Consider the following 56,377-nt stretch of genomic DNA (forward strand, 5'->3'; position numbering starts at 1 on the left):
AAGGTAGAGCTGATGCGGCCCCGCCAGGCCATCGCCCGCAACACCGTGGAGGCGCTGCAGTCGGGCATGGTCTTCGGCGTCGCCGCGCAGGTCGACGGACTGGTCGCCCGGATGGTGGCGGAGCTCGGGGTGCACCCGTGACGAGGTGCGTGTGGTGGCGACCGGTCACCTGGCGCCCCTGCTGCTCGACGAGGTCGAGTGCTTCACCGACCACGAGCCGTGGTTGACGCTGCAGGGGTTGCGACTCGTCTTCGAGCGCAACTGCTGACAGCGCCGTTTGGCCCCTTGTGAGGCGTGGTCGACCCCGCCATACTGAGGCGCGCAGATCGGGCGGAGAGTCGCTCGAGTGACGGGGGAGACGAAGTTGCGGGCACAAAGCAGTAGACGGAGGGCACAGATCCTCCTCGCAGGTGTGATGGCGGGCGTTCTGGCGGCCGGGACCACGGCAACGGCGACGGCGGGAGCCTCGCCGTCCGCTCGCACCACGCCCGTGGAAGTGCCCCCGCCCGTGGAAGTGCCCCCGCCCGCCGGGGAGGAATGGTCCGCGATCGTCGACCCGGCGCTCAGCGCCGACGGTCGGTACGTCGCCTTCGCCGGACGCTCGGGATCGGCGAACGGCCTCCACCTGCACGACCGCACGACCGGGGAGACCGTACGACTCGCGACCACGGTGGACGGGGAGCCGCTGGGCGGGACCTTCCGGGAGGTGGCGATGAGTGCTGACGCTTCACGCATCGTCTTCACTGCCGGACGCCCGTCCCAGGTCTGGCTGCACGAGCGTGGGGCGGGCGCCACCCAACTCCTCTCGGCCAGGTCCGACGGGGCCCCGGGCAACGCCCGGTCCGACCAGCCGGCCATCAGCGCCGACGGGCAGGTCGTCGCCTTCCGGACTCGCGCCACCGACCTGGTGGCGGGCACTGCCGGCAAGGGCAGCGACGTCGTCGCCAAGGACCTGGTGACTGGGGGCGTCGAGGTCGTCTCCGGACGTGCTGCGTCCGCCAGCACGTCCCGCAACGCCGGGGGTCCGTCGGTCAGTTCCGACGGCCAGCACGTCGCCTTCCTGCGCACGGCGCGCAGGGCCGACGCGGTGCCCCAGGCCTGGGTCCGGGACCGCACCACGGGCCGTGTCCGACGGGTCTCGGTGCCGCTCGACGGCATGGCCGGTCAGGTCTACGCGGTCTCGATCAGCGGTGACGGCAGCAGGGTGGCCTTCAACCGGCACACCGCACAGACCAAGAACTGGTCGATCACCGGGATCGCGGTCCACGATCTGGCGACCGGTGAGATCGTCCCAGCCGGGGTGGAGTTGCCCAGCGCCCATGGCGCGCTCGGCACCCCGCACCTGAGCGCGGACGGTCGTCACGTCCTCTTCACTGACCGCGCCAAGCACGTCTATGTCCGCGACCTCGAGCTCGGCCAGACCCGAGTGGTGCCGGTGCCGTCGACCGGCGGCGAGCTGAGCTGGTCCCCCGTGGTCCTCAGCGCCGATGCCGGTCACGTGGCCTTCGTCGGCACGGCTTCCCCGGACATGAGCCCCTCGGTTGCCCGTCTGTGGACCGCGGACCTCGGCCCCGTGCCGACCACCTCGACCGAGGCGCTCAGCCGCGACAGCGACCCGTGGGTTCACAGAACACGCCGCGCGGTCGCGGCCCGAGGCTACGAGTTGAGGGTCCGGCCCGGTAGGTGGGAGCCCGTCCTCGGCAAGCGCGTGACCTACCAGTGGTTGCGCAACGGCAAGGTCATCCGCGGGGCGACCCGACGCACCTACGTGCTGACCCGCGCCGACATGGGCGCATCGGTCAGGGTCCGCGAGAGCCTGGCGGTGCCCGGCCTGCCCGTGAGTCGGGTGCAGTCCGCGGCCTTCGCGGCCGAGCGGTCGGCCACCCAGGTCGTGGTCCGTGCCCCGCGTCGACTGCGTGCCGGCAAGCCCTTCCGGGTGCGCGTCGGCGTGCGGCACTACGAGGGCAACCGTCCCCAGGGCCGCCTGCGGCTCAGCGTCGCCGGCCACGTGCGTACGGTCCGGGTGGACCGCGACGGTCGAGTCTCGGTGCGGATGCCCGGACTCGCAGCGGGTGTGCGGGTGCTGAAGGTGCGCCACCTCGGCACGCGGTTCGTGCTCGGCGGCGGGACGGTCGAGAAGTCCCTCGCCGTCGGGCGCTGACCGGCGTTTCTGCGCACCGTCTGCAATTCGTGGAGGGCGGAACTCCATTCGAGCGGCTGATCGCGTGGGAAAGGAGGTCGCTCAAAAGTCGGGGACAATTCACAAGGATTCTCAAGGCATTTCCTTGAATGGTCTCGAGGGCGTACCCTCGCGAGAGGACAATCCCCCCTTTCGAATGACAGAGGAATTCAATGGCGCAGAAGGTCAACATCATTCTTGTCGACGACATCGACGGCAGCCCTGCTGACGAGACGATCACCTTCGGCCTCGACAACACCACCTACGAGATCGACCTGAGCGACGACAACGCCAGCAAGCTGCGCGATGCCCTGGCGCTCTACGTGGGCCACGCCCGCAAGGTCTCCAACGCCCGCCGCGGCGGGGCTGGGGGCGGTTCGCGCCGCTCCTCCGGTGGGGGCAGTGGCGTCGACACCAAGGCCGTGCGCGAGTGGGCGCGGGCCAACGGTCACGAGGTCTCCGAGCGTGGCCGGGTGCCCGCCAGCGTGATCGCGGCCTACGAAGCCGCTCACTGACCTGATCTCCAAGAGGGGCCCGACGCGCAGGCGTCGGGCCCCTCGTCATTGCCGCTCGTCTCGTGCCTGCGTCACTCCCACGCGTCACAAGAACCCCAATATGGGGGTCGTGGGCGTCGTGGCTGCCCGGGGATGCTGGCGGGGCGGCCGAACCGTCGGCGCACCCCGTTCCTGCAGCCGGAAGAGAACCCATGCGTCGTGGCCCCTGGCTGACCGCCGTCGTGCTGGTCGCCGCCACCTCGGTCGGCCTGCCCGCCTCGGCGTCGAGCGCGACCGACTCGCCGGCGTCCGCCTCCGCCTTCTCCGGGTCCACCTCGCAAGGCCCGAGCAGCCACGTGCCCGGGCCCGCCGGCGTGAGCGGACTCGCGGCCTCAGACCCCGCGATCTCCTCCGACGGCCGATGGGTCGCCTTCGTGGGCGAGGTCGACGGAGTGAGCAGGCTCTACCGGCACGACACCGCCACCGGTGAGACCGAGCAGGTGCAGACCCGACGCGGGGCCGTCATCGAGGGCGAGGTCGCCGAGCCGTCGATCAGTGACGACGGGCGCTGGATCGCGTGGACGCTGCGGCCCGACGACGCGCCGACCCACTCCCAGGTGTGGCTCAGCGACCTGCTCACCGACACGACCCGCCTCGTCTCCGGCACCGCTGAGTGGGAGGGTGGCAACGCCGGCTCGCACCAGCCCCAGGTGAGCGGCGACGGCCAGCACGTCGCCTTCACCACCCGGGCCACCGACGTCGTGGCCAAGCCCCACTGGGGCGCCGGTTCGGCGCCGGGCTCCGACGTCGTGGTGGCCGAGCGTGTCGACGAGGGGTTCGTCGTCGCCCTGGTCTCCTCCGGCCTCGAGGGAGTCGACTTCGGGTCGCCGACCATCGACCACGCGGGCACCCGCATCGCCTTCACCGCCGGCAGCGGCGCGGACGCCCGGGTCGAGGTCGCCCTCCGGCCGGACGGTGGCTGGAGCCGGGTGCCCCCGCTTCCGACCACCGAGAGCAACCAGCTGCCCGGCGAGGCGTCGAGCCCCAGGGTGAGCGTCGACGGCGACGTGCTCTACGCCCACGCCCGCGCCGGTGGCCACGCCCTGCTGGTCGGCGAGGTCTCCACCGGGACAACACGCACCGTCGCCGAGTGGGTCGACGCCGAGGCCGGCTTCGACCTGTCCGCCGACGGTGACGCCGCCGTCCACGTGGTGGCCGGCTCCCTGGTGCTGACCGACCTGAGCGTGCCGCCCGCGCCGGAGGAGCCCGTGGCCGCCCCGGTCGCGGTCGACGCGCCCACCCTCGTCCGTCAGCGCCACCGGGTCCGTGGCCTCCTGCTGCGCGCCACGCCCGCGACCTGGACCGGTGGCGCCGGGGGCCGCCTCGAGCGCCAGTGGCTGCGCGACGGCTATGCGGTGCCCGGGGCCACCGGAGCCACCTACCGGGTGCGCCCCCGCGACGTGGGCCGCGAGATCGCGGTGATCGAGCGGCTCCTCGTGCCCGGGGCCCCGGCCGGTGAGGTGCTCTCGCGTGCCCACCGCGTCGAGCGCGACCGCGCCCACCTGATGACGCCCCGCGTCGTGCATGGTGTCGCCGGTCGGCGCGTGACCCTGCGCGTACGCCTGCGCACCGCGCCCGCGCAGGGTGCGGGTGTGGCCGTGGCGCCGCAGGGACGCGTACGGGTCAGCGTCGGTGGCCGGACCGCCACGCGGGCGGTGGGCCCGCGGGGTCGGATCACCGTCAAGCTGCCCGGTGCGCGTCCCGGGCGCAGCGTCGTCCGGGTCCGCCACGTGGGCACTGCCTACCTGCGCGCCGCCCGGCCGGTGAGCGTGCGACTGGTGCTCCGCCCGCGCCGTTGAGCGCCGCCACCTGTTCGCTGTGAGCGGAGGCTCTGGAGTGGTGGGCGGGAACACGTAGGCTGGTGCAGGGCGTTGAGCCCAGTGTCCCCGCCACTGTCCTTGAGTGTTGGGCAGCGGGGGCACACGACGTTAGGAGCGCAGATGTTCGAGCGGTTCACCGACCGAGCCCGACGAGTGGTGGTGCTGGCCCAGGAAGAGGCCCGCATGCTCTCGCACAACTACATCGGCACGGAGCACATCCTGCTCGGCCTCATCCACGAGGGTGAGGGCGTGGCCGCGAAGGCGCTGGAGTCCCTCGACATCTCGCTGGAGGCGGTTCGCGCGCAGGTCGAGGAGATCATCGGCCAGGGCCAGCAGGCTCCCTCCGGCCACATCCCCTTCACCCCGCGGGCCAAGAAGGTGCTCGAGCTGTCCCTGCGCGAGGCGCTGCAGCTCGGCCACTCCTACATCGGCACCGAGCACATCCTGCTCGGCCTGATCCGTGAGGGCGAGGGCGTCGCCGCCCAGGTGCTGCAGAAGCTCGGCGCCGACCTCAACCGGGTGCGCCAGCAGGTCATCCAGCTGCTCTCCGGCTTCCAGGGCAAGGAGACCGCCGGCGCCACCACCGGTGCCAGCTCCTCCCAGGGCGAGACGCCGCAGTCGTCGCTGGTGCTCGACCAGTTCGGTCGCAACCTCACCCAGGCCGCCCGCGAAGGCAAGCTCGACCCGGTCATCGGTCGTGAGCAGGAGATCGAGCGGGTCATGCAGATCCTCTCGCGCCGCACGAAGAACAACCCCGTCCTCATCGGTGAGCCCGGCGTCGGCAAGACGACCGTCGTCGAGGGTCTCGCGCAGGACATCGTCAAGGGCAACGTGCCCGAGACGCTGCGCGACAAGCAGATCTACACGCTCGACCTCGGCGCGCTGGTCGCGGGCTCGCGCTACCGCGGTGACTTCGAGGAGCGCCTCAAGAAGGTGCTCAAGGAGATCAAGACGCGCGGCGACATCGTGCTCTTCATCGACGAGATCCACACCCTCGTGGGTGCGGGTGCCGCCGAGGGCGCCATCGACGCCGCCAGCATCCTCAAGCCGATGCTGGCCCGTGGCGAGCTGCAGACCATCGGTGCCACCACGCTCGACGAGTACCGCAAGCACCTCGAGAAGGACGCCGCGCTCGAGCGCCGCTTCCAGCCGATCCAGGTCGCCGAGCCGTCGATCGCGCACACCATCGAGATGCTCAAGGGCCTGCGCGACCGCTACGAGGCGCACCACCGCGTGACCATCACCGACGAGGCGCTGGTCTCGGCCGCGACGCTGGCCGACCGCTACATCTCCGACCGCTTCCTGCCCGACAAGGCGATCGACCTGATCGACGAGGCCGGTTCGCGCCTGCGCATCCGCCGGATGACCGCCCCGGCCGACCTGCGGGAGTACGACGACAAGATCGCCGACGTGCGCCAGCGCAAGGAGGCCGCGATCGACGGTCAGGACTTCGAGGCCGCCGCGCGCCTGCGCGACGAGGAGAAGCAGCTGATCAACGCCAAGTCCGAGCGTGAGAAGCAGTGGCGTTCCTCCGACCTCGACGAGATCGCCGAGGTCGACGAGGAGATCATCGCCGAGGTGCTCGCCGTCGCGACCGGCATCCCGATCGTGAAGCTGTCGGAGGAGGAGTCCACCCGTCTGCTCAAGATGGAGGACGAGCTCCACAAGCGGGTCATCGGCCAGGAGGACGCCGTCAAGGCGATCTCGCGGGCCATCCGCCGCACCCGCGCCGGCCTGAAGGACCCGAAGCGTCCCGGCGGTTCGTTCATCTTCGCCGGCCCCTCGGGCGTCGGCAAGACGTGGCTGTCGAAGACGCTGGCCGAGTTCCTCTTCGGCGACGAGGACGCGCTCATCCAGCTCGACATGAGCGAGTTCGCCGAGAAGCACACGGTCTCGCGCCTCTTCGGCTCGCCCCCCGGCTACGTGGGTTACGAGGAGGGTGGCCAGCTGACGGAGAAGGTGCGCCGCAAGCCGTTCTCGGTGGTCCTCTTCGACGAGGTCGAGAAGGCCCACCCCGACATCTTCAACTCGCTCCTCCAGATCCTGGAGGAGGGCCGCCTGACGGACTCGCAGGGTCGCGTCGTCGACTTCAAGAACACCGTCATCATCATGACGACGAACCTCGGCTCGCGTGACATCGCCAAGGGCATGAGCCTGGGCTTCGGCAACGCCAACGACACGAAGAGCACCTACGACCGGATGAAGAGCAAGGTCTCGGAGGAGCTCAAGCAGCACTTCCGCCCCGAGTTCCTCAACCGTGTCGACGAGATCATCGTCTTCCCGCCGCTGACGCAGGAGCAGATCGTCGCGATGGTCGACAACATGATCGCGTCGGTCGACAAGCGTCTGCGCGACCGCGACATGACCATCGAGGTCACCGAGGCGGCCAAGCAGCTGCTCGCCGAGCGGGGTTACGACCCGGTCCTGGGTGCTCGCCCGTTGCGCCGCACGGTGCAGCGCGAGATCGAGGACGTGCTGGCCGAGAAGATGCTCTACGGCGAGGTCGGCCCCGGCCAGATCGTGCTGGTCGACGCGGAGGGCTCCGGCCCCGGTGCGACCTTCACGTTCAAGGGTCAGGCCAACTCCCAGGTGCCGGACATGCCGCCGCTGGAGACCATCGAGGTCGACGGTCCGGCTGCTCCGGCCTCGGAGGGCCCGGACGACAGCGCCGGCCCGGTCGACGTGCCGCGCGACAACTGACCACGGCGCCCCACGGCGTACGCCGTCCGACGGCCCGGTCCCCGCGAGGGGGCCGGGCCGTCGGCCGTGTCAGGAGGGCAGGGCGTACGACTCGTCCCCGACGCGCGCCACGAGTCCGTCGGCGACCAGCGACTCCAGGCAGCGCTCGCGTTGGGTGCTCTCGGGCCACGCGGCCACGACGTCGGCGGCGTGCACCGGTCCCTCGGCGTCACGCAGCACGGCCATGATGCGTCCGCGGCACTGGCGGTCGGTGCCCTGCCAGGCCTGACCGCGGCGCGGGGGACCGTCGTACGCGGGTCGCCCCGCCCGCAGCCAGGCGCACCGGTCGGCGATCGGGCAGGCGCCACACTCCGGCGACCGGGCCGTGCAGACGAGGGCGCCCAGCTCCATCGTGGCGACGGCCCAGGTGGCAGCCGTGGCGTCGTCGGGCGGCAGCAGCTCGGTGGCGAGCTCGCGCTCGGCCTTCGTCGGGGCGGTGGTCGGGAACTCGACGCCACCCACCGCGCGCGCGAAGACGCGGCGCACGTTGGTGTCGAGCACGACGTGACGCCGGCCGAAGGCGAAGCTGGCGATGGCGGAGGCGGTGTAGTCGCCGACGCCGGGCAGGGCCAGGAGGTCGGCGTACGCGTCGGGCACCTCGCCGCCGTGGCGCTCGACGACGGCGGTGGCCGCGGCGTGCAGCCGCAGGGCGCGGCGCGGATATCCCAGGCGCCCCCACATCCGGACCGCCTCGCCCGTGGGGGCAGCAGCCAGGTCGGCCGGCGTGGGCCAGCGGGCCAACCAGGCGGCGTGCGGTGCCAGCACGCGGGCCACCGGCGTCTGCTGCAGCATGAACTCGCTGACCATGACCGACCAGGGGCTCGCGCCGGCGCCGCGCCACGGCAGGTCCCGACGGTGCTCGGCATACCAGTCGAGGACAGGGGCGTGCAGGTCACTCATCGGGCCCGATGCTAGCCGCGGGCCGTGCACGGGCCACGGCCCGCCGGTGCGCCTCCACCTTCCGGCGCCGCGTGGTGGTTAGCCTCGGGGCATGTCCGCGCTGACCTCCCCCAAGGGTCCGTTGCCGTCCCGGGTCTACTGGTTCCGCCGCCTGGTCGTGCTGTCGGTCGTCTTCGTCGTCGTCTTCGGCACCGCACGCCTGCTCACCTCGGGCAGCGACGCGAAGTCCGACGACCGGGGCCAGGTCACCACGGTGAGCGCGGAGGCTCCGACCGAGCCCGGTGCGACCGAGGGCGTGGGCGGGCCCGAGACCGCCGCTGACGGCAAGGCCAAGCCCAAGGGCAAGCGCAAGAAGGCGAAGCGGACGCCGCCGCCCCTGCCCGAGCCGACCGGCGTGTGCGCCAACGACGAGGTCCTCGTGACCCCGGTGGTGCCCGAGCAGCGTACGTCGGTGAAGGTGCCGATCACGCTGGTGCTGCGCACGACCACCACCGAGGCCTGCACGTGGCAGGTCTCGCCGCGCAGCGTCACCGTCAAGATCGACTCCGGCACGCGTGAGGCACCCGACCAGATCTGGCACAGCCGCCACTGCCCCGCGGCGTTGCCCACCCAGGAGCTCACCGTCTACCGCGACCACGACGCCGAGGTCGAGATGGTGTGGAGCGGACGCCGCTCCGACGAGGAGTGCTCCAACCTGACCGACTGGGCGCGCGCCGGCTGGTACCACGTCAACGCCGCCGCCTACGCCGGCGAGCCCACGTCGGTGCAGTTCCAGCTCAACCGGCCCTCGCCGGTGACCGTGACCCGCACGGTCGACCCGAAGCCCGGCAAGAAGAGCAAGAAGAAGACGTCCAGCCCGAAGCCCGCGCCGCAGGGCACGCCGAAGCCGTCAGGGGCGGTCGAGCCCGACCTCGACTGAGGGCGACCTTGGCTGAGCCCGACCTGGACCGAGGTCGACCCGCCGTCGTCCTGTTTCAGACGTAGCGCTCGAGGATGCTCGACTCCGCGAGCCGGGAGAGTCCCTCGCGCACCGAGCGGGCCCGCAGCTCACCCACACCCTCGACGGTCTGGAGGTCGTCGATGCCCGCGGAGAGCAGCTGCTGGAGCCCGCCGAAGTGCTCGACCAGGCGCTCCACGACGGTGGCCGGCAGACGCGGCACCTTCGCCAGCAGGCGGAACCCGCGCGGGGCGACGGCCCCGTCGAGGTGGTCACCGGTGGTCAGGCCGAGTGCCTTCGCCACGGCTGCCGGGTCGACGAGCTCGGTGGCGGAGAGCTCCCCGAGGGCGAGCAGCACCTCGGCCGGCTCCTTCGCCTTCTTGCCGGCCGGCAGGTAGTCACGGATGACGAGCTCGCGGTCGGCGTCGACGCCGGTGACGAGCTCCTCCAGCTGCAGTGAGAGCAGCCGGCCGTCGGTGCCGAGCTCGAGCACGTAGTCCTCGATCTCCGCGGAGATCCGGCTCACCATCTCCAGGCGCTGGGCCACCACGGCCACGTCGCGCACCGTCACCAGGTCTTCGATCTCCAGGGCCGACAGCGTTGAGGAGACCTCGTCGAGGCGCAGCTTGTAGCGCTCCAGGGTGGCGAGCGCCTGGTTGGCGCGCGAGAGGATCTGGCCGGAGTCCTCCAGCACGTGGCGGGTCTCGCCGACGTAGACCGCGATGATCTGCATCGACTGCGACACCGAGATGACCGGGAAGCCGGTCTGGCGCGCGACGCGGTCGGCGGTGCGGTGCCGGGTGCCGGTCTCGTCGGAGTGGATCGTGTGGTCGGGCATCAGGTGCACGGCCGCGCGGTGGATGCGGCTGACGTCCTTGTCGAGGATGATGCCGCCGTCCATCTTGGCCAGCTCGCGCAGGCCGGTGGCGGTGAACGGCACGTCCAGGGTGAAGCCGCCGGTGCAGATCGAGTCGACGAGCTTGTCGTGGCCGAGCACGATCAGGGCGCCGGTGCGACCGCGCAGGATGCGTTCGAGACCGTCACGCAGGGTGGTGCCGGGGGCAATGGCTTCGAGCGTGGCCCGCAGGCGCAGGTTCTCGTCGCTGCGCTCGATGTTGACCAACGTGGCCCTCCGTAGTGGTGAGGCCGGGGCGTCCCGCGCCCACGACCTGCGTCAGTGTAGCGGCCGACGGCACGCGCGCGCGTACGCCAGTGACTGCTGACGCGTCAACCCTCAGCCGTCGCGGGTCAGGCGCAGCAGGCGCAGGGCGGAGGCGACGTCCGTGACGTCGAGGACTCGCATGGAGTCGACCGTCCACGCCTCGGGTGGGCGAGCCTTCTTTGGGCCGCGCTCGCTAGGCACGACGGCCACCCGGAAGCCGAGCCGGGCTGCCTCGCCGAGGCGTTGCGGCAGGTCGCGCACCCGACGCAGCTCGCCGGCCAGGCCGATCTCTCCCATCGCCACCACGCCGGTCGGGGCGGCGACGTCGAAGCAGGCCCCGGCCACGGCCACGGCGATCGCCAGGTCGCTGGCCGGGTCGACCAGCTTGGCGCCACCCACGGTGGAGACGAAGACGTCGTGCTGGTGCAGCCGGATGCCACAGTGCTGCTGCAGCACGGCCAGCACCATGGAGAGCCGGGAGGAGTCGATGCCCGAGGTCGTGCGCCGAGGTCGCTCGCTGGCGGTGGGGGTGACCAGCGCCTGCACCTCGGCCAGCAACGGGCGACGCCCTTCCATCGTGACTGCGACGCACGTGCCGGGCACCTGGGTGGAGTGGTGCTCCACGAAGAGGCCGGTCGGGTCGGTGACCGCAGTGATGCCCTCGGAGGAGAGGTCGAAGCACCCGACCTCGTCGACCGGACCGAACCGGTTCTTCATCGCCCGCACCATGCGGAAGCGGGAGTTGCGGTCGCCCTCGAAGTTCAGGACCACGTCGACGAGGTGCTCCAGCACGCGGGGCCCGGCGATCGACCCGTCCTTCGTGACGTGGCCGACCAGGACGGTGGTGATGTTGCGGGTCTTGGCCATCCGCACCAGGGCGGCGGCCACCTCGCGCACCTGGGTGACTCCGCCCGGCACGCCCTCGACGCCCGAGGCGCCGATCGTCTGCACCGAGTCGATGACCAGCAGGGTGGGTCGCACCTGCTCGACGTGGGTGAGCACCGCCCCGAGGTCGGTCTCGGCGGCGAGGTAGAGCTCGTCGTGGATCGCGTGGGTGCGGTCGGCGCGCAACCGCACCTGCGACGCGGACTCCTCGCCGGTCACGTACAGGGTGCGGTGGCGGGCGCGGGCGGTCTGGGCCGCGACCTCGAGCAGCAGCGTCGACTTGCCCACGCCCGGCTCGCCGGCGAGCAGGATCGCCGCACCCGGGACGAGGCCACCGCCGAGCACCCGGTCGAGCTCGGGCACGCCGCTGGAGCGGAACGTCGAGTCCTCCACCGGCACCTGGCCGATGGGCACCGCCGGACTGGTGACGGCCGACGGGGCCGTGCGGCCGGTCGGTGCGCCGCTGGCCGCCTCGGCCACCGACCCCCAGGCCTGGCACTCGCCGCAGCGGCCCACCCACTTGGCGGTCTCCCACCCACACTCGGAACACCGGTAGGTGGTGCGGACCCGCGTCGACTTGCTCATGCGAGCACGGTAGGGGAGGGGGCCGACAGCTTCGTCACCGCGGCGCGGTGTGCGCTGCCCACCGGGCTCAGTACTCCCGCGACCACAGGTTGACGGCGTAGTCCACGCGCAACCCCGCCTCGGAGTCGCCGTGACGCTCCCGGTGCTCGGCCAGCACCGCCTCGGCGGTGGTGGGGTCGAACTCGATGCGCACCACTGCCTCGAGGTCGGCGTGGGTCTCGAAGCGCCAACCCATGTCGACGCTCCGTCGCTGCCAGCCGTGCGACGACCAGAAGCGTTCGACCTCGGCCGGATCCACCATCGGGTAGCCCCGACGGAACCAGGCGCCGAAGGTCGAGCGGGTGGCGTCGTTGTCGATGACCATCGCGGTGCCGCCGCGGCGCACCACGCGGTCGAGCTCGGCCAGGCCGGGCTCGCAGCCCGGACCGAAGAAGTAGGCCCACCGGGCGTGCACGACGTCGACGGAGGCGTCCGGCAACGGCACCTGCTGGGCGGTGCCCGGCAGCACGCTCACGTGGGGCAGCGAGCGGGTGCGGCGACGGGCCAGCTGCACCAGCGGAGGATGAGGCTCGACACCGATGACCTGGGCGGCCTCGGTGGCGAAGAAGGGCAGGTGGAAGCCGGATCCGCAGCCGAGGTCGAGCACCGTGCGACTCCGCCACGACGTGGTCTCGCGCATCGCCTGCTCGAGGTGGCCGTCGGGGTCGACGGCCCGGTTCTCGACCTCGTAGGTCGCGGTGTGGTGCCAGATGTTGGGGCTCGGTCGCACGCCCTCGGGCGCCCGGGCGCGCCAGGAGGTCAGATCCGGACCATCCCGTTGCGGGTGTGGAAGACCGCCGCCATGATGCCGGGGATGCCGCTGGGGGCGACCCACTCGACCTTGACGTCCTCGAGGGGACGCTCGACGGGCTCGCCCAGCCACTCGCTGACGCGCTGGGGGTCGCCGGCGATCTCGATCGCCGAGAGGGCGGTCCGACCGTCCGCGCCCGCGCTGGGGTGGAGCTCCTTGGGCGTCTCCCACTGCACGTAGAAGGGCAGCTGCGGGTCGGAGATGAGGCCGTGGACGCCGATCTGCTTCCAGCGCAGCTCGGTGCCGTCGGGCAGGTGCCGGTTGCCCTGGACGGCCTGCCGGCCGAGGCGCTGCTCCGCGACGGAGATGTCGCTGACCTTGACCACCCAGCCGAGCCATCCGCCACCCAGCTCGGAGCGGGCGCGCACGGCTTGGCCGAAGGGAGCCTTGTCGGAGGCGGGGTGGTCGAGGACCTCGACGACCTCCAGGTAGGTGTCCCCGGCCAGCGCCAGGGTCATGTTGCGGGTGCCGAAGCGCGGGTGCACGCCGCCGCTCACGAAGGTGGCGCCGAGCAGCTTGCCCAGCCGTGCAGCCGTCCCGGCCAGGCCCTCGGGGCCTGCGGCGTAGGAAAGGTGGTCGAGCCTCATGCCGTCGATTGTTGCGTCCCCCGTGACCCTCCGGACTCCCGGGGTCGGAGTCTCTTGACATCGAGCATTCTGGGGACCCCGTGACCGACGGACCCGGTGCCGGTGGGACGCCGCGACCGGTCCGAGCGTGTCAGGCGTGCCGCGAGGCCGGGTGGATCGCCAACGCCGACCGGGAGCGCAGGTGCGCCTCGCAGTGGGCGACGAGTGCGGCGTACGCCTGCTGGCCCATGAGCTCGGTGAGCTCGGGAGCGTACGAGACGTAGACCGGGTCGGGGGCGACGTGCGCGTCGGTGTTGCCCGAGCAGTACCAGTCGAGGTCGTGGCCGCCCGGGCCCCAGCCGCGACGGTCGTACTCCTCGATCGAGATCTCCAGGTAGGAGGTGTCGTCGGGGCGCTCGACGGTGCGGTAGGTGCGGCGGATCGGCAGCTGCCAGCAGACGTCCGGCTTCGTCTCGAGCGGCTCCAAGCCGATGTCGAGGGCGAGTCCGTGCAGGGCGCAGCCCTCACCGCCGCCGAAGCCCGGTCGGTTGGCGAAGACACAGGCCCGCTGCCCGTCGACCTCGGTGACGCGGGTCTTGCGCTCGCCGTCGTCGTCCCGCTCGATCCAGTCGGCGTCGGTGACCTCGCGGCCGGGGTGCTGCTGCCAGTGCGCCGGCGTGAGGCGGGCGACGAAGCCGGCCACCCGGGCCTCGTCGTCGGCGTCGGAGAAGTGCGCGCCCAGGGTGCAGCAGCCGACGTCGGGGGAGGTGTCGTAGATGCCGGGGCAGCCCTGGCCGAAGATGCAGGTCCACGCGGAGGTGAGCCACGTGAGGTCGCAGCGGAAGACCTGCTCGCCGTCGGCGGGGTCGACGAACTCGACGAATGCCCGCGGGAACACCAGGTCGACCTCTGCCACCACCTCATCCTAGGTTCTGCCGAGCGGCCTCGGGCGGTCGGTGGCGGCAGGTAGGTTGGCATCCATGCGGCTCGGAGTCCTCGACATCGGTTCCAACACCGGTCATCTCCTCGTGGTGGATGCGCACGGAGGTGCCGCTCCGCTGCCCGCCTTCTCCTACAAGGAACCGCTCCGGCTCGCCGAGCACCTCGACGATGGCGGGTCCTTGTCGCGCGCCGGCATCGAGGCGTTGACCGACTTCACCGCCGCGGCCATGGAGGTCGCGGAGGAGAAGGGGTGCGAGGAGATGCTGGCCTTCGCGACCTCGGCGGTGCGCGAGGCCGACAACACCGACGAGGTGCTCGACGAGGTGGCGGCCAAGACGGGCACGCGCATCGAGGTGCTGTCGGGGGAGGACGAGGCGCGCCTGACCTTCCTGGCCGTACGCCGCTGGTTCGGCTGGTCGGCCGGGCGGCTGGCGGTCTTCGACATCGGTGGTGGCTCGCTCGAGATCGCCGGGGGAGCCGACGAGGCGCCCGACGTGGCGTGGTCCATCCCGCTGGGCGCGGCGCGACTGGCGCGCGAGTGGTTCCGCGAGGCGCCCGACGAGGTGACGATGCGCGAGCTGCGGCGCACGATCCGGGCGGAGATCGCCCGCGACGCCGGCAACCTGCTGCGCCCCGGGCCCCCGCACCGCGCGGCGGCGACCTCGAAGACCTTCCGCTCACTTGCCCGGATCTGCGGGGCCGCTCCCTCGTCTGAAGGTCACCTCGTGCCCCGGGTGCTGCGTCTCGACGACCTGCAGGCCTGGCTGCCGACGCTGATGGCGACGCCGCCGGAGAAGATGGCCGACCTGCCGGGGGTCTCCCCGAGCCGGGCCCACCAGATGGTGCCGGGAGCGCTCGTCGCGGAGGCGGTCATGGACATCTTCAACCTCCCGGAGCTGGAGATCTGCCCGTGGGCGTTGCGCGAGGGCGTGATCCTCGAGCGGTTCGACCAGCTCTCGGTGCTGGACTGAGGGGCGGACGATGGCCATCACTGTCGGTCTCTCGACCGTTTCGATCTATCCCGAGTCGACGGCGGCGGGCTTCGCCTACGCCTCCTCGGTCGGCTACGACGCCGTCGAGGTCATGGTCGGCATGGACGGCGTCGCCCAGCAGACCGCCGCCCTCAAGCAGCTCTCCGACCACCACGAGATGCCGGTCTGCGCCGTGCACGCCCCATGCCTGCTGTGGACGCAGCGGGTCTGGGGCACCGAGCCGTGGGGCAAGCTCCACCGCTCCGCCGCGCTGGCGCACGCCCTCGGAGCACCGACCGTGGTGGTGCACCCGCCCTTCCGCTGGCAGAAGGACTACGCGGCGCGGTTCGAGGAGGGCATCGCCGACCTCGAGGAGTCGACCGGCCTGCACTTCGCCGTCGAGAACATGTATCCGTGGCGGGCAACCGCAGGCAAGCGGGGCGTGACGGCCGCCGGGATGTACCTGCCGCACTGGGACCCGTCCTCGGGCAGCTTCGCGCACACCACCATCGACATCTCCCACGCGGCCATCGCCGGAGACGACGTGATCGAGATGGCCGACCGGATGGGGTCGCGCCTCCAGCACGTGCACCTCACCGACGGCACCGGCAGCGGCAAGGACGAGCACCTGGTGCCCGGACGCGGCTCGATGGGCGCCGACGCCTTCCTCAAGCACATCGTCGACACCGGCTTCGACGGAGCGGTGGTGCTGGAGATCAACACGCGGCGCTGCAACAGCAAGGAGGAGCGGGTCGCCGACCTGAAGGAGTCGTTGGAGTTCGCGCGGCGGCACCTCGGGCAGGCCTGAGCCCCGTCGGCTGACGGCGCTTGGGGGACGGTCCCCACGGCCAACAAAGTTGTCGGTGGCCTCCGGTTGAGTTGACCCATGGACGAGGACCTCACCACCCCGGCTGCTCTGCTCGATGAGCTGCGGATGCGCCACGTCGTGGTGGCTGCGGCGCAGGTCGAGGAGCTCGAGGGGGTGTACGCGTGGGCGCTCGCGCACCCGGCGCTGGGTGACGCAGAGGTGTTGTCGCGCGACGAGTTCCCGGCCGGGCAGGGTGCACCGGGGGTGGCGGCGTTCACTGCGGAGCCGTTGGCGGGCGCGTTGGGGATCTCGCCGCACGCCGCGCAGGCGATGCTCGCGGACACCCTGGACCTGGTGCACCGCCTTCCCCGGACGTGGGACCAGGTCCGGGCGTTGGTGCTGCCGGTGTGGAAGGCACGGAAGATCGCGAAGGCCACCCGTGACCTGCCGTTGGTGGCGGCGGCGTGGGTGGACGGTCAGCTGATCGGTGCGGCACCGTCGATCGGTGCGGCGGCGTTGGACAGGTTGATCGACCTGGCGGTGGCGCGGGTCGACCCGCAGGCGCAGAAGGAGCGGGAGGCCGCTGAGCGGACCCGGTGGGACGTGACGCTCACTCAGCCGCGGCGGTGGGCCGGCACCTCGCAACTGCAGGCAACTGGTGACACGGTGGCGTTGGGTGAGGTGATGGGGCGGGTCAACGCCGATGCCGACGCCCTCGCGGGTGCGGGTGATGAGGACCCGGTCGGGGCACGCCGGGTGAAGGCACTCGTGTCGCTGGCGCGCGAGGGTGCAGGCCAGTTGGCGTTCGGGTTCGCCGCCGAGGACGCAGCGACGGCGAAGCCAACCTCGTCGGCCACGAAGCAGGCCCTGAAGTTGTACGTCCACGCCTCGCTTGCTGACCTCGTCACCCTGGCCGGTGGTGACGGCGACACCTCGGACGACACGAGGGTCGCGGAGGTCGAGCGCCTCGGGGCGATCACCTCGGAGCTGTTGAAGTCCTGGCTCGACCGGACCCGGGTCACCGTCACCCCGGTCCTCGACCTCGCTGATGCGCAGTGGAGTCCGCGGCACGACCCGCCGCCGCGGATGCGCGACCAGGTGGTGCTGCGGCACCGGGGCTGCGTGTTCCCCTACTGCGGCCGCGACGCGCGGTCGGGCGACCTCGACCACGTCGAACCCTGGGACCCCGACCGTCCCGGCGACCCAGATGATCCGCACGAGACCTCGGGCACCCGGCCGGACAACCTCGCCCCGCTCTGCCGGCGACACCACCGGGTCAAGACCCACGGACGCTGGCGCTACGAAGCATTACCCGACCCGTTCGGCGACCCCGCCGCTGATCCACCCAGCACCAGACCCACCCGGCCACCCGAACACCTCTGGATCGGCCCCCACGGTGAGAGCTTCCTCGTCACCGGCGGTCGGACGGTGGAGGTGGGTCGCCCACCTCCTCGCGAAACCTCGTAGAACACCCCTCTCCGAGCCCGCAGTGAGCGCTTTGTCGACAAAGCGCTCACTGCGGGCTGCCTGCGTTTAGGGGACGAGGGCGGGTCGGGCTTCGAGGACGTCCAGGGGTTGGTCGGGGGTTCCGGGGACGGTGTGGGTGTCGGGGATGTCTTGCCACGCGCCGTTGTTGAGCCGGTATCGGCCTTGGTAGGTGACGTCGACGCTGGGATGTCGGGTGGTTCCGCTGGTGCGGTAGGCGTGGGTGATGGTGGCGCGTGGGTGGGGTGCGCCGGGGTGGGTGGTGGTGTGGGGGGTGAGGTCGGCGGGTGGTGCGCCGTCGTTGGGTTGGGCCCAGTGCCAGGTCCATTGGATGGGGGTGGCTTCGATGACGACGGTCTGTCCGAGCAGGGTGACGGTCTGGGTGTGGGGATCGTCGTTGTCGGCGTGGAAGACGGTGGGGAGGTTGACGAGGGTCTCGCCGTCTGCAGGCTGGATGTGAAGGGTGGCTGCCGGCCAGGTGATTCGGCGGAACTCGCGTTGCACGTCCTCGGTGGTGACTTGTTGTGTGACTTCGTCGGCGCTCCCGAGGCAGACGGTGCCGATGTACTCCCATGCCGGAGGTGTCACGGTGGTGCTGGCGCGGAAGATCTCGAATGAGAAGGTGTCGGGCGGGTCGTAGCAAGCGACGGGTCGGTATTCGTCGTCGCTGTCCGGATCCAGATGGAATTGCTGTTCCAGCCGGTACATGAAGCCCGATGCGGGGCCCTCTCTGTACAGCTGACGCACCTCGTCAGCCGTCCTCCGGCACTCTGTTTGGGTGTGCGTGAGATCCGTGCTGTCTCCGCAGTCCTCCTCCGAGGCCTTCGCCGGGGCTGCCATTGAGAGGCTCAGGCTCAAGATCGTGAGACATATAGCCAGCCAACGCGTCACGAGGGGATCTGCCAAGTATCGAGAATCTGCCACGACTCCTTGGAGTTCTGAATCAGGACCCCGTACGTCACGCGCCCCCCTGTGAACGACTCGATCGGCCCGTTCGCTTTGGTCTGGTACTCGGTGGGGGCGCTGTCCACCACGATTCTGTATGTGGCCCTGTTCCTGCCGTGGTTTTGTTGCTTCTCGATTTCAACCAGGGTGCGTCCCTCGGTCGCGACGTAGCCACCTGCCGCGTAGTACTCATCGACCTTGTCGGCCGCTGACATGCAGGGTTCGCAGGCACCTGCGATCTCCCGGTACTCCCGTGTGTCCCCCTTCTGCATGGCAGTCAGCTCGTCGTTCCACCGGCGAATGAACTCCTTGGCGGTCTCCTTCGCTTCCGGTGTTGGCGAGGCGCTCGGCTCGTCGGCGAACTTCGGTTCGGGCTCCTCCTGCGAGCAGCCGGTGAGCAGGAGGGCGCCGAGCACGAGGAGAGCGGTGAAGGTGCGGGAGCTGTTCATGGGGTCCTCCGGTTCAGCGGCCGGGTGGGATGGGTCGGGTCAGGTCGGCGACGGCGATCTTCAGCTCCTGCACCGGCAGCTGCTGGGTTGGCCGCTCGTCGGTGGAGCACACGTAGCCGAGGTGGGTCCACTCTCGTGGGTCCGCCTCGTGGAGGGCGCTCTGCACCGAGTAGTGGAATCCGCCGTCAGGCTCCGGGCAGGGATGTGGGCGGCACTCGGGCTGCTCACCCGTGCCGGGGAGGCACTGCGGGACGGCGCGGTAGAGGTACGCGTGGTTGGCGCCCGCGCCCCGAACCTGGGACCAGCTCTCCTCCGGAGCAGCGGCGGGCTCGGCCTGGCCGGAGGTCGCACCGCAACCGGTGAGCAGGAGCGCGCCACCCGCCAGCAGGGCGGCGAGGGAGGCAGTGGGCACGGACGTACGTGAAGACAAGGGGCTTCCTTTCCCGAGAGGCTGCCCGGGAGCGTAGGGAAACCGCCGCTGCCACGAGTCCGTGTCCACCCGGAGCCTGTGGATAACCCCCCTCAGGACCGCACCGAGGGCCGGGCGGGGCCGGATTTCCCCAGCATTGGTGACGGCCCCAGCCCACCGTCGGCGCGAGCGGGCACAATGGCGTCCATGACGACGACCGCGATCCTGGGTGCCGGCGCGATGGGCGAGAGCGTGCTCGCCGGGATGATCGGCGCGGGCCGACCGCTCGACTCCCTCCTGGTGGGTGAGAAGCGTGAGGCGCGCGCACAGGAGCTGCGCGACACCCACGGTGTCGACGTGGTCGACAACCACGCCGCCGTCGCTCGCGCCGACGTCGTGATCGTGGCGGTCAAGCCGCAGGACGTCACCACCCTGCTCGACGACCTCGCTGACGTGCTGCGTCCCGGCCAGGTCGTCGTCTCGCTCGCTGCGGGGCTGACCCTCGCCACCCTCGAGAGCCACGTGCCCGAGGGCGTCGCAGTCATCCGCGTCATGCCGAACACCCCCGCCCTGGTCGGGCAGGGCATGTCGGTGCTCTCCCGCGGCACCACCTGCACCGACGACCAGCTCGCCGAGGCCGAGCAGCTGCTCACCGCCTGCGGTCGCGTCGTGACCCTCCCGGAGTCCCAGATGGACGCGGTCACCGCGATCTCCGGCTCCGGCCCCGCCTACGTCTTCCTCGTCGCCGAGGCGATGATCGACTCAGGCGTACGCCTGGGCCTCGCGCGCGACGTCGCCACCGAGCTGACCGTCCAGACGTTGCTCGGTGCGGCCACGATGCTCGACGAGACCGGCACCCACCCCGCCCTGCTGCGCGCTCAGGTCACCTCGCCGGGCGGCACCACAGCCGCCGCCCTCGCCCAGCTCGAAGACAACCGCCTCCGTGGCGCCTTCGCGGCCGCCACCACCGCCGCGTACGAGCGTTCGGTCCAGATGTCGGAGCACTGAATACCCGGTACGGGTGTGATCCTTCGCACCTCCAGCGAGTAGCGTCCTGCTCATGGTGGAGTGCGCGGGACCGGCGACGGTCGTCTTCGACCGTTCCCTGACCGAGTACGACTTCGGTCCCCACCACCCGATGACCCCCGTCCGCGTCGACCTCACGATGCGGCTCGTGGAGGAGCTGGGTCTCCTCGACGGAGGCCTGCAGGTCGTGCCCGCCCCGATGGCCGAGCTCGAGCTGATCGCCCAGGTGCATTCGGAGTCGCTCATCGAGGCCGTCAAGCGCGTCGGCAGCACCCCGGGAGTCATCGACCTCACCCACGGACTCGGCACCGAGGACAACCCCACCTTCGCCGACATGCACCACGCCTCCGCCCACGTGGTCGGCGCCACCGTGGAGGCGTTCCGCCAGGTGCACAGCGGCGAGTCGCTGCACAGCGCCAACATCTCCGGCGGCCTCCACCACGCCATGCCCGACCGCGCCAGCGGCTTCTGCATCTACAACGACGTGGCCGTGGGCATCCGCTGGCTGCTCGACCAGGGAGTCGAACGTGTCGCCTACGTCGACATCGACGCCCACCACGGTGACGGCGTGGAGAAGGTCTTCTGGGACGACCCGCGCGTGCTCACCATCTCGCTGCACGAGACCGGCCAGATGCTCTTCCCCGGCACCGGCTTTCCGGCCGACACCGGAGGTCCGGGCGCGGAGGGCAGCGCCGTCAACGTCGCCCTGCCCCCGGGCACCGCCGACGCCGGCTGGTTGCGCGCCTTCCACGCGGTGGTGCCGCCGTTGCTGCGCGAGTTCGCGCCGCAGGTCCTGGTCACCCAGCACGGCTGCGACTCCCACATGGAGGACCCGCTCACCCACCTCATGCTCAGCGTCGACGGCCAGCGCGCCGCGTACGAGACGCTCCACGAGCTGGCGCACGAGCTCACCGACGGCAAGTGGGTCGCGACCGGTGGGGGCGGCTACTCCGTCTCCTCCGTCGTGCCCCGCGCCTGGACGCACCTGCTGGCCATCCTCTCCGGCCAGCCCGTCGAGCCCTTGACCGAGACGCCGCAGACCTGGCGGGAGTACGTCGCCTCCCGCACGCACGAGCAGGTGCCGTTCCGGATGACCGACGGACGCGTCCCCGCGTTCCGCGACTGGGGCATGGGCTACGACCCGGAGACCTGGCTCGACCGGGCGGTGCACGCCACCCGCATGGAGGCGTTCCCGCTGCACGGCCTCGACCCCCTGCCCTGAGCCACACCAACCCTCGGGACGTCGGCCAAATCTGGCCAAATCAACGCGACACGCCGTGGTGAGACAGATTTGCTGTGGATTCTGCTTCCCCATCAGTCACAGAAGTCCTATTCTCGGCACACGCGCCACACGTTTGAGCACCAGTGGGGAAGCTGGAGCCGTGTGGTGGAAGAAAGATCGGTGTGCCATGGTGAATCCGTCGGACATGTCGGACATCAAGTTCCTGACCATCGCCGAGGTCGCTGCAGTCATGCGCGTCTCGAAGATGACCGTCTACCGCCTGGTGCACAGCGGGGAGCTTCCCGCCGTGCGCGTCGGCCGCTCCTTCCGGGTCACCGAGGACGACGTCAACGACTACCTGCGCAAGAGCTTCTTCGACGTCGGCTGACAGGCCCCGTCGCGGCACGGCCCGGCCCCGCTGTGGAACCAGTTTCGGCAGGAGGGCGCCGGGCCGTTAGGCTGTCAGGGCTCGACGGGTCCTCCGGCTCGATCGGCGGTCCGTTGTCTGTGCGAAAGGTTGTCCCTGTGGGATCTGTGATCAAGAAGCGCCGCAAGCGCATGTCGAAGAAGAAGCACCGCAAGCTGCTCAAGAAGACGCGCGTGCAGCGTCGCAAGCTCGGCAAGTAAGACTTCGCGGCCATGGGGAGGGTCGTGCTGGTCACCGGGATCTCCCGGGACATCGGGCGCCGCTTCGCGCGCCACGCAGCAGCCGACCCCTCCATTGACCGCGTCATCGGGGTGGACGTCGTTCCGCCCCGCGGCGACATCGGTTCGGTCCAGTTCGTCCGGGCCGACATCCGCAACCCCGTCATCGCGAAGGTCATCGCCCGCGAGCAGGTCGACACCGTCGTCCACATGAGCGTGATCGCGACTCCCGGCAGGTCCGGGGGACGCAACGCCATGAAGGAGCTCAACGTCATCGGGACGATGCAGCTCCTCGCGGCCTGCCAGAAGGTCGAGACCGTCAAGCACCTGGTGGTGAAGTCGACCACCACGGTCTACGGCGCCAGCAGCCGCGACCCCGCGATGTTCACCGAGGACATGGGTCCGAAGTCGGTGCCGCGCTCCGGCTACGCCCAGGACGTCTACGAGATCGAGGGGTACGTCCGCGGCTTCGCCCGCCGCCGTCCCGACGTCCGCGTCACGACGCTGCGCTGCGCCAACGTCATCGGCCCCCACGTGGTGAGCCCGCTGACCTCCTACTTCCGGATGCCGGTCATCCCCACGGTGCTGGGCTACGACCCCCGGCTGCAGGTGCTGCACGAGGACGACCTCTTCGCCGTGCTGCGCCACGCCGCCACCACCGACGTGGGCGGCACCTTCAACGTCGCCGGCGACGGCATGCTCCTGCTCTCACAGGTCGTCCGGCGCCTCGGCAAGGTCAACGTCCCGATGCCGAGCTTCGCCGTCGGACGTTTCGCCTCGGCCCTGCGCTCGGCCCGCCTGACGGACTTCTCGCGTGAACAGCTGGCCTTCCTCACCTACGGTCGAGGGGTGGACACCACTCGGATGCGTGAGGAACTGGGGTTCTCCCCGCACTGGACGACGGCGGAGGCCCTCGAGGACTTCGCGCACAGCCTCGACCGCGAGACGATGACGGCGGGAGCAGCCCGTGCCTGAGGCAGACATCATCCCGATCGGCACGAACGGCCGCCCCGGTCGCGGCAGCGGCCGCGCGAAGCCGTCCGCCGCCGCGCGGAGCCTCGCGGGCAAGCGCACCGAGGGGCGTACGCCCACGCCGCCGCGCAAGCCGTCCGCCGCCAATAAACCCGCCGCGCCCCAGACGTCCGTGCCCCAGGCGTCCGTGCCCGAGGCGTCCGCGCAGCAGCCCTCCCCGCGGAAGTCCCCAGCGAAGAAGACCCCCACGAAGAAGTCCCCAGCGCCCGCGGCAGCACCTGCCGAGGAGACCGCTGCCTCGGCTGCGTCGCCCGCCGCTGGAGCGCCCGCCGCGGCCTCGGAGCAGGCGAGCCTCGGCGGCACCAGCAGCACGACGACCCATGACCGGGGCTCCATGCCGGGGATCCCACTGCAGGACTGGGTGGGAGCCATCGAGACGGGCGCCCGGGAGGTGCTCGGCGGTCAGTGGGAACGACGCCTCGCCGAGATGATGTCGTTCCTGCGACGCCGCCTCGAGGGTGACTTCACCATCGACGACTTCGGTTTCGACGCCGAGCTCACCGAGCGCCTGCTGCTGGCCATGCTCCGTCCGTTGGCGGAGAAGTGGTTCCGCATCGAGGTGCGCGGCATTGAGAACATCCCCGCCGAGGGTGGCGCCCTGGTGGTCTCCAACCACTCCGGCACTGTGCCGGTCGACGCCCTGATGACGATCTGCACCGTGCACGACGAGACCGGTCGTTTCCTGCGCCCGCTCGGCGCCGACCTGGTCTTCCGCCTTCCCGTCGTCGCGGGCATGGCCCGGCGCCTCGGAGCCACCCTGGCCTGCCAGGCCGATGCCGAGCGGATGCTCACCAGCGGCGAGCTGGTCGGCGTCTGGCCCGAGGGCTTCAAGGGCATCGGCAAGCCCTTCACCGAACGCTACAAGCTGCAGCGCTTCGGCCGGGGCGGCTTCGTCTCCGCGGCGCTGCGCACGGGCGTACCGATCGTGCCGCTCTCCGTCGTCGGCGCCGAGGAGATCTATCCGATCGTCGGCAACCTGCCGTCGCTGGCGCGGCTGCTCAACCTGCCCTACATCCCGATCACGCCGTTCTTCCCGCTGCTCGGTCCGCTCGGCCTGGTGCCGCTGCCGTCGAAGTGGCTGTTGGAGTTCGGCGAACCGATCCGCACCGACGAGTTCGACGAGGCCGAGGCAGAGGACCCGATGCTGGTCTTCAACCTCACCGACCAGGTGCGCGAGTCGATCCAGCAGACGCTCTTCTCGCTCCTGCTGGAGCGCGACTCCGTCTTCCGCTGAGCCTTCCGCTGAGCGCCGTGCCGCTGGCGTGGCTCAGTGGCGACCGTGGTCGCGGGCGGCCATCCCCGCCGCCACGCCGCCGGCGACGACGCCGCCGACCGCGCCCGCGAGCAGCCCCAGGCGCGCGGCCTTGCGGCCGGTCCGGTAGTCGCGGATCTCCCAGCCCTGGGCCCGGGCGTGTGCGCGCAGCTCCGAGTCGGGGTTGATGGCGACCGGGTGGCCCACCAGCGACAGCATCGGCAGGTCGTTGAAGGAGTCGGAGTAGGCCGCGCAGCGCGCGAGGTCGAGGCCCTCACGCTCGGCCAGCGCCAGGATGGCCTCGGCCTTGGCCGGGCCGTGGAGCAGGTCGCCCACCAGGCGGCCGGTGTAGACCCCGTCCTCGCGTTCGGCGACGGTGCCCATGGCGCCGGTGAGGCCCAGGCGCCGCGCGATCGTCGAGGCGATCTCGATGGGGGCGGCGGTCACCAGCCAGACTCGCTGGCCGAGGTCGAGGTGCATCTGGGCCAGCGCGCGGGTGCCCGGCCAGATCCGGTGGGCCATCGCCTCGTCGAAGATCTCGTCGCCGAGGTCCTCCAGCTCGGCCACGGTGTGGCCCTTGATGAAGCTGAGGGCCGACTCGCGGGCCTCGGCGATGTGCTCGGGGTCCTCCACGCCGGCCAGCCGGAACCAGGCCTGCTTGTAGACGGCCCCGAGGATGTCGCGGGTGCCGAAGAACTTGCGCTTGTAGAGGCCCTTGGCGAAGTGGAAGATGCTCGCACCCTGCATCACGGTGTTGTCGACGTCGAAGAAGGCGGCGGCCCGGTCATCGACGGGCAGAGCCAGCGCATGCTCGACCTCGGCGGTGGCGGCAGCGGCCTCCCCGGCCAGCGTGGAGCGCCGGCGCAGGTCCTGGGGCCGGGCGACAGCGCGGTGCTTGTCCGACTGGGTCACGGGTCCAGAGTAGGGGAGGAGGGGTGGCCGGATGTGTCAGTATCACCATCATGCCGAGACCCACAGACGTCGCTGACCTCGTGGCCTCCGCTGCTGCGGAGTGCCCGGACCGCCTCGCGCTCGTGGAGGTGGGTGGTCGCAGCCTGACGTGGGCAGGCCTCGAGGACGAGGTGGCCCGGGTGGCCAGCGGCCTCAACCGCTTCGACGTGTTCGGCGGCCACCGGGTGATGATCGTCCTGGGCAACCGCCTCGAGTTCGTCACCACCTACCTGGGTGCCTTGCGCGCCCACGCCGTGGCCGTGCCGGTGAACCCGCAGGCCGCTCCGTACGACCTGGCCCGCATGGTCGCCGACTCCGGCGCCCGGATGGTGGTCGCCGCGGCGGACACCGCCCCTCGCGTCCGCGAGGCCGTCGCGATGCTCGCGGCCGCGTTGGACGGCACGCCGCTCGACGGCGCCGGCGAGCTGGAGCCCGAGCTGCTCGCCCGGGCGCGGGTGCCCCGGCTCGTGGTGCTCGGCGAGGGCGTGGAGTCGCCCGAGGTGACCTACGCCGACCTGGTCTCCGGACCCGCGGAGCCGGTCGCCTCCGCCGGTGACGCCGAGCGCCTCGCGGCGCTGCTCTACACCGCTGGCACCAGCGGTCGGCCGCGGGCGGCGATGCTGACCCATCGGGCGCTGCTCGCCAACATCGAGCAGGTCGCCGACACCGATCCGCCGATGATGCACGGCGACGACGTGGTGCTCGGGGTGCTGCCGCTCTTCCACGTCTACGGCCTCAACGCGGTCCTGGGCAGCGTGCTGCGCCACCGCGCCAAGCTGGTGCTGGTCGACGGGTTCGACCCGGAGGCCACCCTGGACCTGATCGACGACGAGGCGATCTCGGTGCTGCCGGTGGCGCCCGCGGTCTTCGGCCACTGGAACGGTCGCGACCAGCTGCGTGAGCGGCTCGGTCCCGTACGCCTGGTGCTGTCGGGGTCGGCGGTGCTGGCCGGTCCGGTCTCCGCGGAGTTCACCGCCGGCACCGGGCTGGAGGTCCACCAGGGCTACGGACTGACCGAGGCGTCGCCGGTGGTCACCACCACGATGCGCTCGGCCCAGGTGCGGCCCGGCTCCGTGGGACGCCCGTTGAGCGGGGTCGAGGTGCGTCTGGTCGACGAGGTGACCGGTCACCTGGAGGGTGACGACCCCGGCGAGATCCAGATCCGTGGCGCCAACCTCTTCAGCGGTTACTGGCCCGACGGTGCCGACGGTCCCGACACCGACGGCTGGTGGCCGACCGGCGACGTCGGCTACATCGACGCCGACGGCGACCTCTACCTGGTCGACCGCGTGCGCGACATGGTGGTCGTGCACGGGTTCAACGTCTACCCCTCCGAGGTGGAGGACGTGGTGGCCGAGGTGGAGGGGGTCTCAAGTGCGGCGGTGATCGGCGTCGACGACCCCGAGACCGGCGAGGCCGTGGTGGCGTACGTCGTCTCCAGCGAGCCTGCCGAGGCCGTCGAGGCGGCAGTGCGTGACCACGTCGCGGGTCGACTGGCCCGGTTCAAGCAGCCGACCCGGATCGAGGTGGTGACCGAGCTGCCCACCACGGTCACCGGCCGGGTGGAGAAGGGACGCCTGCGCGGCATCGAGCGCCGGCGGGCCCTCGGTCTGCTGGAGTGACCCGCGCCGGGGGATGATGGACCCATGTCCGAGCCCTCGAGCACCGCCCGCGTCACCCTCTACGGACGCCCCGGCTGCCACCTCTGCGACGACGCTCGCGCGGTGGTCGAGCGGGTCTGCGCCGACCTCGGCGAGAGCTTCGTGGAGGTCGACATCGACTCCGACGAGGACCTCTACGACCGCTTCGGCGAGGAGATTCCGGTCACGTTCGTCGACGGTCGCCAGCATGACTTCTGGCGGGTGGACGAGGCGCGGCTGCGGGCGGCGCTGACCCGCTGACGAATCCCTCCTCGGGAGGGCTGTGTCCCATCTCACCTGCGAGTTCACCCGGGTCGACGGATTTTGTTCTCACGTTCACAAACTCCTAAAGTGGCTGGGCCGAACGATTCCTGCCCCCGGAGCCCACCGGTGGATCGATCAGCTGGAAAGAGACGTCCCAGTGAGTTCACGGTCCTCTGCCGACAACGCGCGAGAGATCCCTGAAGCGACGGTCGCCCGACTGCCCGTCTACCTCAGGGCGCTGACCGGGCTCACCGAGAGCGGCGTCGCCACCTGCTCCAGCGAGGAGCTGGCCGCTGCTGCCGGCGTCAACAGCGCCAAGCTGCGCAAGGACCTCTCCTACCTGGGGTCCTACGGCACCCGCGGCGTCGGCTACGACGTCGAGTACCTGACCTACCAGATCGCCCGCGAGATCGGCGTGACCCACGACTGGCCCGTCGTCATCGTCGGGATCGGCAACCTGGGGCACGCCCTGGCCAACTACTCCGGCTTCCGCAGCCGCGGGTTCCGGGTCGTGGCCCTGCTCGACGCCGACCCGTCGCGCGCCGGTGAGGAGGTGGCCGGCATCGCCGTGCAGTCCTTCGACCGGCTCGAGGAGATCGTCACAGAGCACGGTGTCGCGATCGGCGTCATCGCGACCCCCGCCCCCGCGGCCCAGGACGTCGCCGACCGGATGGTCGCCGCCGGCATCTCGAGCATCCTCAACTTCGCGCCGCGCGTGCTGGCCGTGCCGCCCGGAGTCGACGTACGCAAGGTCGACCTGTCGATCGAGCTGCAGATCCTCGCCTACCACGAGCAGCGCAAGGCAGCCATCGAGCAGCCCGCCCAGCTCGAGCCCGAGCACGCCGAGCAGACCGAGCACGCCGAGCAGTGCGTGCCCGCCGTCGACGGTGCCCTGGCGCAGGAGGTGCTGTCGTGAGCGTCCTGGTCGTGGGCATCTCCCACAAGTCCGCGCCCGTCTCGGTGCTGGAGAGCCTCGCGCTCGACTCCGACGGGGCCCGCAAGCTCGTGCTCGACGTGGTGGACGCCGAGCACGTCGGCGAGGCCGCGGTCATCTCGACCTGCAACCGCCTTGAGATCTACGCCGACGTCGACCGGTTCCACGGCTCGGTGGAGGAGCTCTCCCGCCTGCTCGTCGCCCAGTCCGGGGTCGCGCCGGAGTCGATGGTGCCGCACCTCTACGTGCACTACGACGACGGTGCGGTCTCCCACCTCTTCCACGTCGCCGCCGGCATGGACTCGATGGTGCTCGGCGAGGGCCAGATCCTGGGTCAGGCCCGTGAGGCGCTGCGCGTGGGCCAGGAGCTCGGCACGGTCGGGCCCGCCCTCAACTCGCTCTTCCAGCAGGCCCTGCGGGTCGGCAAGCGCACCCACGCCGAGACCGACGTCGACGCGGCGGCGCCCTCGATGGTCTCGGCCGCCCTGGCCCAGGTGCTCGGCGACGAGGGGGCCAGCGACAAGGTCGTCCTGGTGCTCGGCGCCGGGTCGATGGCGGCGCTCTCGGTCGCGACCGTGACGCGGCAGGGCGCGCGCGAGGTGGTGATCGCCAACCGCTCGCTGGCCAACGCTCAGCGCCTCGCCACGGAGTACGCGACCGACGGCGAGGTCCGAGCCGTGCCGGTCGACGAGCTGGACGACGAGCTCGGTCGTGCCGACGTGCTGGTCGCCTGCACCGGCGCCGCCGGCGTCGTGCTGACCGCAGCGGAGCTCGCGGCCGCGCGCGAGGGGCGTACGCACCCGCTCCACGTGCTGGACCTGGCGTTGCCCCACGACGTCGACCCCGCCGCCGCGGAGCTGCCCGGCGTGCACGTCATGGACCTGGCCACCCTCGCCGAGCGCCTGGGCGACGACCACGACGCCGTACGCAGCGTGGCCGGCGTCCGCGAGATCGTCGCCGAGGAGGTCGCTGCGTTCCTCGCCGCCCGCCGCCAGGCGAGCGTGACGCCGACTGTGGTGGCTCTGCGCACCATGGCGACCGGCGTGGTCGAGGCCGAGATGGAGCGTCTCGAGGCGCGCCTGGGCGACCTCGACCCGGCCGTCACCGCCGAGGTCCGCCGCACCGTGCACCGGGTCGCCGAGAAGTTGCTCCACCAGCCCACCGTGCGGGTGCGCGAGCTGGCCGCCGAGTCCGGCGCGGTCTCCTACGCCGCCGCGCTGGCCGAGCTGTTCGCCCTCGACCCCGACGCGGTCTCCGCCGTCACCCGCCCCGACCTCGTCGAAGGAGGCAACCGATGAGCCGCGTCCTGCGTCTCGGCACCCGTGCCTCAGCGCTCGCGACCACCCAGTCGGGCATGATCGCCGACGCGATCCGCACCCGGCTCGGCCGTGAGGTCGAGCTCGTGCACGTCACCACCGAGGGCGACGTCAACCGTGGTCCGCTCGCGCAGATGGGCGGCACCGGCGTCTTCGTCTCCGCGCTGCGTGACGCGTTGCTCGACGGCAGCGTCGACCTGGCCGTGCACTCGTTGAAGGACCTGCCGACCACCCCGCAGGACGGGATCACGCTCGCCGCGATCCCGCCCCGGGAGGACCCCCGCGACGTGCTCGTCGCGCGCGACGGCCTGACGCTCGGCGAGCTGCCTGCGGGCAGCCGCGTGGGCACCGGGTCGCCGCGCCGCGCCGCCCAGCTCGCGGCGCTCGGGCTCGGGTTGGAGATCGTTGCGATCCGTGGCAACGTCGGCACCCGCATCGGCAAGGTGACCAGCGGCGAGCTCGACGGCATCCTGCTGGCCCGCGCCGGCCTCAACCGGCTGGGCCGGGCCGACGAGGCCACCGAGGCGCTCGACCCGTTGCAGATGCTCCCTGCCCCGGGCCAGGGCGCGCTGGCGGTGGAGTGCCGCACCGACGACCACGAGCTGGTCGAGCTGCTCAGCGCGCTCGACGACGCCGCGACCCGGGCGGCGGTGACCTGCGAGCGGCAGGTGCTCAACACGCTCGAGGCCGGGTGCAGCGCCCCGTTGGGTGCGCTGGCCGAGGTGGTCGACGCAGACGAAGGAGAAGAACTCTGGATCAGGGCCGTGGCCCTCTCCGGAGACGGCAGCCGCGTGGTGCGCATGAGCGCCACCGGCGAGCCCGGCGATGCCCAGGGCATCGGCGCCCGCCTGGGGAGCGAGATGCTCGCCGCGGGCGCAGCCGACCTGATGGAGGCACCAGCCTGATGGAAACACCAGTGAGGAAGCAGCAGTCCATGGCTACTGGCAAGACCCCTGACAAGCCGACCCCCACGGGTTGGGTCTCGTTCGTGGGAGGTGGCCCCGGTGACCCGGGGCTGCTCACCGTGCGCGCCGTCGAGCTGTTGCGCTCCGCCGAGGTGGTGATCACCGAGGCGCCCGAGCACGAGGAGATGGTCCGGACGGTACTGGGGCTCCCGGCTCCCGCCCCGGTCGAGGAGGGCGCCGAGGCGCCCGAGACCGACGGTCCGCTCTTCGTCGACGGCGGTTGCGCCGACGACGGCCAGCCGCTGACCAACGCGGCCCGCGGCCGCGTGGTCGTCAAGCACGGCAAGAAGTCGCGCGTCGTCCGTCTCCTGACCGGCGATCCGTTCATGTACGCCTCGGGTCCCGAGGAGGCGCAGGCCTGCGTCAAGGCGGGCGTCGGCTTCGAGATCGTGCCGGGCGTCTCCGCGGTCGCCGCGGTGCCTGCGTACGCCGGCATCCCGCTGACCGACAAGAACCACCGCGAGGTCGCCGTGGTGACCTGCGGCGGCACCGTCGACTGGTCGCAGTACGCCGACGACCGCACCCTGGTGCTGCTCTCGGGCGTCGGGTCGATCGGTGAGTCCGCGAAGGCGCTCATCGAGGCCGGTCGTTCGCCGCAGACCCCGGTGGCGGTGACCCGCGTGGGCACCACCACCGAGCAGTCGACGGTGACCTCCACGCTGGAGAACGTGGCCGCCGACGTGCGGGCCGCCCGCGTGGCGCCGCCGGCGATCATCGTGATCGGCGACGTGGTCAACCTGCGCGAGACGCTCTCGTGGTTCGAGACCAAGCCGCTCTTCGGGTGGCGCGTCCTGGTGCCCCGCACCAAGGAGCAGGCCGCGTCGCTCTCGCACCGGCTGCGTGACTTCGGTGCGGTGCCGGAGGAGGTGCCGACGATCTCGGTCGAGCCGCCCCGCAACCCCCTGCAGATGGACAAGGCCGTCCGCGGCCTCGTCGAGGGTCGCTACGAGTGGATCGCCTTCACCTCGGTCAACGCGGTCAAGGCGGTGCGCGAGAAGTTCGAGGAGTACGGCCTCGACGCGCGCTCGTTCTCCGGCCTGAAGATCGCCGCGGTGGGTGACAAGACCGCCCAGGCGATCGCCGACTGGGGCCTGCGCGCCGACCTGGTGCCGACCGGCGAGCAGTCGGCTCGTGGCCTGGTCGAGGAGTGGCCGCCCTACGACGACGTGCTCGACCCCATCAACCGGGTCTTCCTGCCGCGCGCCGACATCGCCACCGAGGTGCTGGTGAGCGGTCTGGTCGAGCTGGGCTGGGAGTGCGACGACGTCACGGCCTACCGCACCGTGCGTGCGGCCCCGCCGCCGGCGCCGACCCGCGACGCGATCAAGACGGGCAAGTTCGACGCGGTGGTCTTCACCTCGTCGTCGACGGTGCGCAACCTCGTCGGCATCGCCGGCAAGCCGCACCCGTCGACGGTCATCGCCGTGATCGGGCCCGCGACGGCCAAGACCGCCGAGGAGCACGGCCTGCGGGTCGACGTCATGGCCTCCAAGCCCGACGTCGAGGTCCTGGTCGACGCGCTCGCCGACTTCGGTGCCGCGCGCCGCGCCGCGCTGGTCGAGTCGGGCCAGCCGGTCACGCGTCCCTCGGACCGCAAGGCCTCGGGTCGCCGCAAGGCCGCCGCGAAGTAGCTCGTCACGCCCGTACGCCCGCCACGGCGTCATACGGTCGGAGCCCCCGGTGGCTCCCTCCGTATGACGCCGCGGTGCATTTCGCGGGGTGGGTGAGAGGATCGGGGCATGGCTGACCTGGACGACCTGACCGGACCCACCGTGCGACCGCGCCGCCTGCGTACGACGCCCGCGTTGCGGCGGATGGTCGCCGAGACGTCGGTGGAGGCCCGCCAGCTCGTGCTGCCGCTCTTCGTGCGCGAGGGCATCGACGCGCCGGTGCCGATCAGCTCGATGCCCGGCGTCGTGCAGCACACCCGCGACACCCTGAAGGCCGCCGTCGCCGAAGCCGCCGAGCTCGGACTGGGGGGTGTCATGCTCTTCGGCATCCCCGCCACCAAGGACGCGACCGGGTCGGGCGCACTCGACCCGGACGGCATCCTCAACGCCGCGATCGCCGACGTCGTCGGCGAGGTGGGCGACGCGGTCACCGTGATGGCCGACCTCTGCCTCGACGAGTTCACCGACCACGGCCACTGCGGCGTCGTCGACGCGCAGGGGAGGGTCGACAACGACGCCACGCTCCGCCTCTACGCCGCGATGGCCCAGGCGCAGGCCGCGGCCGGGGTCCACATGGTCGGCCCCAGCGGCATGATGGACGGCCAGGTGTCGGTCATCCGGGCGGCGCTGGACGCCGACGCCCACACCGACGTCTCGATCTTGGCCTACTCGGCGAAGTACGCCTCGGCCTTCTACGGCCCCTTCCGTGAGGCCGTCGACTCCTCCCTGCAGGGTGACCGCCGCACCTACCAGCAGGACCCCGCCAACGCGCTCGAGGGCGTACGCGAGGCCCTGCTCGACGTGGAGCAGGGCGCCGACCTGGTGATGGTCAAGCCCGCCCTGGCCTACCTCGACGTGGTGCGGCAGGTGCGCGACGCCGTCGACGTGCCGGTGGCCGCCTACAACATCTCGGGGGAGTACGCGATGGTCGAGGCGGCCGCGGCCAACGGCTGGATCGACCGCGAGCCGGCGATCCTGGAGACGCTCACCTCGATCCGGCGCGCCGGCGCGGACGTCATCCTGACCTACTGGGCCAGCGAGGCCGCCCGGCTGCTCGCTCGCTGACGCCCGCCCCGGCCGGTGCAGACAGTGTGGCGCGTGCCACGTCACCCGTCGGCGAGTTCGCCACGGTTGGGCCACTGGGCCACAATGGCCGGGTGACTTCACGCCCCGACGCCGGCAGCGGCGCGCTGTTCGAGCGCGCCAGCGCCGTGACCCCCGGGGGAGTCAACTCTCCCGTCCGTGCCTTCAACGCGGTGGGAGGCACGCCCCGTTTCGTCCGGTCCGCGCAGGGGGCGTGGCTGACCGACGTCGACGGCAACGACTACGTCGACCTGATCTGCTCGTGGGGCCCGATGCTGCTGGGTCACGCCCACCCCGAGGTGCTCGCCGAGGTCAACGCCGCGGTCGCCCGCGGCACCTCCTACGGCACCCCGACGGTGCCGGAGGTCGAGCTCGCCGAGGAGATCGTGCGGCGTACGCCCGTCGACCGGGTCCGCTTCGTCTCCTCGGGCACCGAGGCCACCATGTCGGCGATCCGGTTGGCGCGCGGCTTCACTGGCCGCGACGTCATCGTGAAGTTCGCCGGCAACTACCACGGCCACGTCGACTCGCTGCTGGCCTCCGCGGGCTCGGGCCTCGCGACCTTCGCGGTGCCCGGCACCCCGGGCGTGCCGGCGTCGTCGACCGACCTGACGCTCGTGCTGCCCTACAACGACCGCGCCGCCGTCACCGCGGCCTTCGCCGAGCACGGCCCGCGCATCGCCGCGGTGATCGTGGAGGCCGCCCCCGGCAACATGGGGATCGTGCCGCCCGAGCCCGGCTTCAACGGCTTCCTCGCCCAGACCTGCCGCGACGCCGGCGCCCTCTTTGTCTCCGACGAGGTGATGACCGGCTTCCGTGCGACCGCGCAGGGCGGCTGGGGCCTCGACGGCGCCCAGGAGGGCTGGGTGCCCGACCTGATGACCTTCGGCAAGGTGATGGGCGGCGGCTTCCCGGCCGCGGCCTTCGGCGGTCGCGCCGATGTGATGGCCCACCTCGCGCCCGAGGGCGGCGTCTACCAGGCCGGCACGCTCTCGGGGAACCCGGTCGCCACCACCGCCGGGCTCGCGACGCTGCGCCGTGCCACCGACGAGGTGTACGCCCACCTCACCGCCGCGGGCGACGCCATCAAGGCGGGGGTCACCGAGGCGTTCACCGCCGTCGGGCTGCCGCACCGCATCCAGTCGGCCGGCACGATGTTCTCGGTCTTCTTCCGCGACGGCGAGGTGCGCGACTTCACCGACGCGAGCGCGCAGGACGAGAAGGCGTACGCGGCGTTCTTCCACGCGATGCTCGACGCCGGGGTCCACCTGCCGCCCAGTGCCTACGAGTGCTGGTTCGTCTCGGCCGCCCACGACGACCGCGCCGTGCAGACGGTGCTCGACGCGCTGCCCGGCGCCGCCCGCGCCGCAGCCACCGCTGGAGGAGACGCATGAGCGAGACGACGCTGGTCCACCTGCTGCGCCACGGCGAGGTGCACAACCCCCAAGGCATCCTCTACGGGCGCCGTGACGGCTTCCACCTCTCCGACCTGGGCGTCAAGATGGCCACCCGGATCGCCGAGTCGATCGGCGAGCGCGACATCGTGCACATGCGTACGTCCCCGCTCGAGCGCGCCCAGGAGACCGCGGCCCCGCTCGCCGCGGTCAGGGGCCTGACGCCCGAGATCGACCCGCGGGTGATCGAGTCGACCAACAAGTTCGAGGGCATCAGCTTCGGCGAGGGCGCGATGACGCTGGTCAAGCGCCCGCACCTGTGGCGCCACCTCTACAACCCGTTCAAGCCGTCGTGGGGCGAGCCCTACGACGAGATGGCGGCCCGGATGCTCGCCGCGGTGCACGACGCCCGCGACGCCGCCCGCGGCCATGAGGCCGTCATCGTCAGCCACCAGCTGCCGATCTGGACGCTTCGGCTGCACGCCGAGCGGAAGTCGTTCGTGCACGACCCGCGCAACCGCCAGTGCACCCTCTGCTCGCTGACCACGCTGCACTTCACCGGTGACGCGCTGACCCGGGTCAGCTACTCCGAGCCTGCCGGCGACCTCATCCCCACCAAGGACAAGAACGCGCCCTTCTCCGCGGGTGGCGCGCCCGACGAGAAGCGGCCCTGACCGTGCCCGTGCGTCCCCCCTCGCCCGCCTCCCCGTCGCGGACCTCCGGTGCTGCCGCCGTGCTGGTCGCGCTCCTGCTCGTGCTCACCGGCTGCTCCTCGGTCGAGGGCACCGGCGGCAAGGGCTACGTGACCGCCGACGGCACGGTGCGGATGGTCGACGAGGGCGAGCGCGAGGCGCCGGTCGAGCTGAGCGGTGAGGGCCTGGACGGCGAGCAGCTCGATCTCGCCGACTTCCGGGGCACGACGACGGTCGTCAACGTCTGGGGTGCCTGGTGTGCCCAGTGCCGCCACGAGATGCCCGACCTGGTCGAGGCCGCCGCCGAGACCGAGGGCATCGCGCAGTTCGTGGGCATCAACATCCGCGACGGCTCCACCAGCCAGGCGCTCAGCTTCAACCGCAAGTTCGGCGTGGAGTACCCCTCCTTCTACTCGCCCGACGGCAAGGCGCTGCTGCCCTTCCACGACACCATCCCGCCCAACGCGATCCCCTCGACCGTGGTGCTCGACGCCGAGGGCCGGGTCGCCGCGGCGATCATCGGCGTGCTGCCCTCGGCCGGCACGCTGGTCGGCGTGATCGAGGACGTCTCCGGGAAGTCCGCCGATGAGTGATCTCTTCGGTGAGGTCGCCAGCTCCGGAACGCTGCTGCTCGCGATCCCCGTGGCGCTGGTCGCTGGCCTCGTGTCGTTCTTCTCGCCCTGCGTGATCCCGCTGCTGCCGGGCTACCTCTCGTACGCCACGGGCCTGTCCGGCGCCGACCTCGCGACCGGCGAGGCGGAGCGGCGCCGGGGCCGCATGCTGCTCGGCTCGGTGCTCTTCGTGCTCGGCTTCGCGGCGGTCTTCGTCGCGCTCGGCTCGATCTCCGGCGCGCTGGGCGAGTGGCTGGTCACCTGGACCGAGCAGATCACGATGGCGCTGGGCGCGCTGACGATCGTGCTCGGTCTCGCCTTCGCCGGGTGGCTGCCGTTCCTGCAGCGTGACTTCCGCATCCACAAGGTGCCGGCCGTGGGCCTGGCCGCCGCGCCGTTGCTGGGTTTCCTCTTCGGCCTGGGCTGGACGCCGTGCCTGGGGCCGACGCTGCAGGTCATCCTGACCCTGGCCTACACCGAGGGCACCGCTGCCCGCGGCGCACTGCTGGCCGGCGTCTACTCGCTGGGCCTCGGGGTGCCGTTCATCGTGGCCGGCCTGGCCTACCGCCGGGCGCTCGGCGCCTTCGCGTTCGTCAAGCGTCACCAGGTCGCGGTGATGCGGGTCGGTGGCCTGATGCTCGTGGCCGTTGGCGTGCTCATGGTCACCGGCTGGTGGCTCGAGATGGTCTCCTGGCTCCAGGTGCGCCTGGTCTCCGACTTCGAGGTGGCGGTGTGAACGAGCTCAACCTGGTCGAGTTCCTGCGCTGGACGTGGCGACAGCTGACCTCGATGCGCACCGCCCTGGTGCTCCTGCTGCTGCTGGCGCTCGCCGCCGTGCCCGGCTCGCTGGTGCCCCAGGCCAACGTGGACGCCCTCAAGACGTCGCAGTGGCAGGACAACCACCCGAAGCTGACGCCGGTCTACGAGAAGCTCGGCCTCTTCGACGTCTACTCCTCACCGTGGTTCGCCGCGATCTACCTGCTGCTCGTCGTCTCGCTGGTGGGCTGCATCGTGCCGCGCACCAAGGTCTACTTCCGGGCCATGCGGGCGCGACCCCCGAAGGCGCCCCGCCACCTGACCCGGTTGGGCGACCACGCGACGTACGAGACCCAGGCCTCGGTCGACGAGGTGCTCGCGCGGGCCGAGCAGGTGCTGCGTCGCCGCCGCTTCCGACGCGACCGCCACGACGAGGGCACCGACCAGGGCTTCGTCGCTGCCGAGAAGGGCCACCTGCGCGAGGCGGGCAACCTGGTCTTCCACCTGTCGATCCTGGTGGTGATGGCGGGCGTGGCCGCGGGCAACCTCTTCGGCTACCAGGGCGGCGTGATCGTGACCGTCGGCAACGGCTTCTCCAACAACCTCACCCAGTACGACGACTTCGTGCCCGGCAGCCTCTACCGCACCGAGTGGATGGAGCCCTTCGCATTCGACATCGACGAGTTCGACATCGAGTGGCTGACCAGCGGCGCCGGCGCCGGTCAGGCTCGCAACTTCGTGTCGCACCTGACCTACACCGAGGAGCCGGGGGGTGAGGAGAAGGAGTACGACCTGCGGGTCAACCACCCCTTGACCATCGGCTCCACCGACATCTTCCTGATCGGTCACGGCTACGCCCCGGTCATCACCGTGACCGACTCCGAGGGCGAGGTCGCCTACTCCGGGCCGACGATCTTCCTGCCCACCGACATGAACTTCCGCTCGTTCGGCGTGGTCAAGGCGCCCGACGCCGCCACCCCGCTGGCCCTGGAGGGTGAGCTCTACCCGACCTACGCCTTCGCCGACGGCCCCTACTCGCAGTTCGGCCAGCTGGTGAACCCGCTGGTCTCGATGGAGGTCTACACCGGCGACCTGGGCCTGGACGACGGCATCAGCCAGTCGGTCTACGTGCTCAACAAGGCGAAGGCCGAGAAGGTGACCGCCGACGACGGCGGCATGTTCCGCCTCGACATGCGCCCCGGTGACACCGTCGAGCTGCCCGACGGGCTCGGCTCGGTGACCTTCGAGGGCATCGAGCGCTGGAACAAGATCCAGATCAGCCAGACCCCGGGCAAGTTCGTGGCCCTGGCCGGTGTGGTCCTGGCCCTGCTCGGCCTGATCGGCTCCCTGTACGTCCGTCCCCGCCGCGTCTGGGTCCGTGCCCGGCGCCTGGAGGGCCGCACCCTCGTCGAGGTCGGTGGCCTCGACCGTTCGGCCGGCGGCGACGTCGGCGAGGAGATCGAGGCCCTCACCGCAGAGCTGAAGGCCGCAGCGGCCCCCGCAGCACCGAAGGCCGACGAGGCCGACGCAGCACCGAAGGAGCAGTCGTGACCGACACCCAGTGGGAAGTCCTGAGCAACCAGGCGATCACCGTCGCCGGAGTGGTCTACTTCCTCGCCCTGCTGAGCCACCTGGTGGCGTGGGCCGGCCTGCGGCAGGTGCCGCACACCGAGGAGGTCACCACGGGTCGCACGGCGCTCTTCGACCGCCTCGGCCTGGTCCTGACCGCCCTCGGCGGTCTCGTCCACCTCGTGGGGCTGGTGGGGCGCGGCATGGCCGCCGACCCCAACCGGGTGCCGTGGGGCAACATGTACGAGTTCTCGATCTCCGGCGCCTGGTTCGTCGTGGTGATCTACCTGGTGACCTACAAGCGGTTCAAGCTCTCCTGGCTGGCCCCGTGGGTCGTCGGGGTCGTGCTCTCGGTGCTGATGCTCGCGGTGATCTGGCTGCACAAGCCGGTTGCGCCGCTGACCGAGGCGCTCGACTCGCCGTGGCTGGTGATCCACGTCGTCTCGGCGGTGATCGCGACCGCCGCCTTCACCCTCGGTGGGATCCTGGTCGTGCTCCACCTCGTCAAGGAGCGCGCCGAGAAGAAGGACGCCGAGGTCGGGCGGGAGCGTACGACCGGTTACCTGGCACGGGTGCCCAGCACGAAGGTGCTCGACCGCATCTCCTACCGGATGCACGCCTTCGGCTTCCCGGTGTGGACCTTCGCAGTGCTGATCAGCGGACCGATCTGGGCCCACGAGGCGTGGAGCCGCTACTGGAACTGGGACCCCAAGGAGGTCTGGGCGTTCATCACGTGGGTGATCTACGCGGCCTACCTGCACGCCCGCACGACCGCCGGCCTGCGCGGCCGGGTGGCCTCGGTGCTGGCCCTGGTGGGTCTGGCGACGCTGTGGTGGAGCTTCGTCGGGGTCAACTTCTTCTCGACCACCTCGCAGCACTCCTACGCCGAGGGCGCCGCTGTCGTTCAGGTGGTGCCGGTCGAGTCCTCGTCGGGCGCCTCGTCCTGACGAGCTGAGTCGTTCCCGTCCTTGCGCGGCGGCGTCCCCTCGGGGGCGTCGCCGTTCTGCTTCGCCTGGCGGCGCCGCTCGGCCTCGAGACGCCACAGGAAGTCGGGGTCGTCGTCGGGCGCGACCTGCCGGGGAGGCTCCCGCCGGCGGACGGGCCGCGGCACGCCCCGCCGTTCGATCACCCGGGTGAGGCCGTAGACGACCAGGGCGATGACGACGACGGCGAGCAGGACCTTCAGCACGCCTCCAGCCTAGGACGTGAGGGAAGGGTGCGGTCGCCGTGCCACGGAGCCGCGACCTAGAGTGGAAGGCGTGAAGGAGTTCTGGATCTACAACCTGCTGCGTCTGGCGATGCTGGCCTCGTCCGTCATCATCGTGATCGGTGTCTGGTCGCTCCTCGCCGACGAGGTGCCGCTCCTGTGGGCCCTCGTGGTCGCCTTCGTCCTGTCGGGCATCTCGTCCTGGTTCCTGCTGGCACGTCAGCGCGAGGCCCTCGCCCTGGTCCTGCAGCAGCGTGCGGGCCGCGCGTCGGAGCGACTGGAGGCCTACAAGGCACGCGAGGACACGGACTGACCTCACCCGTCGTCCCGTCCGGGACACCGGTCCCGATATCCTGCCCGGATGGAATTCGACGTCCGTACGCTCGATCCCACCGACCCCTCGACCGACCCGGAGCTGCTGCGCGGCTACCTGGCCGCGGTCAACCGGGGTTTCCACGAGAACCGTTCCGGTCCTGAGGGCGAACGCCACTGGCTCGCCGACGTCCGGGGCAACGGCACCCGCCTTCACGGCGCCTGGCTGCCCGAGGGCGTCTACGGCGCGGGGGTCGTGCCCGTCGCGACGGTGGTGAGCTGGCTCGGTTCGCTCAACACCGGCTCGCAGCTGCTCGACCTGCACATGGTCTCCGACGTGACCGTCAGCCCGGCCAACCGCCGTCAGGGCCTGGCCCGCACCCTCATCGAGCGCGACCTCGCCGAGGCCGCCGCGGCCGGGCGCCCGATGGCCGCCCTGACGGTCTCCGAGGCCCCGATCTACCGCCGCTTCGGCTTCGGGCCCTCCTCGTTCTTCTCCAAGGTGAGCGTCGACGCCGGCCCCCGGTTCGCCTTCGACTACTTCGAGCCGACCGGCCGCTTCGTGCACGTAGAGCCGGCTGACCTGGGCGACGTGCCCGCGACGATCTTCGACGCGTGGCACGCGCAGCGCCGTGGCTCGGTGAGCCGCACCGCCTTCTTCGACGCCTTCGTGCACGGTGAGTGGGACTGGAAAGGCCAGAAGCCCGAGATGGGTCTGCGCGCCGTCGTGCACCTCGACGAGCACGACGAGCCCCACGGCTACGTGCTCTACCGCCACGGAGGGTGGAAGCAGGACCACACGGTCACGGTGGAGAGCCTGGTGTCGCTGAGCCCCGAGGGTGAGCTCGCGCTCTGGCACTTCCTCACCGGCATCGACCTGACCGACACGGTGAAGGCGACGGTGCCGGTCGACCACATCCTGCCGTGGGCGTTGCAGGACCGCCGGTGCGTGAAGCGCAGCGGCCCCTTCGACCACATCTGGTTGCGCATCCTCGACGTGGTCGCGAGCCTCGAGGCCCGTCCCTGGTATGCCGACGGCGAGGTCGTGCTGGGGGTCACCGACCACCAGGGGCACGCCGAGGGTCGCTGGGCGGTGCGAGTCGAGGCAGGCCGTGCCACGGTCGTACGCAGTGACGCGCGGCCGGAGGTGAGCCTCGACGTCGCGACGCTGGGCGCCGCCTACCTGGGCGCGGTCGACGTGCCCACGCTCGTGCACGCCGGGCAGATCCGGGGCGACGCCGACGCATTGGCGACCTGGGCGGCGATGAGTGACGGCGGGCCGGAGCCCTACTCGCTCACCTCGTTCTGAGGGTGTCGCTCAGGCGGCGTTGAGGACGACGCTGACCAGCGCCGCCCACCACAGCTGCCCCATGCCGGTGGCCGCCAGCACGGGGATCAGCGCCGGGCCTTCCGCCCCGCCCAGCACGGCCCGCAGGGCGGGCACCATGCGGACGACGAAGACGAGGGCGAGCAGCACGCTCCAGTGGGTGGCGGCGGCGACCGCCACCACGGCGGCGACCGACGCCAGCACCAGGAGGGCGTAGAAGGCGCGGGTACGCGAGTCGCCCAGGCGCACAGCCAGCGTGCGCTTGCCGGCCACCACGTCGGTGGGGATGTCGCGCAGGTTGTTGGTCACCAGCACGGCGCAGGCCAGCGCGCCGATCCCCACGCCTGAGTAGAGGGCGGCCCACTCGAAGGTCTCGGTCTGCACGAAGGTGGTGCCGACGACGGCGACGAGGCCGAAGAAGACGAAGACCATCACCTCGCCCAGGCCCAGGTAGCCGTAGGGCTTCTTGCCGCCGGTGTAGAACCAGGCGGCGACGATGCACACGACACCGACGGCGACGAGCCACCACGCGGTGGTGGCGGCCAGCACGAGGCCGGCCAACGCGGCGACCCCGAAGGCAGCGAAGGCGGCGCGCCTCACCGCGGCCGGAGTGGCGTTGCCCGAGCCGACCAGACGCATCGGCCCGACGCGGTCCTCGTCGGTGCCGCGGATGCCGTCGGAGTAGTCGTTGGCGTAGTTGACCCCCACCTGCAGCGCGAGGCTGACCACGAGGGCCAGCAGGGCCTTCCAGATCACCAGCCCGTCCGCGTACGCCGCCACACCGGTGCCGACGAGCACCGGGGCCAGAGCCGCGGGGAGGGTGCGGGGACGCGCTCCGGCGACCCAGAGCGTGAGTCGGGAGGGGGAGCCGCCCGCGGGGCGTCGTGAAGCCGTGACCACCGGACGATTCAATCAGGTGGCGCTGCGATTCTCCTTCGGGGCTGCGCGACGAGCCGTATCCTCGGTGCATGACGATGCAGTTCCGCCGAAGGGTGGTGCTCGTCGTCATCCTCGTATTCCTCGTGCCGCTGGGGTTGACGGCCTGGCTGACCCGTGCGCCGGTGCCGGTGGCCGAGCCGCGGGACTACCTCGACTGCCTCCCCTTCGAGCAGCCACGCACCGTCGAGGACATCAACGACTTCATCGTCAAGGCCCAGGAGACACCCGGGTTCGTGGGCGGCGACGTCGGCGCCTCGACGCGGTTGTCGGACGGTCGCAGCCTCTGGGTCTTCGGTGACACCCTGAGGCCCGAGGAGGAGCCGGGGGAGTCGATGGTGCGCAACTCGATGCTGCTGATGGGGCAGGGCTGCGCGTCGGTCTACCGGTCGGCCGACAACGGCGCCGCCGTGCCGGACCGTGGTGACGGGGTCGGCTACTGGCCGATGAGCGTGGTGGCCGTGCCGGGGCAGGACGGCGCCGACCGGGTGGCGGTGGGTCTCATGCGGGTCCGGGCCACCGGCCAGGGCATGTGGGACTTCGAGATCGTCGGGTCGAGCGTCGCCCGGTTCGAGGTCCCGGTCAACGGCACACCCGAGCTGGTGGGTGTCACCGACCTGGGGCCGGACGACCGATCACTGGCCAGGCCGTTGTGGGGGGCGGCGGTCGCGCTGCGGGGAGAGCGAGTGCACGTCTACGGCACGGCGACCCCCGGCGACCCCTACGTCTTCGGCTACTCCCTGCACGTGGCGCGCACGACGGTGGACGACTACCTGGACCCGTCGTCGTGGGAGTACTTCGACGGCGTCGGATGGAGCTCCGACCCGAACGCCGCGACCAGCCTGATCCCGGCAGAGGCCGGCGTCTCACGGGTGCTGAGCGTCCTCGAGCGAGATGGCGCCTGGTACGCAGTGAGCAAGCGGTTGGACTTCCTCGGAGACGAGCTCGTGATCTGGAAGGCCGACGCCCCCACCGGCCCGTTCGTGGCCACCACCCCGGTGGCGGACATCCCCACCGACGAGACGTTCCTGCAGTACATGCCACTCGCCCACCCCGACCTCCTCCCGGAGGACGACAGCGTGGTCGTGAGCTGGAGCGTCAACGCCATGGACCCCGCGATCCTGCGGAAGGACCCGCGGCTCTACCGGCCCAAGTTCCTGCGGGTGCCCTTGCCCTAGGCAGTCCCACCTGCTCCGGCCGTTCGCCGCGCCAACTAGCGTGGAGGCGTGGAGTTCCTGCGCCCCTCCGACGACCCGGCCGTCGCCGTCGACCAGCTGTCGGCCTGGCTCGAGGCCGACGAGCCGCAGCGACTCCTCATCGAGACCTCCGGGTCCACCGGCCGACCGAAGCGGGTCGTCCTGACCCGTGAGGCGGTGCTGGCCTCGGTGCACGCCTCCGCCCGGCGCCTCGGCACGCTTCCGGGCCGGTGGGCGCTGGTGCTGCCCTCCTCCTACGTCGCCGGCGTCCAGGTGATCGTCAGGTCGCTCGTCGCCGGCTGGCGCCCCGTGCTCGGTGGGTGGGCCGACGACGCCGGCCCCGCGGCGTACACCTCGCTCGTGCCGACCCAGCTGCACCGGATGCTGCCCTCCGCCGATGACGTTGCTGCCCTGGCCGCCATGGAGGCGGTGCTGCTCGGTGGCGGTCCCATCGACCCGGCTCTGCGCCGCGCGGCCGAGGAGGCGGGGATCCGCGTGGTGGCCACCTACGGGGCCTCCGAGACCGCTGGTGGCTGCGTCTACGACGGTGTGCCGCTCGACGGGGTCGCCGTCGGCATCGCGGCCGACGGCCGGGTCCGCCTCGGCGGTCCCACCATCTTCGCCGGCTACGACGGTGACCCCGAGCTCACCGCCCAGACGCTCGTCGACGGCTGGTACCTCACCTCGGATGCCGGCCGCCTCGACGAGGACGGCCACCTCCAGGTGCTCGGGCGCCTCGACGACGTCGTGGTCAGCGGTGGCGTCAACGTGCCGCTGCCGGCCGTCGCCGCGCGGCTGCGCGAGCACCCTGCCGTCGCCCAGGCAGAGGCCGTCGGGGTGCCGGACGACGAGTGGGGACAGGCCGTCGCCGCCGTCGTCGTGCGGCACCCCGGTCACGCCGACCCCTCGCTCGACGAGCTGCGCGACTGGGTCGCCACCGCCCATCCCCGGTCCTGGGCGCCGCGCCACCTCGTCGTCCTGCCCGAGCTGCCGCTGCTGGCCAACGGCAAGGTCGATCGTCAGGCCCTGCTCGCCGCGGTCGAGGCAGGGGGCGCCGCGTGATGCGTACGCACGTGTGGTCGATCCCGATGCGCCACCGCTTCCGTGGCATCACCGTCAGGGAGGGCGTGCTGCTCGAGGGCCCCGGCGGGTGGGGGGAGTGGAGCCCGTTCCTGGAGTACGCGCCCGAGATCGCCGCACCCTGGCTGCGCTGCGCCGTGGAAGCCGCGAACGGCGGCTGGCCCGCCCCGGTGCGTGACCGGGTGCCGGTCAACGTCACCGTGCCGGCCGTCGACGCCGAGCGCGCCCACGCCATTGTGACCGCCGGGGGCTGCGCCACGGCCAAGGTCAAGGTCGCCGAGCCCGGCCAGACGCTCGCCGACGATTTGGCCCGTGTCGAGGCGGTCCGCGACGCGCTCGGCCCCGGCGGCCGGATCCGCATCGACGTCAACGGCCTCTGGGGCGTCGACACGGCCACCACCTCGATCCCGCTCGTCGACCGGGCCGCTGGAGGCCTGGAGTACGTCGAGCAGCCCTGCGCCGACGTCGAGGACCTCGCCCGCGTCCGCCGCCGCGTCGACGTGCCCGTCGCCGCCGACGAGTCGATCCGGCGCGCCGAGGACCCCTACCGCGTCCGCGACCTCGAGGCCGCCGACGTCGCGGTGCTCAAGGTCCAGCCCCTCGGCGGGGTGCGCGCCTGCCTGCGGATCGCCGAGGAGATCGGCCTGCCCGTCGTCGTCTCCTCCGCGCTCGAGTCCAGCGTCGGCATCGCCGCCGGCGTGGCGCTCGCCGCCGCCCTGCCCGAGCTGCCGTACGCCTGTGGCCTGGCCACCGTGCAGATGTTCACCGACGACCTGGTCACGCGGTCCCTGCTGCCCGTCGAGGGACACCTTCCGGTCGGCCCCGTGGAGGTCGACCCACAGGCGCTGACCCGGCTCGCTGCGCCGGCCGATCGGCGCGCCCACTGGGAGCAGCGCCTTGCCCTGGTGGCGGAGCGACTGCCCGACGTGGGGCAGGATCTCTCCTCGTGAGCGACTCCACCCAGCTGGCCCGCCAGGTCGTCCAGGCCCTGCTGGACGCCGGCGTGCGCGAGGCGGTGCTGGCGCCGGGCTCGCGCAACGCCCCGCTCTCCTTCGCGCTGCTCGCCGCCGACCGGGCCGGTGCGCTGCGGCTCCACACCCGCATCGACGAGCGCAGCGCCGGATTCCTCGCCCTCGGCCTGGCCCGCACCTCGGGACGACCCGTCGCGGTCTCCTGCACCTCGGGCACGGCGGTGGCCAACCTCGCCCCCGCGGCCCTGGAGGCCCACCACGAGCACCTGCCGTGGATCGCCGTCACGGCCGACCGGCCACTCCGGCTGCGAGGCACGAGCGCCAACCAGACCACCGAGCAGGTCGGGCTGCTCCCGCGCGCCGAGGTGCTCGACCTCGCCGCAGGCGACGAGGTCGACGTGCCGGTCGGAGCGCTGCTGGCGGCCCGCGGACCCGTCCACCTCAACGTCCAGTTCGACGAGCCCCTCACGCCCGTCGACGACTGGGTGCCCCGGCCCACCACGGCCCGCCCGCCGGCACCGGCGTCCACCCCCGAGCCGAAGGTGCTGGCCCGAGGGCCGCGTACGGTCGTGGTTGCCGGCGACGGCGCCGGCCCCGCGGCGCGTCTCCTGGCTGAACAGGCCGGTTGGCCGCTGCTGGCGGAGCCGAGCTCCGGGGCCCGCGCCGGCAGTCATGCCGTGCCGGCCTACCGGGTGCTGCTCGGCACCGAGCTCGCCGCGGAGGTCGAACGAGTCGTCGTGGCCGGGCACCCGACCCTCTCGCGTCCCGTGGCCCGCCTGCTCGGGCGCGAGGACGTCGAGGTCGTCGACCTCGCCCCCGACGACCGGTGGCAGCCGCGCCCCTTCCCGGTCGTCGACTCCGCGCCGGTCTGGCGCGTCGGCGACGGCGCCCCCGACCTGGAGTGGCTCGACCGGTGGCGTGAAGCCGGACGCTCCCTGGCGGCGCGCGTGCGGGCCCTGCTGCGGGCCGAGGGCGACGTGACTCCGCACGAGGTCGCCGGCGTCGTCGCGGGTGCCGTCGGCGCCCGGGACCTGCTCTTCGTCGGTCCCTCCAACCCCGTGCGCGACCTCGACCTGATGATGACGCCGCCGCCGGTGGACCGGTCGGCGCGGGTGGTCGCCAACCGGGGTCTCGCCGGCATCGACGGCGTCGTCAGCAGTGCCATCGGCGCCGCGCTGGCGCATGGTGCAGAGGGCCGGACGATCGCCCTCATGGGCGACGTCACCTTCCTGCACGACCAGGGCGGTCTGGTGCTGGGCCCGCACGAGCCTCGCCCCAACCTGACCCTCGTCGTCGTCAACGACGACGGTGGATCCATCTTCTCCCTGCTGGAGCAGGGCGGCGCCGACCACGCCCACGCCTTCGAGCGGCTCTTCGGCACCCCGCACGGGGTGGACCTCGCTGCGCTCTGTGCCGCGACACGGACACCGCACTGGCGTGTGGAGTCGGTCGCCGAGCTCGAGCACGCGCTCAGCCAGCCGGCCGGAGGCATCGAGGTCGTCGAGGTGCGCGTCCGGCGGGACAACCGCCGTGAAATCGACGAACGGGTCAGGAACCTTCGTCCCTGACCCGTTCGGTCACGTCATGCAGTGTGAGCTGGGCTCACCTCAGCTGCCGCCGGTCTCCCAGATGCGCATCCAGTCGACCTGCATCTGCTCGTTGATCTTCTTCTCGCTGCGGGCACGGCCCAGCTCCCAGTCGGAGGAGAGCAGGGAGAGGATCGCGTACTGCTCGGTGCCGGAGACACCCTTCTTGCTGCGCCACGTCTCCTTGCCGTCGATGCGGAAGACGTAGGACTTCGGGGTCCACTCGACGGAGAAGACGTGGTAGCGCTTGAAGACGTCGTCCTTCTTGCCCAGCACGCTGGGCACGTTCTTCAGGTAGCCGCCGGTCTTGACCGAGTTGTACGTGCCGTTCCTGATCTTGCCGATCCGGTGGTAGGTGAAGCTCGACAGGCCCATGGAGCCCTTCGGCCCGGCGTTGGCACCGAACGACTCGATGATGTCGATCTCGGCGCCAGCCTGCTTGGGGTTGGCCGTGTGCGGGTCGGGTGCGACGGGCTGCAGCCAGAAGGAGCCGTGCTGGCCCTGGGCGCGGGGGAACTTGACGCGGGCCGCAGCAAAGCCGTACTTGAAGCTCACGCTCGACTGGGTCCCGATGTGGCCGTTGAGCCGGTAGTTGAACTTCTGCTTCTTGCCGTCGGAGACCGCGCGGCACTTCTTCTTCTTCGCCGACTTGTCCTTCAGGACGCTGAGTCGCACGACGCCACCCTTGACCTTCACGGCGTTCTTCGCGCCACGGGAGCACGCCCGGCTGCTGAGCGGGTCACGGTACTGCTTGCGGTGCTCCCAGCTGTCGGACAGCTTCTTGCCGTTGAACTCGTCGGTGAACTTCGAGGTGAGCCAACGCTCGGTGGACTCCGCCTTCGACGTCTTCTTGCCCACGGCGACGCGGTAGGTCGCGGCCTTGCCGCCCCGCTTCGCGGCGGCGTGGAAGACGTGCTGGCCACGGCGGTCAGTGGTCGCGGAACCGACCTTCTTCCACTTCTTGCCGGCCTTCGCCTGCAGGGTGACGGCGGTGGCGCGCTTCGGCTTCACCTGCACCAGCACGGCGCTCTTCGCCTTGGCGGACTTGGCCGTCCTGCCACCGGGCTGCGCGATCTGCGGCAGCACGCGCACGGTCACCTTCTTGGCCTTGCGCGCACCCTTCTGCTTGCGGGCGGTCGGAGCCTCGGTGGTGATGGTCGGGGAGGCGCTGGCGGAGCTGCCCGCCTGGCCTCGGGTCTCGGCACTGGACGCACCTTGGTTGAGCGCACACGCAGACAGCAGCATCGTGGCTGCGAGCGCGGCAATACGCCGTGAAGTCATGGGTGATTCCCCCGGGAAAGGTGGTGGTGAGCCGGTCCCGGCAGTGGGACCGTGCTGCTGAACTGTCCTGCCACAGGCTAACGGGTCCCACCGACGGCTTGGCCAATCCGCGAACCCGCGGACGCCAGGTCAGGCGCGGGTCAACGCGTCGCGCACCGGCACGAACTTCGCCTGCGACTCGGCCAGCTCCGCCTCCGGGGCGGAGTCGCCCACGATCCCGCAGCCCGCGAAGAGGCGGACCCGGTTGCCCTCCACCCGGCCCGAGCGCAGGGCGATGCCCCACTCGCCGTCGCCACGGGCGTCGATCCAGCCGACCGGCCCGGCGTAGCGTCCGCGGTCCATCTGCTCGATCTCGGTGATGAGCTCGGTGGCGACCGCCGTCGGCGTGCCGCCGACGGCGGCCGAGGGGTGCAGGGCCTCCGCCAGCCGCAGCGACGACACGGTCGCGGCGTCGTGCACGACCCCGTTCACGTCGGTGGCCAGGTGCATGACGTTGGGCAGGTGCAGCACGAAGGGCGCCTCCGGCACGTTCATCGACGAGCAGTGCGGCTCGAGCGCGTCGGCGACCGAGCGGACGGCGTACTCGTGCTCCTCGAGGTCCTTCGAGCTGCGCGCGAGGGTGGCCGCGAGCGCCAGGTCGCGCTCGTCGTCGCCGGTGCGACGGATCGTGCCGGCCAGCACCCGCGAGGTGACCAGGCCGCGCTCGCGGCGCAGCAGCATCTCGGGGGTGGCGCCGAAGAGCCCGTCGACGTGGAAGGTCCAGCAGGTCGGGTAGTGCGAGGCGAGGTGGGCCAGGGGTGCGCGGACGTCCACGTCGGTGTCCGCGGTGGCGACCAGGTCGCGGGCGAGCACGACCTTCTCCAATGCCCCGGACTGGATGCGGCGCACCGCGTCGGCCACCACGCCCATCCAGCTCTCGGAGTCGAGCGCACCGTCGCTGAAGGTGACGCCGGCAGGACGGACCACCGGGGTCATCGGCGTCGGGCCGGAGGGGGACGCGCCCTCGGCGTGCACGGTCGTACGCCACGCGACGGCGCCGCGGCGGCCCAGCACCACGCTGGGCACGGTGAGCACCGAGTCGCCCGGGGCGTCGGCGAACGCGAAGGAGCCGAAGGCGACCAAGCCCGTGCCCGGCTCGTCGACCGCGTCGTGCACGTCGGCCTGCGCGGTGACCTCCGACCACCACTTGTCGGCGTCGCGGAAGCGGGCGGAGCCCGACGTCCGCACCTGCGTCGCGATCCCCCAGCCGACGAGTCCCTCGCCCTGTCGCAGCCAGGTGACGGGCGAGTCCTCGGGCAGGTGGCCGAGCAGGTCGTCGAGGGTCGACGCATCCACGGCCTCGGTGCGCACCACCAGGCGCGCGGGCGCCGGGGTAGGCGTCGGAGCGGTCGTCACAAGCCACCAGCGTACGCCCGTGCCCGCGGCCGACCGCACCGGCTCACGACCGCCAGACCACCACGCGGTCGCCCACGACGACCTGGTCGAAGAGCCGAGCCGCTCCCGCCGCGTCGCGGAGGTTGACGCATCCGTGGGAGGCGCCGGCGTAGCCGACGGCCGCGAAGTCGGGGGAGTAGTGCACCGCCTGGCCGCCGGAGAAGAACATGGCGAAGGGCATAGAGGTGCCGTAGAGGCTCGAGACGTGGTCGCGCGACTTCGCGAAGACACGGAACTCACCCTCCCGGGTCGGGGTGGAGCTGCCGCCGAACCGGGCCTCCATCGTCGTCGTCACGTCCCCGTCGACCACCCACCGCAAGGTCTGCGTGGTCTTGTCGACGCAGATCACCCGACCGGTGCGGCACCGGGCGTCCAGCCCGGCGGAGGAGGGATGGCTCGGTCGCTGGGTGGGCTGTTGGGTGGGGGTGGCCGCTGGCCGCTGCGTCGGACGGGGCTGGGTCGGACGGAGCCGGGGCTCGGCCGCCGGTGTGGACGGAGCGCTGGGAGAGGGACGGGCCGCGGGCACCGCTGCGGGGGTCGGCGCGCGGTGGTCCGGGCTGCTCCACAGCAGGTCGGTGTGGAGACGGCCCCCGCCGGCGACCAGGAGGAGGGCGACGGCGACGGTCAGGGTGACCGAGGTGAGGGCGCGGAGTGCGCGGCGGGTGTCCATGTCCTGAGGACGCGGAACCGGTGCCCGGGGTTGCACGCGATCTGCGTAGGCTCGCCTGCGTGGCCCGCGCTGAACTCGACAAGAAGCCCTCCGACGTCCGTCGCATGTTCGACGCCGTGGCGAAGCGGTACGACGTCACCAACACGGTGCTCTCGGGCGGTCAGGACGCGACGTGGCGGCGCGAGACCTTCGCCGCGATCGACCCGCGCCCCGGTGACCGCGTGCTCGACCTCGCGGCCGGCACGGGGGTCTCGTCGGTGCAGTTCCACGAGGCCGGTGTGCGTGTCGTGCCGTGCGACTTCTCGGTCGGGATGCTGCGCGTGGGCAAGGCCAAGCACCCCCACCTGCCCTTCGTGGCCGGTGACGGGACCCGCCTGCCCTTCGCCGACGACACCTTCGACGCCGTGACGATCTCCTACGGCCTGCGCAACATCGTCGACCCCCTGGCCGGTCTGCGGGAGATGCGTCGGGTGACACGCCCGGGCGGACGTCTCGTGGTCGCCGAGTTCAGCCACCCCACCTGGGCGCCGTGGCGCACGCTCTACCTCGAGTACCTGATGAAGGCGCTGCCCGCGATCGCGAGGGCCGTCTCGTCGAGCCCGGACGCCTACGTCTACCTCGCGGAGTCGATCCGGGCGTGGCCCGACCAGGAGGGCCTCGCCGCGCTGCTGGCGGAGGCCGGCTGGTCGGACCCGGAGTTCCGCAACCTCACCGGCGGGATCGTGGCGCTGCACCGCGCCACTACGTGACCGACTTCACGCGGCATCGACCGGGGAGTCGTCGGCAGCGTGGCGCGCCTCGGCGCCCACGCAGCTCAGCGCTGCTCGTGCGCCGGCCGCAATTAGGTGACGACGACGTGCGCTAAATGCGCAGGTCAGCGCCCGAGTCACGAGTTGGTCACCCCGGGGTGACGCCGTCGGCACGGGGTCCTAGACTGACGGTCACAGCCATTCGTGAATGAATTCACAAGGTCACAAGTGTGATGACGTTCACGTGGGAACCGCCCAGGAAGGGAGTGGCACGTGGAGCTCTACACACCAGTGCTGGCGCTGGTCGTCCTCGCTGCCGGATTCGCGATCGCCTCGATCGGTATGGCCGCGATCATCGGCCCGAAGCGCGCCAACAAGGTGAAGCTCGACGCCTACGAGTGCGGCATCCAGCCCACTCCGCAGCCCCTGGGTGGTGGGCGCATCCCGGTGAAGTACTACACCGTGGCGATGACGTTCATCATCTTCGACGTCGAGATCATGTTCCTCGTCCCGTGGGCCATCTACTTCGACGAGCTCGCCTGGTTCGGCGTGATCGCCGTGCTGCTCTTCCTCTTCAACATCACCCTCGCCTACGCCTACGAGTGGCGCCGTGGCGGGCTGGACTGGGACTGAGCCGTGGCTGACTCGAGCGTGCTGACCACCAACCACCGCTGTCGCCGGGCCGCGCGACAGCACGCAGCGAAGCGAGGAGTGTCGTGGGCGTAGAGGACAAGCTTCCGAGTGGAGTGCTGCTGACCACGGTCGAAGGCCTGGCGGGCTACTTCCGCAAGGCCTCCTTCTGGCCTGCGACCTTCGGGCTGGCGTGCTGCGCCATCGAGATGATGACCTCCGGCGGCCCGAAGTACGACCTGGGTCGCTTCGGCATGGAGGTCTTCCGGGCGAGCCCGCGCCAGGCCGACCTGATGATCGTGGCGGGCCGGGTGAGCCAGAAGATGGCGCCGGTGCTCCGCCAGATCTACGACCAGATGCCCGAACCCAAGTGGGTGCTCGCCATGGGCGTGTGCGCCTCCTCGGGCGGCATGTTCAACAACTACGCGATCGTCCAGGGCGTCGACCACGTCGTGCCGGTCGACATGTACCTGCCGGGTTGCCCGCCGCGCCCCGAGATGCTCATCGACGCGATCCTCAAGCTCCAGAAGCAGGTCCAGTCGACCAAGATGGGGCCGAACCGCCTGGCCGAGATCGAGGAGCGCGAGACCGTGGCCCTCAACGCCCTGCCCACCTCCGCCCAGCGAGGAATGCTGCGATGACGGACACCCCGAAGCAGAGCACCCCCAGCGAGCCCGGCAAGGGCCGTCCCGACAGCGAGGACGCCACCCCCGACTCCGCCCGCCAGCAGACGAGCCCGGCCCGCGAGGACGCCGTCGTCTCGACCCCGGAGGTCCACCCGGACGGCGACACGGTCTCCAGCGAGGTCGTCGGTGACGGTACGCAGGTCGACGCCGCCGTTGGCGTCCGTCGCGGCATGTTCGGTGTGACCGGCACCGGAGACGTCTCCGGCTTCGGCGGCCTGGTCGCGCCCACCGTCTTCCCGGGTGCCTCGTCGCAGCCCTACGGCGGCTGGTTCGACGAGACCGCCGACGCGCTCACCGAGCGGCTCACGAGCGACGGGGTCGCCGATGCGGTCAGCCACGTCGTCGTCGACCGCGGTGAGATCACCTTCCACGTGCGTCGTGAGCACCTGCTCGCGGTCGTCCAGGTGCTGCGTGACGACGAGAAGCTGCGCTTCGAGTTCCTGGCGTCGATCTCCGGCGTCCACTACCCCGACGACACCGGTCGCGAGCTGCACGTCGTCCTGCACCTGCTGTCGATGAGCTACAACCGGCGCATCCGCGTCGAGGTCACGGCGCCCGACTCCGACCCCCACGTGCCGAGCGTGGTGGCGGTCTACCCGACCGCCGACTGGCAGGAGCGCGAGGTCTGGGACATGTTCGGAGTCATCTTCGACGGCCACCCCGCGCTCACGCGCATCCTCATGCCCGACGACTGGCCGGGCCACCCGCAGCGCAAGGACTACCCCTTGGGCGGCATCCCCGTGGAGTACAAGGGCGCCACCACACCGCCCCCCGACCAGCGGAGGTCGTACAACTGATGGACACGCACGAGGACGTCTACGCACCCACCGCCGAGACGAGTCAGGGCCGCGTCTTCAACGTGAGCGGCCAGGACTGGGAGTCGATCACCGAAGGACTCGGCGAGGCCGCCCAGGAGCGGATCGTCGTCAACATGGGTCCCCAGCACCCGTCGACACACGGCGTGCTCCGCCTGATCCTCGAGCTCGAGGGTGAGACGGTCACCGAGGCCCGGTGCGGCATCGGCTACCTGCACACGGGCATCGAGAAGAACATGGAGTACCGCACCTGGACCCAGGGCGTGACCTTCTGCACCCGGATGGACTACCTCTCCCCGTTCTTCAACGAGGCGACCTACTCCCTCGGCGTCGAGCGTCTGCTGGGCATCGAGGACCAGGTCCCGGAGAAGGCCCAGGTCATGCGCGTGCTCCTGATGGAGCTCAACCGCATCTCCTCGCACCTGGTGGCCGTCGCCACCGGCGGCATGGAGATCGGCGCCCTGACGGTCATGACGATGGGCTTCCGCGAGCGTGAGCTCGTGCTCGACCTCTTCGAGACCATCACCGGCCTGCGCATGAACCACGCGTTCATCCGACCCGGCGGCGTCGCCCAGGACATGCCGCCCGGTGCCCTGGACGACCTGCGTGACTTCATCGAGCTGATGAAGAAGCGGCTCCCGGAGTACGCCGACATGTGCAACGCCAACCCGATCTTCCGCGGGCGCCTCGAGGGCGTCGGTCACCTCGACCTCGCCGGGTGCCTGGCGCTCGGCATCACGGGTCCTCCGCTGCGCTCCACCGGCTACGCGTGGGACCTGCGCAAGACCGAGCCCTACTGCGGCTACGAGACCTACGACTTCGACGTCATCACGTGGGACACCGCCGACGCCTACGGCCGCTTCCGGGTCCGGCTGGCCGAGATGTGGGAGTCGCTGCGCATCGTCGAGCAGGCCACCGACCGGTTGGCCGGCCTCGAGGGCGCCCCGGTCATGGTCGCGGACAAGAAGATCGCCTGGCCCAGCCAGCTCGCGATCGGGTCCGACGGCATGGGCAACAGCCTCGACCACATCCGCCACATCATGGGTGAGTCGATGGAGGCCCTGATCCACCACTTCAAGCTCGTCACCGAGGGCTTCCGGGTGCCGCCCGGGCAAGCGTACGTCCCCGTGGAGAGCCCCCGCGGCGAGCTCGGCGCCCACGTCGTCTCCGACGGCGGCACGCGCCCCTTCCGGGCGCACTTCCGCGACCCGTCGTTCGTCAACCTGCAGGGCACGAGCGTGATGTCCGAGGGCGGCATGGTCGCCGACGTGATCGTGGCGATCGCCTCGATCGACCCCGTGATGGGAGGAGTGGACCGGTGACCGACCAGCCGCTCGACGACAAGACCTGGGACGAGCTGCGCGAGATCGCGGCCCGCTACCCGCACAAGCGCTCCGGCCTCCTGCCGATGCTGCACCTGGTGCAGTCGGCCCAGGGGCGGATCACCCCCGAGGGCATCGAGGCGTGCGCCGAGGTCCTCGACCTCGCCCCCGCCGAGGTCAGCGGGGTGGCGACCTTCTACACGATGTACAAGCGTCGCCCGGTCGGCGACTACCACGTCGGGGTCTGCGTCAACACTCTCTGCGCCGTGATGGGCGGCGACGCCATCTGGGACCGACTCAGCGGCCACCTGGGCTGCGGCAACGACGAGACGGCGGAGAAGCGTCCCGAGGACGCCGCCACCGTCTCGATCGAGCGGATCGAGTGCAACGCCGCCTGCGACTTCGCCCCCGTGGCGATGGTCAACTGGGAGTTCATGGACAACCAGACGCCGGAGTCGGTCGTCGAGTTCGTCGAGGAGCTCCGCGCCGGCAACGAGGTGCGCTCGACCCGGGGGCCCGTCGTGGGCACCTGGCGGGAGAACGAGCGTGTCATCGCGGGGTTCAACGACGGTCGCGCCGACGAGGGCCCCTCCGGGGGACCGGCCTCGCTGCGCGGCACCGAGATCGCGCGCGAGCGCGGATGGAGCGCGCCCGACGCCGGTGCGGCTGCCATCGGAGAGGGTGAGTCGAAGTGACCGACACCTTGACGCCCGTCCTCACCGCCAACTGGGGTGACGACCGGTCCTGGACGCTCGAGGCCTACGAGGCCCGCGGGGGGTACGCCACGCTCGGCAAGGCCTTCGCCGCCGAGCCCGACGCGATCATCTCGATGGTCAAGGACTCCGGCCTCCGTGGCCGGGGGGGCGCCGGTTTCCCCACCGGCATGAAGTGGGGCTTCATCCCCCAGGACAACCCCAACCCGAAGTACCTGGTGGTCAACGCCGACGAGTCCGAGCCGGGCACGTGCAAGGACATCCCGCTCATGATGGCCAGCCCGCACACGCTGGTCGAGGGCGTCATCCTCTCCTCCTACGCGATCCGCGCCCACCACGCGTTCATCTACGTGCGCGGTGAGGTCACCCACGTGATCCGCCGGCTCCAGCACGCCGTGGCGGAGGCCTACCTCGCCGGCCACCTCGGCAAGGACATCCACGGCTCGGGCTACGACCTGGACCTGGTCGTGCACGCCGGCGCCGGGGCGTACATCTGCGGCGAGGAGACCGCGCTGCTCGACTCGCTCGAGGGCCGTCGCGGTCAACCGCGCCTGCGCCCGCCCTTCCCCGCGGTCGCCGGCCTCTACGCCAGCCCCACGGTGATCAACAACGTCGAGTCGATCGCCTCCGTGCCGAGCATCGTGGCCAACGGACCCGAGTGGTTCTCCTCGATGGGCACCGAGCGCTCCAAGGGCTTCGGCATCTTCAGCCTGTCGGGCCACGTCAACCACCCCGGCCAGTACGAGGCGCCGCTCGGCATCACGCTGCGTGAGCTCATCGACCTGGCCGGCGGGATGCGCGACGGCAATCGCCTGAAGTTCTGGACCCCTGGTGGTTCCTCCACCGGCATCCTCACCGACGAGCACCTCGACGTGCCCCTGGACTTCGAGTCGGTGGCCGCCGCCGGCTCGATGCTCGGCACCCGCGCGCTCCAGCTCTTCGACGAGACCACCTGCGTGGTGCGTGCGACGCTGCGGTGGACCGAGTTCTACAAGCACGAGTCCTGTGGCAAGTGCACCCCGTGCCGAGAGGGCACGTGGTGGCTGGTGCAGTCGTTGCGCAAGCTCGAGCAGGGCGAGGGCACCGAGGCCGACCTCGAGGTCATCCTCGACCAGTGCGACAACATCCTCGGGCGCTCGTTCTGCGCCCTGGCCGACGGTGCCGTGGGCCCCATCACCTCGTCCATCCAGTACTTCCGCGACGAGTACGTGGCCCACCTGACGCACGGGGGTTGCCCGATCGACCCGGCCGCTT

56 protein-coding genes (1 of these 56 cut by a window edge) are annotated in these 56,377 nt (G+C 71.4%); 41 read left to right on the top strand and 15 right to left on the bottom strand.

From position 1 onward, the window contains the following. Positions 1–12: 12 nt before the first annotated feature. The 5 genes from IEQ44_RS17020 to IEQ44_RS12730 all read left to right on the top strand — a co-directional run bounded on the left by IEQ44_RS17020 (position 13) and on the right by IEQ44_RS12730 (position 7,253). A complete protein-coding gene (locus IEQ44_RS17020) occupies positions 13–141 on the top strand; it encodes a type III pantothenate kinase (protein WP_227487431.1) in 129 nt (42 codons plus the stop codon). Between the two features lie 274 nt (positions 142–415). Then, positions 416–2,161, top strand: a complete 1,746-nt coding sequence (locus IEQ44_RS12715) for a TolB-like translocation protein (RefSeq protein WP_193638847.1) — start codon at positions 416–418, stop codon at positions 2,159–2,161. Positions 2,162–2,352: 191 nt separating this feature from the next. Beyond that, complete coding sequence (locus IEQ44_RS12720; RefSeq protein WP_193638848.1) at positions 2,353–2,694, top strand: histone-like nucleoid-structuring protein Lsr2; 342 nt, start codon at positions 2,353–2,355, stop codon at positions 2,692–2,694. A gap of 191 nt (positions 2,695–2,885) precedes the next feature. Next, positions 2,886–4,532, top strand: a complete 1,647-nt coding sequence (locus IEQ44_RS12725; protein ID WP_193638849.1) for a TolB-like translocation protein — start codon at positions 2,886–2,888, stop codon at positions 4,530–4,532. Positions 4,533–4,673: 141 nt separating this feature from the next. Further along, positions 4,674–7,253 (top strand): ATP-dependent Clp protease ATP-binding subunit, encoded by a 2,580-nt coding sequence (locus IEQ44_RS12730; protein WP_193638850.1) that lies wholly within the window; start codon positions 4,674–4,676, stop codon positions 7,251–7,253. A gap of 69 nt (positions 7,254–7,322) precedes the next feature. On the opposite strand, the gene IEQ44_RS12735 is transcribed toward IEQ44_RS12730, so the two are convergent. After that, positions 7,323–8,192, bottom strand: a complete 870-nt coding sequence (locus IEQ44_RS12735; RefSeq protein ID WP_193638851.1) for an iron-sulfur binding domain-containing protein — start codon at positions 8,190–8,192, stop codon at positions 7,323–7,325. A gap of 91 nt (positions 8,193–8,283) precedes the next feature. Here IEQ44_RS12735 and IEQ44_RS12740 point away from each other — a divergent pair, with 91 nt between their 5' ends. After that, entirely contained in the window at positions 8,284–9,111 is an 828-nt protein-coding gene (locus IEQ44_RS12740) for a hypothetical protein (protein ID WP_193638852.1), read from the top strand. A 55-nt stretch (positions 9,112–9,166) separates the two neighbouring features. Here IEQ44_RS12740 and disA read toward each other — a convergent pair whose 3' ends face one another. The 5 genes from disA to IEQ44_RS12765 form a co-directional block, all read right to left on the bottom strand. Further along, positions 9,167–10,252, bottom strand: a complete 1,086-nt coding sequence (disA, locus tag IEQ44_RS12745) for a DNA integrity scanning diadenylate cyclase DisA (protein WP_193638853.1) — start codon at positions 10,250–10,252, stop codon at positions 9,167–9,169. 111 nt (positions 10,253–10,363) lie between these two features. Then, entirely contained in the window at positions 10,364–11,761 is a 1,398-nt protein-coding gene (gene radA / locus IEQ44_RS12750; RefSeq protein WP_193638854.1) for a DNA repair protein RadA, read from the bottom strand. 67 nt (positions 11,762–11,828) lie between these two features. Then, entirely contained in the window at positions 11,829–12,530 is a 702-nt protein-coding gene (locus tag IEQ44_RS12755; protein WP_319804662.1) for a class I SAM-dependent methyltransferase, read from the bottom strand. A 29-nt stretch (positions 12,531–12,559) separates the two neighbouring features. After that, the gene (locus tag IEQ44_RS12760) at positions 12,560–13,198 is read right to left on the bottom strand and encodes a VOC family protein (RefSeq protein WP_193638855.1); all 639 of its coding nucleotides are present in this window, start codon (positions 13,196–13,198) and stop codon (positions 12,560–12,562) included. 130 nt (positions 13,199–13,328) lie between these two features. Continuing rightward, the gene (locus tag IEQ44_RS12765) at positions 13,329–14,093 is read right to left on the bottom strand and encodes a DUF3109 family protein (protein WP_193638856.1); all 765 of its coding nucleotides are present in this window, start codon (positions 14,091–14,093) and stop codon (positions 13,329–13,331) included. 64 nt (positions 14,094–14,157) lie between these two features. Between IEQ44_RS12765 and IEQ44_RS12770 the strand changes: the two genes are divergently transcribed. The 3 genes from IEQ44_RS12770 to IEQ44_RS12780 all read left to right on the top strand — a co-directional run bounded on the left by IEQ44_RS12770 (position 14,158) and on the right by IEQ44_RS12780 (position 17,365). After that, on the top strand, positions 14,158–15,090 hold the full coding sequence (locus tag IEQ44_RS12770) for a Ppx/GppA family phosphatase (RefSeq protein ID WP_193638857.1): 933 nt from the start codon (positions 14,158–14,160) through the stop codon (positions 15,088–15,090). A 10-nt stretch (positions 15,091–15,100) separates the two neighbouring features. Continuing rightward, complete coding sequence (locus IEQ44_RS12775; RefSeq protein ID WP_193638858.1) at positions 15,101–15,898, top strand: sugar phosphate isomerase/epimerase family protein; 798 nt, start codon at positions 15,101–15,103, stop codon at positions 15,896–15,898. 78 nt (positions 15,899–15,976) lie between these two features. Further along, a complete protein-coding gene (locus IEQ44_RS12780) occupies positions 15,977–17,365 on the top strand; it encodes an HNH endonuclease (protein ID WP_193638859.1) in 1,389 nt (462 codons plus the stop codon). A gap of 66 nt (positions 17,366–17,431) precedes the next feature. Here IEQ44_RS12780 and IEQ44_RS12785 read toward each other — a convergent pair whose 3' ends face one another. From IEQ44_RS12785 to IEQ44_RS12795, 3 genes are all read right to left on the bottom strand, one after another. Continuing rightward, on the bottom strand, positions 17,432–18,091 hold the full coding sequence (locus IEQ44_RS12785; RefSeq protein ID WP_193638860.1) for a hypothetical protein: 660 nt from the start codon (positions 18,089–18,091) through the stop codon (positions 17,432–17,434). Between the two features lie 179 nt (positions 18,092–18,270). Beyond that, positions 18,271–18,777 (bottom strand): hypothetical protein, encoded by a 507-nt coding sequence (locus IEQ44_RS12790; RefSeq protein ID WP_193638861.1) that lies wholly within the window; start codon positions 18,775–18,777, stop codon positions 18,271–18,273. 13 nt (positions 18,778–18,790) lie between these two features. Then, on the bottom strand, positions 18,791–19,207 hold the full coding sequence (locus IEQ44_RS12795) for a hypothetical protein (protein ID WP_193638862.1): 417 nt from the start codon (positions 19,205–19,207) through the stop codon (positions 18,791–18,793). A 186-nt stretch (positions 19,208–19,393) separates the two neighbouring features. Between IEQ44_RS12795 and proC the strand changes: the two genes are divergently transcribed. The 6 genes from proC to IEQ44_RS17965 all read left to right on the top strand — a co-directional run bounded on the left by proC (position 19,394) and on the right by IEQ44_RS17965 (position 24,345). Further along, complete coding sequence (gene proC, locus IEQ44_RS12800; RefSeq protein WP_193638863.1) at positions 19,394–20,194, top strand: pyrroline-5-carboxylate reductase; 801 nt, start codon at positions 19,394–19,396, stop codon at positions 20,192–20,194. A gap of 52 nt (positions 20,195–20,246) precedes the next feature. Further along, the gene (locus tag IEQ44_RS12805; protein WP_193638864.1) at positions 20,247–21,434 is read left to right on the top strand and encodes an acetoin utilization protein AcuC; all 1,188 of its coding nucleotides are present in this window, start codon (positions 20,247–20,249) and stop codon (positions 21,432–21,434) included. 187 nt (positions 21,435–21,621) lie between these two features. Further along, positions 21,622–21,822 carry a helix-turn-helix domain-containing protein gene (locus tag IEQ44_RS12810; RefSeq protein WP_193638865.1) on the top strand — a complete coding sequence of 67 codons (201 nt, stop codon included), beginning with the start codon at positions 21,622–21,624 and terminating at the stop codon, positions 21,820–21,822. A 137-nt stretch (positions 21,823–21,959) separates the two neighbouring features. Then, positions 21,960–22,061 (top strand): 30S ribosomal protein bS22, encoded by a 102-nt coding sequence (locus IEQ44_RS12815; RefSeq protein WP_110241215.1) that lies wholly within the window; start codon positions 21,960–21,962, stop codon positions 22,059–22,061. A gap of 12 nt (positions 22,062–22,073) precedes the next feature. Continuing rightward, positions 22,074–23,054: an NAD-dependent epimerase/dehydratase family protein gene (locus tag IEQ44_RS12820; protein WP_193638866.1), complete on the top strand. Its 981-nt coding sequence runs from the start codon at positions 22,074–22,076 to the stop codon at positions 23,052–23,054. Beyond that, entirely contained in the window at positions 23,047–24,345 is a 1,299-nt protein-coding gene (locus tag IEQ44_RS17965; RefSeq protein WP_319804663.1) for a 1-acyl-sn-glycerol-3-phosphate acyltransferase, read from the top strand. The genes IEQ44_RS12820 and IEQ44_RS17965 overlap by 8 nt, the downstream gene beginning before the upstream one ends. A gap of 33 nt (positions 24,346–24,378) precedes the next feature. Here the strand turns inward: IEQ44_RS17965 and IEQ44_RS12830 are convergent, their stop codons facing one another. Then, positions 24,379–25,275 (bottom strand): HAD family hydrolase, encoded by an 897-nt coding sequence (locus tag IEQ44_RS12830; protein WP_193638867.1) that lies wholly within the window; start codon positions 25,273–25,275, stop codon positions 24,379–24,381. Between the two features lie 50 nt (positions 25,276–25,325). On the opposite strand from IEQ44_RS12830, the gene IEQ44_RS12835 reads away from it, so the two are divergent. From IEQ44_RS12835 to ccsB, 13 genes are all read left to right on the top strand, one after another. Then, the gene (locus IEQ44_RS12835) at positions 25,326–26,936 is read left to right on the top strand and encodes a class I adenylate-forming enzyme family protein (protein ID WP_193638868.1); all 1,611 of its coding nucleotides are present in this window, start codon (positions 25,326–25,328) and stop codon (positions 26,934–26,936) included. Positions 26,937–26,960: 24 nt separating this feature from the next. Further along, positions 26,961–27,215, top strand: coding sequence for a glutaredoxin family protein (locus tag IEQ44_RS12840; protein WP_193638869.1), 255 nt, complete (start codon positions 26,961–26,963; stop codon positions 27,213–27,215). Positions 27,216–27,375: 160 nt separating this feature from the next. Further along, a complete protein-coding gene (locus IEQ44_RS12845; protein WP_193638870.1) occupies positions 27,376–28,134 on the top strand; it encodes a redox-sensing transcriptional repressor Rex in 759 nt (252 codons plus the stop codon). After that, complete coding sequence (locus IEQ44_RS12850; protein ID WP_193638871.1) at positions 28,131–29,450, top strand: glutamyl-tRNA reductase; 1,320 nt, start codon at positions 28,131–28,133, stop codon at positions 29,448–29,450. The genes IEQ44_RS12845 and IEQ44_RS12850 overlap by 4 nt, the downstream gene beginning before the upstream one ends. Further along, entirely contained in the window at positions 29,447–30,373 is a 927-nt protein-coding gene (hemC, locus tag IEQ44_RS12855) for a hydroxymethylbilane synthase (protein WP_193638872.1), read from the top strand. Before IEQ44_RS12850 ends, hemC begins: the two co-directional genes overlap by 4 nt. 29 nt (positions 30,374–30,402) lie before the next feature. After that, positions 30,403–32,064 (top strand): bifunctional uroporphyrinogen-III C-methyltransferase/uroporphyrinogen-III synthase, encoded by a 1,662-nt coding sequence (locus IEQ44_RS12860; RefSeq protein ID WP_193638873.1) that lies wholly within the window; start codon positions 30,403–30,405, stop codon positions 32,062–32,064. A 108-nt stretch (positions 32,065–32,172) separates the two neighbouring features. Then, positions 32,173–33,168: a porphobilinogen synthase gene (gene hemB, locus IEQ44_RS12865; RefSeq protein WP_193638874.1), complete on the top strand. Its 996-nt coding sequence runs from the start codon at positions 32,173–32,175 to the stop codon at positions 33,166–33,168. A 92-nt stretch (positions 33,169–33,260) separates the two neighbouring features. After that, a complete protein-coding gene (gene hemL, locus IEQ44_RS12870; protein ID WP_193638875.1) occupies positions 33,261–34,580 on the top strand; it encodes a glutamate-1-semialdehyde 2,1-aminomutase in 1,320 nt (439 codons plus the stop codon). Next, positions 34,577–35,254 (top strand): histidine phosphatase family protein, encoded by a 678-nt coding sequence (locus tag IEQ44_RS12875; RefSeq protein ID WP_193638876.1) that lies wholly within the window; start codon positions 34,577–34,579, stop codon positions 35,252–35,254. The genes hemL and IEQ44_RS12875 overlap by 4 nt, the downstream gene beginning before the upstream one ends. A gap of 2 nt (positions 35,255–35,256) precedes the next feature. Next, a complete protein-coding gene (locus tag IEQ44_RS12880; RefSeq protein ID WP_319804664.1) occupies positions 35,257–35,865 on the top strand; it encodes a TlpA disulfide reductase family protein in 609 nt (202 codons plus the stop codon). Beyond that, on the top strand, positions 35,858–36,619 hold the full coding sequence (locus IEQ44_RS12885; protein WP_193638877.1) for a cytochrome c biogenesis CcdA family protein: 762 nt from the start codon (positions 35,858–35,860) through the stop codon (positions 36,617–36,619). Before IEQ44_RS12880 ends, IEQ44_RS12885 begins: the two co-directional genes overlap by 8 nt. Beyond that, positions 36,616–38,190 carry a cytochrome c biogenesis protein ResB gene (resB, locus tag IEQ44_RS12890; RefSeq protein ID WP_319804665.1) on the top strand — a complete coding sequence of 525 codons (1,575 nt, stop codon included), beginning with the start codon at positions 36,616–36,618 and terminating at the stop codon, positions 38,188–38,190. The genes IEQ44_RS12885 and resB overlap by 4 nt, the downstream gene beginning before the upstream one ends. Continuing rightward, positions 38,187–39,155: a c-type cytochrome biogenesis protein CcsB gene (ccsB, locus tag IEQ44_RS12895; RefSeq protein WP_193638878.1), complete on the top strand. Its 969-nt coding sequence runs from the start codon at positions 38,187–38,189 to the stop codon at positions 39,153–39,155. Before resB ends, ccsB begins: the two co-directional genes overlap by 4 nt. Here the strand turns inward: ccsB and IEQ44_RS12900 are convergent. Next, on the bottom strand, positions 39,113–39,397 hold the full coding sequence (locus tag IEQ44_RS12900; protein ID WP_193638879.1) for a hypothetical protein: 285 nt from the start codon (positions 39,395–39,397) through the stop codon (positions 39,113–39,115). The two genes, ccsB and IEQ44_RS12900, sit on opposite strands and share 43 nt — an antisense overlap. Positions 39,398–39,467: 70 nt before the next feature. Between IEQ44_RS12900 and IEQ44_RS12905 the strand changes: the two genes are divergently transcribed. Both IEQ44_RS12905 and IEQ44_RS12910 read left to right on the top strand, forming a co-directional pair. Beyond that, positions 39,468–39,728, top strand: coding sequence for a DUF4229 domain-containing protein (locus IEQ44_RS12905; protein WP_193638880.1), 261 nt, complete (start codon positions 39,468–39,470; stop codon positions 39,726–39,728). A 48-nt stretch (positions 39,729–39,776) separates the two neighbouring features. After that, complete coding sequence (locus IEQ44_RS12910; RefSeq protein WP_193638881.1) at positions 39,777–41,036, top strand: GNAT family N-acetyltransferase; 1,260 nt, start codon at positions 39,777–39,779, stop codon at positions 41,034–41,036. Between the two features lie 9 nt (positions 41,037–41,045). Here the strand turns inward: IEQ44_RS12910 and IEQ44_RS12915 are convergent, their stop codons facing one another. Continuing rightward, positions 41,046–41,954, bottom strand: a complete 909-nt coding sequence (locus IEQ44_RS12915; RefSeq protein WP_193638882.1) for a 1,4-dihydroxy-2-naphthoate polyprenyltransferase — start codon at positions 41,952–41,954, stop codon at positions 41,046–41,048. Between the two features lie 68 nt (positions 41,955–42,022). Here IEQ44_RS12915 and IEQ44_RS12920 point away from each other — a divergent pair, with 68 nt between their 5' ends. The 4 genes from IEQ44_RS12920 to menD are packed head-to-tail and all read left to right on the top strand — an operon-like array spanning position 42,023 to position 46,805. After that, entirely contained in the window at positions 42,023–43,168 is a 1,146-nt protein-coding gene (locus tag IEQ44_RS12920) for a DUF5005 domain-containing protein (protein ID WP_193638883.1), read from the top strand. 48 nt (positions 43,169–43,216) lie between these two features. Continuing rightward, the gene (locus IEQ44_RS12925) at positions 43,217–44,248 is read left to right on the top strand and encodes an AMP-binding protein (RefSeq protein ID WP_319804666.1); all 1,032 of its coding nucleotides are present in this window, start codon (positions 43,217–43,219) and stop codon (positions 44,246–44,248) included. Next, the gene (locus IEQ44_RS12930; protein ID WP_193638884.1) at positions 44,248–45,216 is read left to right on the top strand and encodes an o-succinylbenzoate synthase; all 969 of its coding nucleotides are present in this window, start codon (positions 44,248–44,250) and stop codon (positions 45,214–45,216) included. The genes IEQ44_RS12925 and IEQ44_RS12930 overlap by 1 nt, the downstream gene beginning before the upstream one ends. Further along, positions 45,213–46,805 carry a 2-succinyl-5-enolpyruvyl-6-hydroxy-3-cyclohexene-1-carboxylic-acid synthase gene (gene menD / locus IEQ44_RS12935; protein ID WP_193638885.1) on the top strand — a complete coding sequence of 531 codons (1,593 nt, stop codon included), beginning with the start codon at positions 45,213–45,215 and terminating at the stop codon, positions 46,803–46,805. The genes IEQ44_RS12930 and menD overlap by 4 nt, the downstream gene beginning before the upstream one ends. A gap of 39 nt (positions 46,806–46,844) precedes the next feature. Here the strand turns inward: menD and IEQ44_RS12940 are convergent, their stop codons facing one another. From IEQ44_RS12940 to IEQ44_RS12950, 3 genes are all read right to left on the bottom strand, one after another. Then, complete coding sequence (locus IEQ44_RS12940) at positions 46,845–48,104, bottom strand: glycoside hydrolase family 16 protein (RefSeq protein WP_193638886.1); 1,260 nt, start codon at positions 48,102–48,104, stop codon at positions 46,845–46,847. A 129-nt stretch (positions 48,105–48,233) separates the two neighbouring features. Beyond that, the gene (locus IEQ44_RS12945) at positions 48,234–49,538 is read right to left on the bottom strand and encodes an isochorismate synthase (protein WP_319804667.1); all 1,305 of its coding nucleotides are present in this window, start codon (positions 49,536–49,538) and stop codon (positions 48,234–48,236) included. Between the two features lie 4 nt (positions 49,539–49,542). After that, positions 49,543–50,208 carry a L,D-transpeptidase gene (locus tag IEQ44_RS12950; protein WP_193638888.1) on the bottom strand — a complete coding sequence of 222 codons (666 nt, stop codon included), beginning with the start codon at positions 50,206–50,208 and terminating at the stop codon, positions 49,543–49,545. Positions 50,209–50,267: 59 nt separating this feature from the next. Between IEQ44_RS12950 and IEQ44_RS12955 the strand changes: the two genes are divergently transcribed. The 7 genes from IEQ44_RS12955 to nuoF form a co-directional block, all read left to right on the top strand. Next, positions 50,268–50,957, top strand: coding sequence for a demethylmenaquinone methyltransferase (locus tag IEQ44_RS12955; RefSeq protein WP_193638889.1), 690 nt, complete (start codon positions 50,268–50,270; stop codon positions 50,955–50,957). A gap of 273 nt (positions 50,958–51,230) precedes the next feature. Then, positions 51,231–51,590 (top strand): NADH-quinone oxidoreductase subunit A, encoded by a 360-nt coding sequence (locus tag IEQ44_RS12960; RefSeq protein ID WP_193638890.1) that lies wholly within the window; start codon positions 51,231–51,233, stop codon positions 51,588–51,590. Positions 51,591–51,673: 83 nt separating this feature from the next. Then, positions 51,674–52,228 carry a NuoB/complex I 20 kDa subunit family protein gene (locus tag IEQ44_RS12965; protein WP_193638891.1) on the top strand — a complete coding sequence of 185 codons (555 nt, stop codon included), beginning with the start codon at positions 51,674–51,676 and terminating at the stop codon, positions 52,226–52,228. After that, positions 52,225–53,070, top strand: a complete 846-nt coding sequence (locus IEQ44_RS12970) for an NADH-quinone oxidoreductase subunit C (RefSeq protein WP_193638892.1) — start codon at positions 52,225–52,227, stop codon at positions 53,068–53,070. The genes IEQ44_RS12965 and IEQ44_RS12970 overlap by 4 nt, the downstream gene beginning before the upstream one ends. After that, entirely contained in the window at positions 53,070–54,410 is a 1,341-nt protein-coding gene (locus IEQ44_RS12975; RefSeq protein ID WP_193638893.1) for an NADH-quinone oxidoreductase subunit D, read from the top strand. Before IEQ44_RS12970 ends, IEQ44_RS12975 begins: the two co-directional genes overlap by 1 nt. Beyond that, positions 54,407–55,105, top strand: a complete 699-nt coding sequence (gene nuoE / locus IEQ44_RS12980; RefSeq protein WP_193638894.1) for an NADH-quinone oxidoreductase subunit NuoE — start codon at positions 54,407–54,409, stop codon at positions 55,103–55,105. Before IEQ44_RS12975 ends, nuoE begins: the two co-directional genes overlap by 4 nt. Next, on the top strand, positions 55,102–56,377 hold the 5' portion of the coding sequence (nuoF, locus tag IEQ44_RS12985; RefSeq protein WP_193638895.1) for an NADH-quinone oxidoreductase subunit NuoF. 35 nt of this gene lie beyond the right edge of the window; only the first 1,276 of its 1,311 coding nucleotides appear in the window; it begins with the start codon at positions 55,102–55,104; the stop codon falls past the right edge of the window. The genes nuoE and nuoF overlap by 4 nt, the downstream gene beginning before the upstream one ends.

The sequence above is a fragment of the Nocardioides malaquae genome, from assembly GCF_015070385.1.
In the GTDB taxonomy this organism is placed as follows: domain Bacteria; phylum Actinomycetota; class Actinomycetes; order Propionibacteriales; family Nocardioidaceae; genus Nocardioides; species Nocardioides malaquae.

Bases quoted from the DNA above. Each gene is read 5' to 3' on its own strand.
- IEQ44_RS17020 (WP_227487431.1), top strand. From the start codon at position 13: ATGCGGCCCCGCCAGGCCATCGCCCGCAACACCGTGGAGGCGCTGCAG.
- IEQ44_RS12715 (WP_193638847.1), top strand. From the start codon at position 416: ATGGCGGGCGTTCTGGCGGCCGGGACCACGGCAACGGCGACGGCGGGA.
- IEQ44_RS12720 (WP_193638848.1), top strand. From the start codon at position 2,353: ATGGCGCAGAAGGTCAACATCATTCTTGTCGACGACATCGACGGCAGC.
- IEQ44_RS12725 (WP_193638849.1), top strand. From the start codon at position 2,886: ATGCGTCGTGGCCCCTGGCTGACCGCCGTCGTGCTGGTCGCCGCCACC.
- IEQ44_RS12730 (WP_193638850.1), top strand. From the start codon at position 4,674: ATGTTCGAGCGGTTCACCGACCGAGCCCGACGAGTGGTGGTGCTGGCC.
- IEQ44_RS12735 (WP_193638851.1), bottom strand. From the start codon at position 8,192: ATGAGTGACCTGCACGCCCCTGTCCTCGACTGGTATGCCGAGCACCGT.
- IEQ44_RS12740 (WP_193638852.1), top strand. From the start codon at position 8,284: ATGTCCGCGCTGACCTCCCCCAAGGGTCCGTTGCCGTCCCGGGTCTAC.
- radA (WP_193638854.1), bottom strand. From the start codon at position 11,761: ATGAGCAAGTCGACGCGGGTCCGCACCACCTACCGGTGTTCCGAGTGT.
- IEQ44_RS12760 (WP_193638855.1), bottom strand. From the start codon at position 13,198: ATGAGGCTCGACCACCTTTCCTACGCCGCAGGCCCCGAGGGCCTGGCC.
- IEQ44_RS12770 (WP_193638857.1), top strand. From the start codon at position 14,158: ATGCGGCTCGGAGTCCTCGACATCGGTTCCAACACCGGTCATCTCCTC.
- IEQ44_RS12775 (WP_193638858.1), top strand. From the start codon at position 15,101: ATGGCCATCACTGTCGGTCTCTCGACCGTTTCGATCTATCCCGAGTCG.
- IEQ44_RS12780 (WP_193638859.1), top strand. From the start codon at position 15,977: ATGGACGAGGACCTCACCACCCCGGCTGCTCTGCTCGATGAGCTGCGG.
- IEQ44_RS12785 (WP_193638860.1), bottom strand. From the start codon at position 18,091: ATGTACCGGCTGGAACAGCAATTCCATCTGGATCCGGACAGCGACGAC.
- IEQ44_RS12790 (WP_193638861.1), bottom strand. From the start codon at position 18,777: ATGAACAGCTCCCGCACCTTCACCGCTCTCCTCGTGCTCGGCGCCCTC.
- proC (WP_193638863.1), top strand. From the start codon at position 19,394: ATGACGACGACCGCGATCCTGGGTGCCGGCGCGATGGGCGAGAGCGTG.
- IEQ44_RS12805 (WP_193638864.1), top strand. From the start codon at position 20,247: ATGGTGGAGTGCGCGGGACCGGCGACGGTCGTCTTCGACCGTTCCCTG.
- IEQ44_RS12810 (WP_193638865.1), top strand. From the start codon at position 21,622: ATGGTGAATCCGTCGGACATGTCGGACATCAAGTTCCTGACCATCGCC.
- IEQ44_RS12820 (WP_193638866.1), top strand. From the start codon at position 22,074: ATGGGGAGGGTCGTGCTGGTCACCGGGATCTCCCGGGACATCGGGCGC.
- IEQ44_RS12835 (WP_193638868.1), top strand. From the start codon at position 25,326: ATGCCGAGACCCACAGACGTCGCTGACCTCGTGGCCTCCGCTGCTGCG.
- IEQ44_RS12840 (WP_193638869.1), top strand. From the start codon at position 26,961: ATGTCCGAGCCCTCGAGCACCGCCCGCGTCACCCTCTACGGACGCCCC.
- hemC (WP_193638872.1), top strand. From the start codon at position 29,447: ATGAGCCGCGTCCTGCGTCTCGGCACCCGTGCCTCAGCGCTCGCGACC.
- IEQ44_RS12860 (WP_193638873.1), top strand. From the start codon at position 30,403: ATGGCTACTGGCAAGACCCCTGACAAGCCGACCCCCACGGGTTGGGTC.
- hemB (WP_193638874.1), top strand. From the start codon at position 32,173: ATGGCTGACCTGGACGACCTGACCGGACCCACCGTGCGACCGCGCCGC.
- IEQ44_RS12875 (WP_193638876.1), top strand. From the start codon at position 34,577: ATGAGCGAGACGACGCTGGTCCACCTGCTGCGCCACGGCGAGGTGCAC.
- IEQ44_RS12885 (WP_193638877.1), top strand. From the start codon at position 35,858: ATGAGTGATCTCTTCGGTGAGGTCGCCAGCTCCGGAACGCTGCTGCTC.
- IEQ44_RS12910 (WP_193638881.1), top strand. From the start codon at position 39,777: ATGGAATTCGACGTCCGTACGCTCGATCCCACCGACCCCTCGACCGAC.
- IEQ44_RS12920 (WP_193638883.1), top strand. From the start codon at position 42,023: ATGACGATGCAGTTCCGCCGAAGGGTGGTGCTCGTCGTCATCCTCGTA.
- IEQ44_RS12930 (WP_193638884.1), top strand. From the start codon at position 44,248: ATGCGTACGCACGTGTGGTCGATCCCGATGCGCCACCGCTTCCGTGGC.
- IEQ44_RS12940 (WP_193638886.1), bottom strand. From the start codon at position 48,104: ATGACTTCACGGCGTATTGCCGCGCTCGCAGCCACGATGCTGCTGTCT.
- IEQ44_RS12950 (WP_193638888.1), bottom strand. From the start codon at position 50,208: ATGGACACCCGCCGCGCACTCCGCGCCCTCACCTCGGTCACCCTGACC.
- IEQ44_RS12970 (WP_193638892.1), top strand. From the start codon at position 52,225: ATGACGGACACCCCGAAGCAGAGCACCCCCAGCGAGCCCGGCAAGGGC.
- IEQ44_RS12975 (WP_193638893.1), top strand. From the start codon at position 53,070: ATGGACACGCACGAGGACGTCTACGCACCCACCGCCGAGACGAGTCAG.